44 protein-coding genes (2 of these 44 cut by a window edge) are annotated in these 57671 nt (G+C 66.9%); 24 read left to right on the forward strand and 20 right to left on the reverse strand.

Annotated elements, in window-relative coordinates; genetic code table 11:
* On the forward strand, nucleotides 1-430 hold the 3' portion of the coding sequence (locus tag GFS60_RS03830) for a PaaI family thioesterase (protein WP_159919045.1). 134 nt of this gene lie to the left of the window's left edge; 430 of the gene's 564 nt are visible here — the last part of the coding sequence; its start codon lies beyond the left edge, outside the window; its stop codon occupies nucleotides 428-430.
* Between the two features lie 60 nt (nucleotides 431-490).
* Here the strand turns inward: GFS60_RS03830 and radA are convergent, their stop codons facing one another.
* The gene (gene radA / locus GFS60_RS03835; protein ID WP_159919046.1) at nucleotides 491-1876 is read right to left on the reverse strand and encodes a DNA repair protein RadA; all 1386 of its coding nucleotides are present in this window, start codon (nucleotides 1874-1876) and stop codon (nucleotides 491-493) included.
* 47 nt (nucleotides 1877-1923) lie between these two features.
* Nucleotides 1924-2559 carry a copper chaperone PCu(A)C gene (locus tag GFS60_RS03840; protein WP_159919047.1) on the reverse strand — a complete coding sequence of 212 codons (636 nt, stop codon included), beginning with the start codon at nucleotides 2557-2559 and terminating at the stop codon, nucleotides 1924-1926.
* Between the two features lie 263 nt (nucleotides 2560-2822).
* Between GFS60_RS03840 and carD the strand changes: the two genes are divergently transcribed.
* The 5 genes from carD to rlmB are packed head-to-tail and all read left to right on the forward strand — an operon-like array spanning nucleotide 2823 to nucleotide 6862.
* Complete coding sequence (carD, locus tag GFS60_RS03845) at nucleotides 2823-3311, forward strand: RNA polymerase-binding transcription factor CarD (RefSeq protein ID WP_109326516.1); 489 nt, start codon at nucleotides 2823-2825, stop codon at nucleotides 3309-3311.
* Nucleotides 3312-3328: 17 nt separating this feature from the next.
* A complete protein-coding gene (gene ispD / locus GFS60_RS03850; RefSeq protein WP_159919048.1) occupies nucleotides 3329-4009 on the forward strand; it encodes a 2-C-methyl-D-erythritol 4-phosphate cytidylyltransferase in 681 nt (226 codons plus the stop codon).
* Complete coding sequence (ispF, locus tag GFS60_RS03855; protein WP_159919049.1) at nucleotides 4009-4485, forward strand: 2-C-methyl-D-erythritol 2,4-cyclodiphosphate synthase; 477 nt, start codon at nucleotides 4009-4011, stop codon at nucleotides 4483-4485. Before ispD ends, ispF begins: the two co-directional genes overlap by 1 nt.
* A gap of 11 nt (nucleotides 4486-4496) precedes the next feature.
* The gene (gene cysS, locus GFS60_RS03860) at nucleotides 4497-5891 is read left to right on the forward strand and encodes a cysteine--tRNA ligase (protein ID WP_109326519.1); all 1395 of its coding nucleotides are present in this window, start codon (nucleotides 4497-4499) and stop codon (nucleotides 5889-5891) included.
* A 2-nt stretch (nucleotides 5892-5893) separates the two neighbouring features.
* Entirely contained in the window at nucleotides 5894-6862 is a 969-nt protein-coding gene (rlmB, locus tag GFS60_RS03865; RefSeq protein ID WP_109326520.1) for a 23S rRNA (guanosine(2251)-2'-O)-methyltransferase RlmB, read from the forward strand.
* A gap of 64 nt (nucleotides 6863-6926) precedes the next feature.
* On the opposite strand, the gene GFS60_RS03870 is transcribed toward rlmB, so the two are convergent.
* Genes GFS60_RS03870 through GFS60_RS03880 form a run of 3 tightly spaced genes read right to left on the reverse strand, consistent with a single transcriptional unit; the run spans nucleotide 6927 to nucleotide 9241 of the window.
* The gene (locus tag GFS60_RS03870; protein WP_159919050.1) at nucleotides 6927-7808 is read right to left on the reverse strand and encodes a biotin-dependent carboxyltransferase family protein; all 882 of its coding nucleotides are present in this window, start codon (nucleotides 7806-7808) and stop codon (nucleotides 6927-6929) included.
* Nucleotides 7809-7862: 54 nt separating this feature from the next.
* Nucleotides 7863-8483: a 5-oxoprolinase subunit B family protein gene (locus GFS60_RS03875; protein WP_159919051.1), complete on the reverse strand. Its 621-nt coding sequence runs from the start codon at nucleotides 8481-8483 to the stop codon at nucleotides 7863-7865.
* Nucleotides 8483-9241: a LamB/YcsF family protein gene (locus GFS60_RS03880; RefSeq protein WP_159919052.1), complete on the reverse strand. Its 759-nt coding sequence runs from the start codon at nucleotides 9239-9241 to the stop codon at nucleotides 8483-8485. Before GFS60_RS03880 ends, GFS60_RS03875 begins: the two co-directional genes overlap by 1 nt.
* Before the next feature lie 128 nt (nucleotides 9242-9369).
* On the opposite strand from GFS60_RS03880, the gene GFS60_RS03885 reads away from it, so the two are divergent.
* Genes GFS60_RS03885 through GFS60_RS03900 form a run of 4 tightly spaced genes read left to right on the forward strand, consistent with a single transcriptional unit; the run spans nucleotide 9370 to nucleotide 12269 of the window.
* Nucleotides 9370-10527 carry a hypothetical protein gene (locus tag GFS60_RS03885; protein ID WP_159919053.1) on the forward strand — a complete coding sequence of 386 codons (1158 nt, stop codon included), beginning with the start codon at nucleotides 9370-9372 and terminating at the stop codon, nucleotides 10525-10527.
* The gene (locus GFS60_RS03890) at nucleotides 10524-11282 is read left to right on the forward strand and encodes an ESX secretion-associated protein EspG (protein WP_159919054.1); all 759 of its coding nucleotides are present in this window, start codon (nucleotides 10524-10526) and stop codon (nucleotides 11280-11282) included. Before GFS60_RS03885 ends, GFS60_RS03890 begins: the two co-directional genes overlap by 4 nt.
* 49 nt (nucleotides 11283-11331) lie before the next feature.
* On the forward strand, nucleotides 11332-11745 hold the full coding sequence (locus GFS60_RS03895; RefSeq protein ID WP_159919055.1) for a hypothetical protein: 414 nt from the start codon (nucleotides 11332-11334) through the stop codon (nucleotides 11743-11745).
* Complete coding sequence (locus tag GFS60_RS03900) at nucleotides 11742-12269, forward strand: DUF3558 domain-containing protein (protein WP_236603368.1); 528 nt, start codon at nucleotides 11742-11744, stop codon at nucleotides 12267-12269. The genes GFS60_RS03895 and GFS60_RS03900 overlap by 4 nt, the downstream gene beginning before the upstream one ends.
* Nucleotides 12270-12345: 76 nt before the next feature.
* Here the strand turns inward: GFS60_RS03900 and GFS60_RS03905 are convergent, their stop codons facing one another.
* The 3 genes from GFS60_RS03905 to GFS60_RS03915 are packed head-to-tail and all read right to left on the reverse strand — an operon-like array spanning nucleotide 12346 to nucleotide 15120.
* Nucleotides 12346-13245, reverse strand: coding sequence for a metal ABC transporter permease (locus GFS60_RS03905; protein WP_159919056.1), 900 nt, complete (start codon nucleotides 13243-13245; stop codon nucleotides 12346-12348).
* Nucleotides 13242-14123 (reverse strand): metal ABC transporter ATP-binding protein, encoded by an 882-nt coding sequence (locus GFS60_RS03910; protein WP_159919057.1) that lies wholly within the window; start codon nucleotides 14121-14123, stop codon nucleotides 13242-13244. The genes GFS60_RS03905 and GFS60_RS03910 overlap by 4 nt, the downstream gene beginning before the upstream one ends.
* Nucleotides 14124-14136: 13 nt before the next feature.
* Nucleotides 14137-15120: a metal ABC transporter solute-binding protein, Zn/Mn family gene (locus tag GFS60_RS03915; protein WP_159919058.1), complete on the reverse strand. Its 984-nt coding sequence runs from the start codon at nucleotides 15118-15120 to the stop codon at nucleotides 14137-14139.
* Between the two features lie 137 nt (nucleotides 15121-15257).
* Here GFS60_RS03915 and GFS60_RS03920 point away from each other — a divergent pair, with 137 nt between their 5' ends.
* Complete coding sequence (locus GFS60_RS03920; RefSeq protein ID WP_159919059.1) at nucleotides 15258-16346, forward strand: LacI family DNA-binding transcriptional regulator; 1089 nt, start codon at nucleotides 15258-15260, stop codon at nucleotides 16344-16346.
* A gap of 18 nt (nucleotides 16347-16364) precedes the next feature.
* Here GFS60_RS03920 and otsB read toward each other — a convergent pair whose 3' ends face one another.
* Both otsB and kstR read right to left on the reverse strand, forming a co-directional pair.
* Entirely contained in the window at nucleotides 16365-18905 is a 2541-nt protein-coding gene (gene otsB / locus GFS60_RS03925; protein WP_159919060.1) for a trehalose-phosphatase, read from the reverse strand.
* A 68-nt stretch (nucleotides 18906-18973) separates the two neighbouring features.
* Nucleotides 18974-19612: a cholesterol catabolism transcriptional regulator KstR gene (kstR, locus tag GFS60_RS03930; protein WP_109326538.1), complete on the reverse strand. Its 639-nt coding sequence runs from the start codon at nucleotides 19610-19612 to the stop codon at nucleotides 18974-18976.
* Between the two features lie 93 nt (nucleotides 19613-19705).
* Between kstR and GFS60_RS03935 the strand changes: the two genes are divergently transcribed.
* From GFS60_RS03935 to GFS60_RS03960, 6 genes are all read left to right on the forward strand, one after another.
* Nucleotides 19706-21868, forward strand: coding sequence for an acyl-CoA dehydrogenase (locus GFS60_RS03935; protein ID WP_159919061.1), 2163 nt, complete (start codon nucleotides 19706-19708; stop codon nucleotides 21866-21868).
* An 82-nt stretch (nucleotides 21869-21950) separates the two neighbouring features.
* Complete coding sequence (locus GFS60_RS03940; protein WP_159919062.1) at nucleotides 21951-22991, forward strand: acyl-CoA dehydrogenase family protein; 1041 nt, start codon at nucleotides 21951-21953, stop codon at nucleotides 22989-22991.
* A complete protein-coding gene (locus tag GFS60_RS03945; RefSeq protein ID WP_159919063.1) occupies nucleotides 22976-24127 on the forward strand; it encodes an acyl-CoA dehydrogenase family protein in 1152 nt (383 codons plus the stop codon). The genes GFS60_RS03940 and GFS60_RS03945 overlap by 16 nt, the downstream gene beginning before the upstream one ends.
* Nucleotides 24128-24141: 14 nt before the next feature.
* Nucleotides 24142-25149, forward strand: coding sequence for a bifunctional MaoC family dehydratase N-terminal/OB-fold nucleic acid binding domain-containing protein (locus GFS60_RS03950; RefSeq protein ID WP_159919064.1), 1008 nt, complete (start codon nucleotides 24142-24144; stop codon nucleotides 25147-25149).
* On the forward strand, nucleotides 25149-25571 hold the full coding sequence (locus tag GFS60_RS03955; RefSeq protein ID WP_159919065.1) for a MaoC family dehydratase: 423 nt from the start codon (nucleotides 25149-25151) through the stop codon (nucleotides 25569-25571). The genes GFS60_RS03950 and GFS60_RS03955 overlap by 1 nt, the downstream gene beginning before the upstream one ends.
* Nucleotides 25568-26737, forward strand: a complete 1170-nt coding sequence (locus GFS60_RS03960; RefSeq protein ID WP_159919066.1) for a lipid-transfer protein — start codon at nucleotides 25568-25570, stop codon at nucleotides 26735-26737. Before GFS60_RS03955 ends, GFS60_RS03960 begins: the two co-directional genes overlap by 4 nt.
* Here the strand turns inward: GFS60_RS03960 and GFS60_RS03965 are convergent.
* Nucleotides 26688-27818 carry a flavin-containing monooxygenase gene (locus GFS60_RS03965; protein ID WP_159919067.1) on the reverse strand — a complete coding sequence of 377 codons (1131 nt, stop codon included), beginning with the start codon at nucleotides 27816-27818 and terminating at the stop codon, nucleotides 26688-26690. The two genes, GFS60_RS03960 and GFS60_RS03965, sit on opposite strands and share 50 nt — an antisense overlap.
* Nucleotides 27819-27930: 112 nt before the next feature.
* A complete protein-coding gene (locus GFS60_RS03970; RefSeq protein WP_159919068.1) occupies nucleotides 27931-29577 on the reverse strand; it encodes a helix-turn-helix transcriptional regulator in 1647 nt (548 codons plus the stop codon).
* Nucleotides 29578-29791: 214 nt separating this feature from the next.
* Between GFS60_RS03970 and GFS60_RS03975 the strand changes: the two genes are divergently transcribed.
* Entirely contained in the window at nucleotides 29792-30748 is a 957-nt protein-coding gene (locus GFS60_RS03975) for an ATP-binding cassette domain-containing protein (RefSeq protein WP_159919069.1), read from the forward strand.
* Nucleotides 30745-31566, forward strand: coding sequence for an ABC transporter permease (locus tag GFS60_RS03980; protein ID WP_374436226.1), 822 nt, complete (start codon nucleotides 30745-30747; stop codon nucleotides 31564-31566). Before GFS60_RS03975 ends, GFS60_RS03980 begins: the two co-directional genes overlap by 4 nt.
* 24 nt (nucleotides 31567-31590) lie before the next feature.
* On the opposite strand, the gene GFS60_RS03985 is transcribed toward GFS60_RS03980, so the two are convergent.
* A complete protein-coding gene (locus GFS60_RS03985) occupies nucleotides 31591-32163 on the reverse strand; it encodes a nucleotidyltransferase family protein (protein WP_159919070.1) in 573 nt (190 codons plus the stop codon).
* A 218-nt stretch (nucleotides 32164-32381) separates the two neighbouring features.
* On the opposite strand from GFS60_RS03985, the gene GFS60_RS03990 reads away from it, so the two are divergent.
* From GFS60_RS03990 to GFS60_RS04000, 3 genes are all read left to right on the forward strand, one after another.
* Complete coding sequence (locus GFS60_RS03990) at nucleotides 32382-33323, forward strand: alpha/beta fold hydrolase (RefSeq protein WP_159919071.1); 942 nt, start codon at nucleotides 32382-32384, stop codon at nucleotides 33321-33323.
* A 94-nt stretch (nucleotides 33324-33417) separates the two neighbouring features.
* Nucleotides 33418-33891, forward strand: a complete 474-nt coding sequence (locus GFS60_RS03995) for an RrF2 family transcriptional regulator (protein WP_159919072.1) — start codon at nucleotides 33418-33420, stop codon at nucleotides 33889-33891.
* Between the two features lies 1 nt (nucleotide 33892).
* On the forward strand, nucleotides 33893-35116 hold the full coding sequence (locus GFS60_RS04000) for a globin domain-containing protein (RefSeq protein ID WP_159919073.1): 1224 nt from the start codon (nucleotides 33893-33895) through the stop codon (nucleotides 35114-35116).
* A 213-nt stretch (nucleotides 35117-35329) separates the two neighbouring features.
* Here the strand turns inward: GFS60_RS04000 and GFS60_RS04005 are convergent, their stop codons facing one another.
* On the reverse strand, nucleotides 35330-36247 hold the full coding sequence (locus GFS60_RS04005) for a LysR family transcriptional regulator (RefSeq protein WP_159919074.1): 918 nt from the start codon (nucleotides 36245-36247) through the stop codon (nucleotides 35330-35332).
* Between the two features lie 152 nt (nucleotides 36248-36399).
* Here GFS60_RS04005 and GFS60_RS04010 point away from each other — a divergent pair, with 152 nt between their 5' ends.
* A complete protein-coding gene (locus GFS60_RS04010) occupies nucleotides 36400-37698 on the forward strand; it encodes an NAD(P)/FAD-dependent oxidoreductase (RefSeq protein WP_159919075.1) in 1299 nt (432 codons plus the stop codon).
* A 3-nt stretch (nucleotides 37699-37701) separates the two neighbouring features.
* Here the strand turns inward: GFS60_RS04010 and GFS60_RS04015 are convergent, their stop codons facing one another.
* The 6 genes from GFS60_RS04015 to uraD all read right to left on the reverse strand — a co-directional run bounded on the left by GFS60_RS04015 (nucleotide 37702) and on the right by uraD (nucleotide 44614).
* Entirely contained in the window at nucleotides 37702-39108 is a 1407-nt protein-coding gene (locus tag GFS60_RS04015) for a guanine deaminase (protein ID WP_109326607.1), read from the reverse strand.
* A 121-nt stretch (nucleotides 39109-39229) separates the two neighbouring features.
* Nucleotides 39230-41965, reverse strand: a complete 2736-nt coding sequence (locus tag GFS60_RS04020) for a molybdopterin-dependent oxidoreductase (RefSeq protein WP_159919076.1) — start codon at nucleotides 41963-41965, stop codon at nucleotides 39230-39232.
* Nucleotides 41962-42771: an FAD binding domain-containing protein gene (locus tag GFS60_RS04025; protein ID WP_159919077.1), complete on the reverse strand. Its 810-nt coding sequence runs from the start codon at nucleotides 42769-42771 to the stop codon at nucleotides 41962-41964. The genes GFS60_RS04020 and GFS60_RS04025 overlap by 4 nt, the downstream gene beginning before the upstream one ends.
* Before the next feature lie 69 nt (nucleotides 42772-42840).
* Nucleotides 42841-43770: a factor-independent urate hydroxylase gene (pucL, locus tag GFS60_RS04030; RefSeq protein ID WP_201453499.1), complete on the reverse strand. Its 930-nt coding sequence runs from the start codon at nucleotides 43768-43770 to the stop codon at nucleotides 42841-42843.
* Between the two features lie 2 nt (nucleotides 43771-43772).
* Nucleotides 43773-44102: a hydroxyisourate hydrolase gene (gene uraH / locus GFS60_RS04035; protein ID WP_159919078.1), complete on the reverse strand. Its 330-nt coding sequence runs from the start codon at nucleotides 44100-44102 to the stop codon at nucleotides 43773-43775.
* A complete protein-coding gene (gene uraD / locus GFS60_RS04040; RefSeq protein ID WP_159919079.1) occupies nucleotides 44102-44614 on the reverse strand; it encodes a 2-oxo-4-hydroxy-4-carboxy-5-ureidoimidazoline decarboxylase in 513 nt (170 codons plus the stop codon). The genes uraH and uraD overlap by 1 nt, the downstream gene beginning before the upstream one ends.
* Nucleotides 44615-44839: 225 nt before the next feature.
* On the opposite strand from uraD, the gene GFS60_RS04045 reads away from it, so the two are divergent.
* A protein-coding gene (locus tag GFS60_RS04045; RefSeq protein ID WP_159919080.1) for a non-ribosomal peptide synthetase crosses the window boundary here: on the forward strand, nucleotides 44840-57671 show its 5' portion. It continues 5108 nt past the right edge of the window; the window shows 12832 of its 17940 coding nt (coding positions 1-12832); the start codon lies at nucleotides 44840-44842; its stop codon lies off the right edge, out of view.

The raw sequence follows: 57671 nt of genomic DNA on the forward strand, positions 1-57671 counted from the left end.
GTCCATGAGCTTCACCGCCGGGGAGAACCTCGACGTGTGGGGACGTCTCGAGGTGGCCCCTCGCTATCAGGGCGGTCCGGGAGTGATCCACGGCGGCATCCTGTCGACAGCGTTCGACGAGGCACTGGGCATGGCGTGTCGGGCGACCGTGGACGGTCCGGTGGTGACCGGTCATCTGGAGATCGACTTCGCGCGGCCCATTCCGCTGGGCTCGGTGCTCGAATTTCACGCGCGCATCGACGGAACGATCCGCCGCAAGGTCTACGCCAGTGCGGAGGCGCGCATCGTCGAGGGGCCGAACACCGACCCCGACGTGGTTGTGGCCACCTCGCGGGGGTTGTTCCTCACCGTCACGGCCGAACACTTCGAGAAGACCAAGACCTTCGTGGACGGGGTTCCGGACATGCCGTTCGGCACGTCGTCGATCTAGTTGTCTAGATGCGCGGTCAAGCGACGGCTTGCTCATGTGCGCGGTCAAGCTACGGCTTGCTCATATGCGCAGGGAAGCGATGGCCGCTCCGAGATTCCCGACCTCGGTGACCTTCATTCCGGGAGGGGCAGCACCGGAGTCGAGCGGAACGAGGGCCCGGTTGAATCCGAGTCGGGCCGCTTCGGCGAGCCGGCGCCCGACACCGGGAACCCGCCGGACCTCACCTGCCAGCCCGACTTCGCCGAGGATCACCAGCCCGTCGGGAACGGGCTTGTCCTTGACCGCGGAGGCGACGGCGAGTGCCAGCGCCAGGTCTGCAGACGGTTCGGTCATCCGCATGCCGCCGACCGTAGCCGCGTAGACGTCGTTCTTGGCGATCGGTACTCCGCACCGGCGGTCCAGCACGGCCAGCACCATGGCCACACGTGCGCTGTCGAGCCCGCTCACCGCGCGCCGGGGTGCGGGCATGGATGTTGCGGCCACGAGCGCCTGGACTTCGCCGAGCAGAGGCCGTTTGCCGTCCATCATGACCGTGACGGCGGTTCCGGGCACAGCTTCGGCGCGGTGGTGCAGAAACAGTCCCGACGGGTCGCTGATGCCGGCGATGCCGTCTTCTCGGAGTTCGAAGCACCCCACCTCGTCGGCGGCACCGAAGCGGTTCTTGACCCCGCGCACCATGCGGAGTGTGGAGTGCTTGTCTCCCTCGAAGTGCAGGACCACGTCCACGAGGTGTTCGAGCGACCGCGGACCCGCGACGGCGCCGTCCTTCGTGACGTGGCCGATCAGCAGGACCGGGACACCGCTGGCTTTCGCGAGCGAGGTGAGCGCACTGGTGACGGCCTTGACCTGGGTGACGCCGCCGACGACACCGTCGACGTCGGCGGCGAGCATGGTCTGCACGCTGTCGACGATCAGCAGGGTGGGACGTACCTGTTCGACGTGACCGAGGATGGTCGCGAGGTCGGATTCGGCGGCGAGATAGACCCGCTCGTGCACCGCGCCCGTCCGGTCGGCGCGTAGCCGTACCTGACCGGCGGACTCTTCACCCGTGACGTAGAGCGATCGGTCGTCCGGGCCCCGCCGCGCCCACTGGTGCACGACCTCGAGAAGAAGCGTGGACTTGCCGACGCCCGGTTCGCCCGCGAGGAGAACGACCGACCCGGGGACCACACCACCGCCGAGGACGCGGTCGAGTTCACCGATGCCGGTGGGTTTGGCCTGAGTGGATGTGCTGTCGATCTTCGTGATGGGGGTCGCCGGCGTGGACGGGAGAACGGCCCCCGCCCCGGCCTTCGCGAGCGATGCGCCTGGACGACTCGCCACCGGCGCGAGGATCGGAGCCTCGTCCATCGATCCCCAGCTGCCGCACTCGGGACAGCGGCCGACCCATTTGGGCACGGTGCACTGACACGACGAACACCGGAAACTGGACTTGAGTTTGGCCACCGACGCAGCCTAGAGAGCCGGTCCGACAGACCGGCCCCGGGCGGCTGTCAGTGCCCGCCGCCGCCTTCGGCCTGCGTGCCCGCGGACTTGTCGGACACGTGACGCTCGGTTTCGTGACCGGCGTCGACGGGAACGGACACCGTGACCTCACCGGCCTTCTCGAACGTGAAGGTGACGGGGAAGGTGAGGCCGGGGCGCACACCCTCCTTCAGATCGTCCAGCGTGACCAGGACGACATCGCTCGGAACCTCGGCAGCCTGGTCACGTTCTTGCTCGGCTTGACCACCCTCCACGGCGTCCTGCGCGACGTCTCCGGCCACGAGCGCCGTCTGCGGGGGAATCTCCTGGCCGCCGGCAGCATCACGAATGGTGACGGTCTTGGCGACGTCGGTGCTGATCTTGGTCAGCTTGTCGGCGGCATCTTCGTTGTTGTTGATCGCGGTGAACGCGAGGACCGCTTTTCCGCCGGCCTCGATGCTGTACTCGTCCGAGTTGGGGTACACGACGTGCACGTTGCGCAGAGCGATCGATCCGAGGTCGGCGCCGTTGCCGTTGACCGCGGCGACCTGATTCGAGGTCTGGGTGATCTGTCCCGCACCGCAAGCGGACAGCGTGAGGGCCGCGCCGGCAGCGAGAGCAACGGCGGTCGCGACTCGGCGAGTCGGCTTGTCGAGAGCAGTCACGGGTTGTCCTCCAGTGTCAGGTTCGCACTCCAACTAGGCAGAGTAGTAGTTCCCTCGTACGGCCCGGTCGCTGGGTACTCACAACGGTTGTCTGCGTGCACTTTCGGCCTCGAAGAACTGCCAGTTCGGAGCCCGTGAGATGCACGTATCGCAGGCGCTGTCAACCCCTACGATCAGGCCTCGGTGCCCCTGACCTGCACCGTTGATGCGACCTGGAACCGGTCACGTGTTAAACTCGAAAGATCGAAAGGGGCACGGGACAGATGATTTTTAAGGTCGGAGACACCGTCGTATACCCCCATCACGGTGCGGCGCTGATCGAAGCTATCGAAATCCGCACCATCAAGGGTGAGCAGAAGGAATATCTCGTTCTCAAGGTTGCTCAGGGCGATCTCACTGTACGGGTTCCCGCAGACAACGCAGAGTATGTAGGCGTACGTGACGTAGTCGGTCAGGAAGGTCTCGACAAGGTCTTCCAGGTCTTGCGGGCACCGCACACCGAAGAACCCACCAACTGGTCTCGCCGCTACAAGGCGAATCTCGAAAAGCTCGCGTCGGGTGACGTGAACAAGGTCGCCGAGGTCGTTCGTGACCTGTGGCGTCGCGAGCAGGACCGCGGCCTGTCCGCGGGGGAGAAGCGCATGCTCGCGAAGGCCCGGCAGATTCTTGTCGGAGAGCTGGCGTTGGCCGAAGGTACCGACAGCGACAAGGCCGAGACAATCCTCGACGAGGTCCTCGCGGCCGCGTCCTAGACAGCGGCGACGTCGCAGTGACCGAAGACCGAGGTCCTGTAGTCGCGCTGGTTCCCGCCGCTGGTCAAGGAGTGCGTCTGGGTGAGATGACGCCCAAGGCATTCGTTGATCTCGGTGGGAAGACCATGCTTGTACGCGCGGTCGACGGGCTCCTCCAGTCGGGGGCTGTCGACCGCGTCGTCGTGATCGTGCCGGAAGAGCTCGTCGATTCCACGCGCGGCACTCTGCCTGATGGAGTCGTCGTCGTGCCCGGTGGCAGCGAACGGACAGATTCGGTGCGCGCGGGCCTCGCTGTCGCGGACGACGCAGAATACGTGCTGGTCCACGATGCTGCGCGTGCGCTCACGCCCCCATCGCTCATTGCCCGGGTCGTTGCGGAACTGCGCTGCGGGCGCAGCGCCGTCATCCCCGTCCTCCCGGTGACGGACACGATCAAGACCGTCGACGTTCTCGGGGCGGTGACCGGAACACCCGAACGGTCCGAACTGCGGGCGGTCCAGACGCCACAGGGCTTCGTCGCACCACTGCTCCGGCGTGCCTACGCCGCCGCGGATGGCACCGCGACCGACGATGCCGGCCTGGTGGAGCGCCTGGGTGAGCAGGTTCGCAGCATCGTCGGAGAACCCACCGCATTCAAAATCACCACACCGCTGGATCTCGTGCTGGCCCGCGCGCTGGTGGAAGAGGGAGCGAACTAGTGCGCGTCGGCATCGGTACGGACGTCCATCCGATCGAGCAGGGACGGCCGTGCTGGATGGCAGGTCTTCTGTTCGAGGGCGAGGACGGGTGTGCCGGTCACTCGGACGGCGATGTCGCGGTCCACGCTCTGTGTGACGCATTGCTGTCGGCCGCGGGGCTCGGGGACCTGGGTTCGGTTTTCGGCACGGGCAGGCCGGAATGGTCGGGAGTGAGCGGTGCCGCAATGCTCGCCGAGGTGCGACGACTCCTCGGCGAGGAAGAATTCGGTGTCGCCAATGCCGCCGTCCAGGTGATCGGGAATCGGCCGAAGATCGGCCCGCGCAGAGACGAAGCGCAAAAGGTGTTGAGTGACATTCTGGGCGCACCGGTTTCGGTGTCCGCGACCACCACGGACGGTCTCGGACTCACTGGGCGGGGCGAGGGGATCGCCGCGGTGGCCACCGCGTTGGTCATCCCTACTCAAAGCGCCAGGTAAGATCGCTGGTCGTGACCCTGCGCCTATTCGACACCGAGACGCGGGCCATGCGTGACTTCGTTCCGCTGGCCCCTGGACACGCATCGGTGTATCTGTGTGGAGCCACGGTGCAGGGCGACCCCCATATCGGGCACGTGCGCAGTGGCGTCGCCTTCGACGTACTGCGACGCTGGTTACTCGCCCACGACTTCGACGTGGCGTTCGTGCGCAACGTCACCGATATCGACGACAAGATCCTGAACAAGGCCGCCGAAGCCGGGCGCCCCTGGTGGGAATGGGCCGCCACATTCGAGCGATCCTTCACCTGGGCGTATCAGCAGCTCGGAGTCCTTCCGCCGTCGATCGAGCCACGGGCTACCGGGCACGTCACCCAAATGGTCGAGATGATGCAGCGACTGATCGACAACGGTCACGCGTACGCCTCGGGAGGTGACGTCTACTTCGACGTGCGCAGCTACGCGAGCTACGGCAGCCTGTCGGGGCACAAGCTCGACGACGTGCATCAAGGCGAGAGTGCCGGCGAGTGCAAGCGGGATCCCCGTGACTTCACGCTGTGGAAAGCGGCCAAGCCCGGAGAGCCGTCGTGGCCGACGCCGTGGGGTCGTGGCCGCCCGGGATGGCACCTCGAGTGCTCGGCAATGGCCGAGTTCTACCTCGGTGCCGAGTTCGATATTCACTGCGGCGGACTCGACCTCGTCTTCCCGCACCACGAGAACGAGATCGCACAGGCCAAGTGCGCCGGCGACGGTTTCGCGCAGTACTGGTTGCACAACGGCTGGGTCACCATGGGTGGCGAGAAGATGTCGAAGTCGCTCGGCAACGTGCTCTCCGTGCCGAACGTGCTGAACAAGGTTCGGCCGCAGGAACTTCGGTACTACCTCGGCAGCGCCCACTACCGGTCGATGCTCGAGTACTCCGACACCGCTCTCGACGAGGGGGCCGCGGCGTTCCGCCGGGTCGAATCATTCGTGAACCGGACTTGTGAGCGTGCCGGTGAGGTTCCCGTCGGTCGTTGGACGGAGGCGTTCGGTCGCGCTCTCGATGACGATCTCGCCGTCCCGGCCGCGCTCGCCGACGTACACGGCCGTGTGCGTGAGGGCAACATCGCTCTCGAAGGGGGAGACCTCGAGGGTGCCCGCGAGATCGCGTCGCAGGTGCGGGCCATGATGGGAATTCTCGGTGTGGACCCCCTCGATCCGCACTGGACTCAGGACACCGCGGATGCGTCCGCGGCAACCGACGCCCTGGACGTACTGGTCCGGGCCGAACTCGAGCGCAGGCAGAGTGCCCGGGCCGAGAAGAACTGGGCTGTGGCCGACGAGGTGCGTGACCGCCTCATCCGGGCGGGCATCGAGGTCACCGATACCCCCAACGGGCCCGAGTGGTCTCTCAAGGCAGGACAGTAGTAATGGCTGGAAATTCGAGCAGGCGCGGAGCCGTCCGCAAGTCGGGTACGAAGAAGGGGCAGGTCGCCGGTTCCGGTGGCCAGCGTCGCAGGGGACTCGAGGGACGGGGCGCCACTCCGCCCGCCGAGGCCCGCACCAAACATCCCGCGGCCAAGCGGGCAGCCAGGGCCAGTCGTGAGGCCGAAAAGCAGCCGGGTCGCGGCAGGCAGACCGCAGGGCGCAAGGTCCTCGACGGACCCGAAACCGTGCTGGGCCGCAATCCGGTCGTCGAGTGCCTGCGCGCCGGTGTCCCGGCGACCGCACTGTATGTCGCGGTCGGCACCGAGAGCGACGACCGCCTCAAGGAATCGGTGCAGCGGGCGGCCGACGCCGGCATTTCCATCCTCGAAGTTCCGCGAACCGATCTCGACCGGCTCAGCGCCAACGGCCTGCACCAGGGAATCGCGCTGCAGGTGCCGCCGTACCGTTACGCGCACCCCGACGATCTCCTCGCGGAGGCCCGTAAGCATCAAGAGGCGCCGTTGCTCGTGGCCCTCGACAACATCACCGATCCGCGCAACCTCGGTGCCGTCGTTCGATCGGTGGCTGCGTTCGGCGGACACGGTGTGGTCATCCCGGAGCGCCGTAGCGCAGCGGTGACCGCGGTGGCCTGGCGGACGAGTGCGGGAGCGGCGGCCCGGCTGCCGATCGCCCGCGCCACCAATCTGACTCGTACGCTGAAGGATTGGGCATCCAAGGGTGTTCAGGTCGTCGGTCTCGACGCGGGCGGTGACACCACTCTCGACGACTTCGACGGCAGCGGTCCCGTCGTGGTCGTGGTCGGCTCGGAGGGCAAGGGCCTGTCGCGTCTGGTTCGGGAGAACTGCGACGCCATCCTGAGCATTCCCATGGCCGGGCCCGTCGAGTCGCTCAACGCCTCCGTCGCCGCAGGCGTCGTACTCGCCGACATCGCGCGTCGCCGCCGGAGCTAGCCGGATCGCGATCACCGAAGTGTCGTGGGCTCCGGCCGCCGTATCTTTGTGACACTCGTGGGGGTCATCGCGGGATCGTCGGCGCGACCATCCGGTGGAAGCGCATTCGGTGGCCGGGGCGCAATTGTGCGGCCATCGGCAGGTCGTCCTCGACGACGACCGCGATCACCGGATACCCACCCGTGACGGGATGATCGGCGAGGAACAGGATCGGCCGGCCGTCGGGAGGCACCTGCAAGGCTCCCGCCACCATCGCTTCACTGGGCAGTTCACGGGTAATCGCTCGATGCAGAGGTCCCGGCCCGGAGAGACGTGCGCCCACGCGGTTGGTGTCGGAGCTCACCGTCCAGGTTTCCCGCAGGAGCGCGTCGACCGATGCCTTGGTGAACCAGTCGTCGCGGGGTCCCAGTCGAACCCGCATCATCAACGGATTCTCGGGAGCTGCGGGCGGGGGCGCGAATTCGTCGGCAGGCCAGTCGGTGCAATCCGCTCCGACGAGGATTCGATCACCCTCGGCCACCGGGTCCGGGCCGAGATCCGACAGCGTGTCTCTCGAGCGGCTGCCCATCACCGGCGGAACATCGACACCCCCGCGCACCGCGAGGTAGCTACGTAAACCTTCCGACGCATACGCCACCTCGAGCAGATCACCGGACTCGAGGTGCAGCATCGTGTAGTCGGGCTGCGGTCGCGAGTTGACGGTGACGGGCGCCCGCGCACCGGTGACCGCAACCGACACGGTGCCCGCGACGCGCACGGCGAGGCCGCCCAGTGTAATTTCCAGAGTGGCGGCCCCGGACCTGTTGCCTACGAGCCGGTTTGCGCAGTCGTGGGCGACGCGGTCGGCAGCGCCGGACTCACCGACTCCCACCGAGGCGTATCCGGGCCTGCCCCGATCCTGCACGGTGGTGAAGGGTCCGGTGCGCACAACCTCGAGCCAAGCCATGGGCCGATTGTCTCGCACCACCACCCCCCGTGAGTACTTATTAACAAGGGGTGGTTAAGAAGTACTCACGGGCGCGAAGCGCACAACGACGCCGGGAGTCAGGAGCGCTGGAGGAGTTCGCTGAACATCCCAGATGCGTTCGTCCGTGCTGCCGATGAGCTGCCACCCGCCGGGTGAGCTGCGCGGATAGATTCCCGTGAACTCGCCGGCGAGGCCGACAGCACCGGCCGGAACGGATGTTCGCGGCGTGGATCGCCGCGGAACGTGTAATTCCGGCGCACCTCCGGTGAGGTAGCCGAATCCCGGCGCGAAGCCCGAGAAGGCCACCGTCCAGGGTGTGCCGGTGTGCGCCTCGATCACCCCGTCGACCCCGAGGCCGGTCAGCTCGGCCACTTCCTCGAGGTCGGGCCCGTCGTAGCGGACGCTGATCTGTAGGTGCTCCGACGTGTCCTCGGGTGCGCCCGTTCGCGGTTCGGTGGTTCGCAACCATCGGACGACGCGGTCGCGGCTGGTTGCGGCACGATCGAATCTGACGAGGATGGTGCGGGCGGCCGGAACGATCTCGCCGACCCCCGGCGGCCTGGCCTCGTCGAGGGCACGGAAATGGGCGAGGACGGTGTCGAGGTCTTCGAACTCGGCGAGGACCGCAGCATCTCCGACGTCGAGTACCCGCATCAGACGAACGGTTCCACTGTGATGCCCTCGGCATCGAGCAACTGCCGGATGGACGCGGCCATCTCCACGGCCGCGGGGGTGTCGCCGTGAACGCAGACGGATTCGGGTGCGATCGCCAGCAGGGTGCCGTCGACGGCTTCGAGTGTGGAGTCGAGCGCCAACCGGCGTACCCGCTCGGCAACGACCGCCGGATCGTGAAGCACGGACCCAGCTGTCGTGCGCGGTACCAGCGTGCCCTCGGGTGTGTAGGCACGGTCGGCGAAGGCCTCGGCGACGGTCCGCAGGCCAGCGGCCTCCGCTTCCTCCAGGAACACCGAACCGGGCAGGCCGAGGACCGGGAGAGTGTCGTCGTAGGCACGGATTGCGGCGACCACCGCGCGCGCCTGCTCACGATGATGGACGATCGCGTTGTACAGCGCGCCGTGCGGTTTCACATACGCCACCGCAGAGCCGCACACCTGCGCGAGCCCGTCGAGGGCGCCGATCTGATAGACGACGTCGGCGGTGAGGTCGCGTGGTGTGACGTCGATGAATCTTCGTCCGAAGCCGGCGAGATCGCGGTAACCGACCTGCGCGCCGATACGCACGGTCAGGTCGGCCGCCGATCTGCACGTGGACAGCAGCGTCGTGGGGTCACCGGCATGGAAACCGCACGCCACGTTTGCACTGGTCACGAGTTTCAGCATCGCGAGGTCGTCGCCGAGAGTCCACGCCCCGAAACTCTCGCCGAGATCACTGTTCAGATCGATGGCCGGCACATATTCGATACTAGGGTTCTCGCCCCCGTCTTGTAGATTCTCTGGCAGGGGCGGGTGGAACCGATGTGGGTCCTGCTGCGTCGAAACAAATAAGTGTGTTCGGCAGTGCGTTGATCGGGAGGGGACTCGTGGCTGATCCGGAGTACATCAAAGACCCGGAAAATTTTCACTCCGACGGATGGGACCACGCACGCATCGCGAATGCCGTCGCCGGCATGGACGGAAATCAGATCAGTGCCGTCGCCCGAGCATGGACCGAATTGGGTTCGGCAGCAGGCGAAACCATCATCGCCTTCAGTGACGCCGTCAAGAAACAGATCCGCGAGAGTTGGCAGGGCGCCGCGGCCTCTGCGGCGTACGCCGAAACGGAGCGTTACGCCGGCTCCGCACCTGAGGCGCGCGACCAACTACACGGTGTTGCAAGCGCGCTGACTCCGCTCATCGACACCGTCACGGCTCTTCGAGGCAGAGTGCCTCGAACGGTGGGCACCGGGCTCTGGGACAAGCTGACACCCTGGGATACCGATACGGAAGACGAGGTCTACCGCCGCGAAGGCGAAGCGCGGGACGCGATGGCCACCGTCTACAACCCGGGCCTCGCCACCTCGGACGGCTCCGTTCCCGAGTTCACAAAACCGGGAAGCAGGGTCGACGTCCCCTCGGGTCCGTCCGGTCCCCGTGTCGACCACGGAAGCAGTGCCCCGAATTCGAGCGATCGGATTGGTGGACCGAGCGCAGTGCAGCCGCTTCCCGGCGAAGCTCCCGCGGGCGAATCCACCGCTGCGGACAGCGCGCCCAACGCAGATGGCACTGAGCAGAATGCGGCAACCGCGCCGACAGCGGCCACAGCACCGGCCACGACGGCCCCGGCCTCCGCGACGGGTGATCAGGCGCAGAGCCGGACGGGTATGCCGCACGGTGTCGATTCGTCCTCGGGCGGTGGCTCGCGAGCAGGTGGTGTGGGCGGCGGTGGCGCGGGTGGCGCTCTCGGGGTCGGGTCCGGCGGACTGGGCGGCAGTAGCGCGGTCGGTGGACGATCGGGTTCGGTCGCGGGGACGGGTGGAAAACCAGGTGTCGCTGGGGTCGCCGGTGGCGGGCGCGCCGGTTCCGGTGTGCGTGGAACCGGGCCGATGGGCGCCGGAATGATGGGCGGGGGAGCCGGAGGAGCCAGGGGCACCGGCGAGGACAAGGAGCACAAGACCCCCGACTATCTGATCACACTCGACAACGGCAACGAGTTGATCGGCAAGCTGCCCCTCGTGTCACCGCCGGTGATCGGTGCATGAGCATGCGCAATTGGCAGCTGCGACCGGAGCTTTTCAACGCACTGTGGTCCGGTACCGGGCAGGACCGCATGCCCTACCCGTTTCGGATCGTCAGCCCACATGCCGGGCTCAATGCATATGTCGCAGAGCAGAACCGGATACGAGAAACGTTCGGGGGAGCAGAGCACGACGATGTGCGGGCGGCGTTGGAGATGCTTGCCGAACCCGACGTGTATGTCGAAATCTCCGGTTCCACCGCCGACGAGGCGCCGATCCGAATCATCGGCGCGCAGCACCGACAATGGTCGGTGATCGCGACACAACTCCCCGGCCGGGCACCGCAGGTCGGTGGCGACGTGGTGATCGGGACCGGCGCGGCGGGGCAACTGGGCGCCCAGCTGATCGGCCTTATCCCACCGAACGCCGCCGGCCGCCGCCGATTCCAGCGGCGCGACGACGACGGCACCCACTTCTCACAAGGAATCTTGCAGGAGGTCAATCGGGTCGCCCCCGCCCGACTCGAAACCGCCGTTCAGAAGGGATACGCGGGCCGCGGCAAGATCCGAGTCTTCCGCGGTCCCCGCTACGGCGCCGGCAGGGACATCGGAGCTCTGCACTGGATCGACATCGCGGGCGACGGACGCTATGCCATCGGCCCACACGATCCCGGCGCAGCCAACCCGGCAGGACCTCGTGAACTCGTATCGAGGCTCGACACCCTGATCCGAGTCGGTACCACCCAGCGAGCAGGCTCGACGACCGCCCGCGGTTGGTAGATTTGCCACGACGTGCAGGGTGGGGACGACAACCAAGGGGGACACGAACATGGCTGGTCCGGACGCACCGGAAGCCGGATGGAAGGCTTTCACCGAGAACGTGGTCGGAAGCGGCAGGCTCGAACTCGACCCCGCCGGCATCGAGCAGTGCATCAAGCTGTGTCAGGAGCATGCGGAGCTGATGGCGGACCTAGCCGACAGTGCTCGGCAGAAACTGCGCGCGACGAATCTCGGAATCGGTGAACTAGACATCGACTCCGCTAAAGAACTCGTGCGGAAGTTCGACGAGAAGGCCGTCGGCGGCGATGACATCGAGTTCGCCAACACAGCAGTAGGGCTGTTCGGAGCACATCAGGCCTACGCGAAGGACATGAAATCGATGTTCGAGGCAGTCCTTGCACGCTACAACGAGCAAGACTCGGCTATCGCAGCCAATCTTGGTTCGGCCGGAGCTCGCCTGTGAAGGTGCGCTCGGGTGCCATCGTGATGGTGCTCGGCGTGGTGACGGCCGGTGGGCTGGTCGGTTGTGCGGAACCCGCAGATGGTGGGACTGCGACACCGGTCGTCCATGAGATTTCATACCACCCGTGTAACGACCTCTCACAAGAATCGATCAGCGCGGCCGGGATCGATGTACGCGCAGGTTCTCGGCTATCAGATGAGGTCGCGAATCGTTCCTGCTCATTCCGCTCGCGCGACCCGGACTTCGGCGTCGTCATCTCCTCCATCGCCGAGACTTTCAGCAGTGTCGAGTCGAGTGACCGCTTCACCGTCCTGAGTGAGACGACGATTGGCGGTCGCCCCGCGCTGGTGGCGGATTTCCGTGGTGGGAGTGCGTGCACGGTGTCGGTGGCGATCGAGCCGGGGATTCTCGAGTTCATGATCGGGTACAGCGAGTTGGAGGAGTTCACGACGGTCGACGCTGCGTGTGATCAGGCGACGAAGGTGGCGATGACGCTGGCGCCGTATTTCCCCGACCACCTGTAGGCCGCAGCCTGTACTGAGGCGCCACTCGTCGACCTGTGAGGGCCGATTCGGCCGTCGAGGCGCGGGGAGTGGCGGCTCAGTGCGTGTGCGCGGCGACGCGTCCCGCGGCGACGCGTCCCGCGTTCTTCCGACGCCTGGAGCCGCCGAGGCGGCAGATCAGGTAAATCACGAAGGAGATCGTCGTCACGAAACTCGAGACGGGGACTCCGGGGGCCAGGGACAGCAGGATGCCGCCCACTGCCGCGAGTTCCGCGAAGGCGATCGACAGAATGGTCGCTTTCACCGGGCTCGCCGTGACGAAGGCTGCAGCCGCCGCGGGCGTGATGAGCAGAGCCATCACGAGCAGCGCCCCGACGATCTGCACTCCGAGGGCCGCGGTGATGCCGACGAGCACTGCGAACACGATCGACAGTGCACGCACCGGCACCCCGCGCGCCTCGGCGACGTCGGGGTCGGTGCTGGCGAACAGTAGAGGCCGGTAGATGAGGGCGAGAACCCCGATCACCACGACAGCGCAGAGCAGCAGCAGCGCAAGCCCACTGTTTCCGGGCGCCACGATCTGACCGATCAGCAAAGAGAAGCTCGTGCCGGTACGGCCTTCGTACGACCAGATGAACAGCACGGACAGTCCCAGACCGAAGGCCATGATCACGCCGATCACCGAGTCGCGGTCGCGTGCCTTCGCTCCGAGTAAGCCGAACAAGATTGCAGCCACCACGGAACCGACGATGGCTCCTGCACCCACACTGATACCGACGAGCAGTGCGGCCGACGCACCGGTCAGCGACAGCTCGCTGGTCCCGTGAACCGCGAACGACATCTGCCTGCTCACGATCAGCGGCCCGATGACGCCTGCCAGCAAACCGAGGATGGCACCGGCGATCAATGCCTGCTGGACGAAGTCGTACTGCAAGAGGTCGATGGTGGCGGAGACATCGAACAGGTGCGACATCGCATCGGTGAACTTGTTGCTCATGCGTGTTCCTCGCACGTGTGGTGGACACCTTCGCCGGGGCGAAGTCCGCCGGCGCTGCCGAGTGCGTCGATGGCGTCGCCGGTGCCGATCACGATGAGACGTCCCCGCACGTGCAGGACCTCGACTTCGGTGCGATACAGCTCGGACAGCACCTCGGAGGTCATCACCTCGCCGGGTGTGCCGATACGGAATTGGCCGTCGACGAGGTACAGCACCCGGTCGACCAGCGGCAGAATGGGATTGATCTCGTGGGTGACGAACAACACCGCGGTGTCGTGCATGCGCCGGCGCCGATCGATGAGGCTCGACACGAGACTCTGATTGGCCAGGTCCAAGCTGAGGAGAGGTTCGTCGCACAGCAGTATCTGCGGATCTCCGACGAGTGCCTGAGCGATCCGTAACCGCTGCTGCTCGCCGCCGGACAGCGAACCGACGGGTGCGTCGGCGTAACTTTCTGCACCGACCTCGGCGATCGCTGCATCCACGATCGCCCGGCGATGTCCCCGGCGCAGCAGCCCGGTTCCCCACCGGTGGCCGTCGACACCGAGACCGACGAGGTCACGTCCCCGGAGGGGAAGCCCGTCGTCGAGCGACTTCTGCTGCGGGATGTACCCGACGTTCGAATTTCCGGCTCGGGCCGGTGATCCTGCGATTCTCGCGGTCCCGGAATCGAGGCCCAGCTGCCCGAGCAACACCTTGAGCAGTGACGTCTTGCCGGAGCCATTGGGTCCGAGAACGGCGACGAACTCGCCGGGCTCGACGGTGAGATCGAGATGCTGCCACAAAGTGCGTTCGCCGAAAGACAGTCGCGCCCCCGTCAGTTCGACTGCGGGGATGCGACTGCTGTGTTCGGTGTTCGTCGAAGAGAGTTCCGTCACAAGCCGATCAGTTCTATTGCAGCGCCTTGGCGAGGGCCTGGGCGGTGTTGGTCTGCCACTGAATGTAGTCCAACCCCTCGGGCAGGGTTTCGGTTACCTCGACGACGGGGACTCCTGCGGCCTCCGCGGTGGCCCGCACGTCCTCGGTGACCTTGTCCTGCGTCTGGGTGTTGTAGACGACGGCCTTCACCTGCTTGTCGGTGATCAACTGGCGCGTGGCTGCGATTGCGGCGGGCGCGGGATCGTTGCCGTTCTCGATGGCACTGGTGAAGTCGGCGGGGGTGACGTCGTTCAGTTCCGCCGACTCGACGAGGTAATGCGCGATGGGCTCGGTCTGGGCGATCGGCGCGTCCTTGTGCGCGGCCGCGATGCCGTCGGTGACGGCTGTGATCTCCGCGAGCCGGCCGTGGAAGGTTTCGGCGTTGGCGGTGTAGACGTCGGCGTTGTCGGGGTCGAGTTGGCCGAGCTTCTCCGCGATGGCATGTGCGGTCGCGTCGACGGTCGCGACGTCGTACCAGACGTGCTCGTTCACCTCGCCGTGTTCGTGCACGTCACCTTCGTGGCCGGCCTCTTCGCCTTCGTGCCCGGCCTCTTCACCCTCGTGCGCGGTCTCGCCTGCGTGTGCACCGGCTCCGAAGAGTTCGAATGCGTTGACCGAGAGCTGGTCGCCGTTGCCGGTGTTGATGATGTCATCGACGAAGTGGTCGTATCCGCCGCCGTTGTAGACGATGAGGGACGCGTCGGTGAGCTTGGCGGCGTCGGTGGGGCTCGCCTCGAAAGAGTGCGGATCCGAGGACGGCTCGGTGATGATCGAGCTCACCTCGACCTTGTCGCCGGCAACCGCCTGCGCGACGCTGCCCCACACGTTCGTCGACGCGACGACCGTCAAGGCGCCGTCGCTCGACGTGTCGGAGCTGCACGCAGTGAGGGTGAGGGCAGCGGCGAAGGACAGCCCGACGGCGGCCGTTGCGACACGAAAGCCTGAGGAAGCGCGCACAGAAAACTCCTGACAGAAGACGAGCTAAATGCTATTGGAAACCGTTACCGTTGCACTTTAGCGGATACGTCGCTGGTAGTGCACTTTCGGCCGAGCCCCGCCGAACCGTCGAACACTTCGGGTACTAACGTCCCCCTATGCCCAGGTCTCGACAGCCGCGCCGCCAAGCCACGCTGGCGTCGCTCGCGGCCGAGCTCAATATCTCCCGCACGACAGTGTCCAACGCCTACAACAGGCCCGACCAACTTTCCGCGGAACTCCGCGACCGGGTACTGCAAGCCGCGAAACGCCGTGGCTATCCCGGGCCGGATCCGGTGGCTCGTTCGTTGCGCACACGTAAGGCGGGTGCTGTGGGGCTCCTGCTGACCGAGGCGCTCAGCTATTCCTTCCGTGACCCGGCGGCGATGAGCTTCCTGTCCGGCCTCGCGGAGTCGTGTGAGTCGGCGGGACAGGGCCTGCTTCTGATCCCGGCCGGGCCGGGGCGTGACGACGCCGACGCCGCGGCCGTCGTGCAGCAGGCCGGTGTGGACGGGTTCGTCGTCTACTCGGTGGCGGACGACGATCCGTACCTCGCAGCGGTGTGCGAGAGGCACCTTCCCGTCGTCATCTGCGATCAGCCCCGGGAGATTCCTGGAGCATCACTCGTGGGAATCGACGATCGGGCCGCGATGCGGGCGCTCACCGACTACCTCATCGGGCTCGGGCACTGCGACTTCGGGGTGCTCAGCATGCGATTGGGCCGCGACCGCTCAGATGGAATTGCCGACGCCGAACGGTTGCACTCGCCGAATTTCCATGTGCAACGCGAGCGCATCGGTGGAGTTCGCGACGCGATGTCCGATGCCGGCCTGAACCCCGAGACACTCACCGTGGTCGAGCGTTTCGAGCACACCGGACGATCCGGTCACTCGGCAGCCGCCCAAGCGCTCGGCGCGAATCCGAACATCACCGCCCTCGTCTGCACCACCGACGTGCTCGCGCTCGGCGCCGTGGACTGGGCGCGCTGGCAGGGAATCGACGTTCCCGGCCAACTGTCGATCACCGGATTCGACGGCGTCGACGAAGCGCTCCGCGAGGGAATCACCACCGTGCGGCAGCCTCAGGAGGACAAGGGCCGGCGTGCCGGCGCCCTGCTGATGTCTCCGTCGCACTCCGGCGTCGCAACGGTCGAAATGCTCGACACCGAGCTGTCACGCGGATCCACCGCCGGCCCCGCACCTCGCTGAGGCGGCCCTACGGCCCGCTCACGCCAACAGCTGTGCGCAGCGGAGCAGGCCGAGGTGGCTGTATGCCTGCGGGTGATTGCCGAGCGAGCGCTCCGCGACGGGGTCGTACTCCTCGCTGAGAAGCCCGGTCGGTCCCGCCACGTCGACGAGCTGCGCGAACAAGGCCTCCGCCTGTGATCGCTGACCGATCAGCAGGTAGGCCTCCACCAGCCACGCCGCGCAGAGGTGGAATCCGCCCTCGGTGCCCGGCAAGCCGTCGTCGTGGTGGTACCGGTACACCGTCGAACCGCTGCGCAGTTCCGCTTCGGTGGCCGTGACGGTGGCGGCGAACCGCTCGTCGTGCGGGTCGATCAGCCCGGACAGCCCGATGTGCAGTGTGGCGGCATCGAGGTCGGTGCCGTCGTAGGCGGCGGTGTACGAGCGGACCTCGTCCTTCCACCCCTTCTCGCGCACCTCGTCCGCGATCTTGTCCCGCAACGGCGTCCACCCCGGTTCGATGGGGCGGCCGAAGTGCTTCGCCAGCGCCACCGCCCGGTCGACGGTCACCCAGCCCATCACCTTCGAGTACACGTGATGGCGCGGGTTGTCGCGGATCTCCCAGATTCCGTGGTCCGGTTCGAACCATCGGCGCTCGACGGCCGCGACCATCGCGCACACCAGTTCCCAGTCGCGATCGTTCAACGCCACTGCGACGCCCTGCTTCTCGCGGGCACGCGACAGATCGGCGATCAATTCGACGATGGGACCGAACACGTCGAGCTGGACCTGCTGATTGGCGGCGTTGCCGATGCGCACCGGACGCGACCCGGCATACCCGGGCAGTGAGTCGATCACGGCCTCGGGAGGAAGTCCGGTGCCGTGGAGGGTGTAGAGCGGATGCAGACGCTCGGGGCCGGGAATGGTCTCCAGCACGTCGTGCACCCAGTCCAGGAAACCCTCGGCTTCGCTCAGCGAGCCGAGGCTGACCAGTGCGGACGCGGTGAGCGCGGCGTCGCGGAGCCAGCAGTAGCGGTAGTCCCAGTTGCGGACGCCGCCGATTTCCTCCGGCAACGAGGTGGTGGCCGCGGCCATGATGGATCCCGAATCGACGTGGACGAGACCGCGCAGGGTCAGCGCCGAGCGCTTCATCAGATCGGGCTTCAGTGTGGGCAGGGTCAGCCCCTTCGCCCAATCCGACCAGTACGCTTCCGACGCGGCGCGGCGTTCTTCTTCCGGTGTCTGCGACGGGCCGATGTCCTCGGTGCCACACCGCAGTTCCAGAACGACGTCACCTTCGGACGGGTCGACGACGGCGTGGGCTGTCTGCTGATTCCCGTCGGAGGTCACGTTCCAGCGCACGCCCGGCGAGCGCAGGACGATCGGCTCGTTGGTGCCGTGCACACGCAATCCTTCGGCGACCGCCTCGAGGATCACCTGACCCTGGCCGAACTCGGGCCGCGGTGCGAATGTGACGACCGCGGCGGCCTGCCCGCTGATCACCCGGGTCAGATCGGTGCGACCGGGACACACGTCGTGCGGCAGGTAGTCGGTGACCGAGAGGCTGGCCCACCGTGTCTGCACGGTCATGGTGCTGTCGACGTAGCGCTGGCTCAGCGGCAGGGCGCTGCGGTGCGGGCCGACACTGAAGTGGCCGGCTTCCGGTCCGCCGAGCAAATGCGCGAAGACGGAGGCGGAGTCGGGTTCGGGGTGGCACAGCCAGGTGAGGGTCGCATCCGGGGTGACGAGGGCGACGGTCCGGGGGCTGGCGAGCATGGTGAGCCGCTCGATCGGTGGGGCATGCGCGCCCGACAGCCAGGTGCGACGCTCCTCGAGCAGGAACGCGAGGGCGGTCGCGACCTCTTCGGTGGTGTCTACCCGGAACTCGGCGAGGCTGTCGCCCGACCCGACCTTGACGCCGACGTCCGGGCCCTGCAGTCGCGAGAACGCTTTCTCGTCGGTGACGTCGTCGCCCACGAAGACGGCGGCGGTGGCACCTTCCTGATGGCGGATCAGGTCGAGGGCGTGACCCTTGTCGGTGGCGACCACGGCCAGTTCGATCACCGACTTGCCCTCGGTCACCTGCACGCCCACGCGCTGCGCGGCGTCGGCGCGGACGGCGGCCAGTGCCTTCTCGCCGTGCTCGGGGTCGGCATTACGGACGTGCAGTGCCACGCTGGCGGGCTTGGTCTCCACCCCGGTGCCGGGATGCAGTTGGGAGATCTGTCGCAGATCCTCGGTGATCTCGGCGAGCAGTTGGCGCGCGTCGGCGTCGATGGCGTGGATGAATCCGATATCGAATTCCGATCCATGACTGCCGACGAGCTGAACCTCGGCGGGCAGGCGGGACAGCGCCGCGAGATCCTTCAGCGCCCGACCCGAGATGACGGCCGCCGTCGTTCCTGCCAGGCCCGCGAGGCCGCGGAGGGCTCGCACCGATTCGGCGTGCGGAAATGCTCTTTCGGGGTCGGACACGATGGGGGCCATCGTGCCGTCGTAGTCGGAGGCCACGAGGAGACGAGGCGTCCTCGCGACCCGGGAGAGGGCACGACGGAGTTCGATGGGCAGATCTTGAGCGCTCACGCGTTCAAATCTAGGTGATGCAGCGGCGGAGAGCGCATTGTCGCTTCCGGATGTGCGCGGTTCGTCCCTTATTCGGGTCTGCGGCTTCCGTCACCGAGGAGCAGTTCGACGGTGAGTTCCAGCCGATTCGCCACATCTGTGGCGGAGGAACGGCGTGTGAGCCAGGCCACCAGATTCGACAACCAGACGTCGGAGATGACGCGAGCGACGGCCAGCTGGTCCTCGGTGGGCTCGGTGTCGGTCATGGCCCGCGCGAACAACCGGTCCATGAGCTTGCCCACCTGATCGACCTCGGCGGCGGCGGAGGCGTCGGCGAACATGAACGCCCGTGTCATCGCCTCGGTCAGCAGCGGGTCCCGCTGCATGGCGCGGGTGATCTGGCTGAGGATGAGCTGCATGCGCTCGAGTGGATTGCTGCCCGGCGGATTCTTGCCCCGCGAATCGATGCGCTCGAACTCGCGCGCCAGTGCCGAGACCAGCAGGTGCACCTTGGACGGGAAGTAGCGGTACAGGGTCCCGACCGCAACGTCCGCACGTTCCGCGACCGCGCGCATCTGCACGGCTTCGTATCCGCCTTTGGAGGCCAGGGCCAGGGTGGCGTCGAGGATCCGCTTGCGCCGTTCCTTCTGCGCGTTGGAACTGAGGTCGTCCTCGCCCAGCGTCGCCGCAGCGACTGTCGTGGGACGGGATCGAGAGCTGGTCGTCATACCTGTTTTCCTTCGCGCCTTGACTCATGGCCAGGTGACATATTAGAACACGTTCTAGACGAATGTGTCATTCAGGAGAGGCGGAAACCCGTTGTGACTATCGCCACCACCGAGGAACAGAGGGCTGCAGCGGGTTCGATCCAGGCGTGGGCGCGGTCCACGGACCCGCTCGTCACAGTACGCCAGGGACCAGCGGATTCGTGGCGCACGTCCTGGTCGTCCTTCGCGTCGCTCGGGATCTTCTCCGTTGCCGTACCCGAGGCGGTCGGTGGTTCGGGCGCGGAGATCGTCGACCTCGCCGCGATGATCGAGCAGGCTGCAACTGAACTCGTCCCGGGTCCTGTTCTGCCCACCGCGCTGGCGGCTCTGGTCGTCGGGCGCGGTTCCGGCGCGGCCGCGAAGACCTGGTCCGAAAATCTCGCCGACGGGAAGATTCCGTGCGCGGTCGCTCTCGGCAGTCCGCCGGTGAACGCCACCCTCGCCGACGACGGGGGGCTGGTGATCACCGGAGACGCCGGTTTCGCGATCGGTGCCGACTCGGGAATGTCGGTGTTGCTGGCGGCCGACGCCGGCGACGGCGTCGTGTGGTGCCTGGTCGACGGCGAGTCCGTCGGACTCGAGGTGGCTCCCGCCGACACGATCGACAAGAGCCGGCCGCTCGCCCGCATCCGGTGCACAGGCGTTGCCGTCGCACCGGACCGCGTGATCACCGGGCTGCGGGAGGGGTTGGTCCGGGATCTCGCGGCCACACTGGCTGCGGCGGAGGCATCGGGGGTCGCGCGCTGGTGCCTGCGCACCGCGGTGGACTACGCCAAGATTCGCGAGCAGTTCGGTAAGCCCATCGGCTCGTTCCAGGCGATCAAGCATCTGTGCGCCGAGATGCTGTGCCGCGTCGAAGCGTCGAGTGCCGCGGCCTGGGACGCCGCGGTGGCGGCCGAAGGCGCGTGGGACGCAGACGGCGGTGAACTGCCCATCGCCGCTTCCGTCGCTGCGGCGGTCACACTCGACGCCGCGGTGGAGACCGCCAAGGACTGCATCCAGGTGCTCGGCGGGATCGGCTTCACCTGGGAACACGACGCCCACTTCTATCTGCGCCGGGCGACGTCGCTGCGGCAGTTGCTCGGTGGGTCGACGAGGTGGCGCGCGAGGGTAGCCGAACTCACCCGCGGCGGCGCCCGCAGGCACCTGTCCCTCGATCTCTCGGAACTCGCCGACGAGCGGGCCCGGATCCGGGCCGAGGTGACTGAACTGGTCGCGCTGCCCGACTCCGAGCGTCGCGCCGCACTCGCCGAGTCGGGCTACCTCGCGCCGCACTGGCCCGAACCGTACGGGCGGGGCGCGCGGGCCGCCGAACAGATCCTCATCGAGCAGGAGCTGGCCGCAGTCGGTGTGGCACGGCCGGACCTGGTGATCGGGTGGTGGGCGGTGCCCACCATTCTCGAGCACGGAAGTCCGGAGCAGATCGAGCGATTCGCGATGCCCACTCTGCGCGGCGACATCATCTGGTGCCAGCTGTTCAGTGAGCCGGGGGCCGGTTCCGACCTGGCGGCCCTGCGCACGTCCGCCGTGAGGGTCGACGGCGGATGGACACTGTCGGGTCAGAAGGTGTGGACCTCGCGGGCTCACGAGGCGGACTGGGCGATCTGCCTCGCCCGCACCGACCGGGATGCGCCGAAACACAAGGGCATCACTTACTTTCTCGTCGATATGACAAGCCCGGGAATCACGATTTCACCGCTTCGCGAGATCACCGGCGACGCCCTGTTCAACGAGGTCTCTCTGGAAGACGTGTTCGTGCCCGACGATCTCGTGGTCGGCAATCTCGGTGACGGCTGGAAGCTGGCCCGTACCACCCTGGCCAACGAGCGAGTCGCGATGGGCGGTGGGTCGTCGCTGGGCGCGGCAATGGAAGAGCTGCTGACACTCGCAGGTGAAGGCGATCCGGTGACGGACGATCGGCTCGGCCGATTGATCGCAGGCGCGCTCGTCGGGTCCGTGCTCGAACTGCGCACCACCCTTCGGCAGCTCGACGGCCAGGATCCTGGAGCGGAGTCGAGCGTGCGCAAGCTGGTGGGTGTGCGCCAACGCCAGGAAGTGGCGGAATTCGCGATGGAACTCGGCGGCGTCGACGGCTGGGTGGACGGTCCGCTCTCGCGTGAGTTCCTCAACACACGGTGCTTGTCCATCGCCGGCGGCACGACGCAGATTCTTCTGACCGTCGCGGCGGAACGCATTCTCGGACTGCCCCGATCCTGAGCACCTCCCGCGATGGCCTTTCGCGAGTTCCGCGATGGTGATACAACTAGAACACGTTCTAAATCGAAAGTGGGAATGCCAGGTGGACTTCACCCGAGACGAGACTCAGGAGGCGATCACCCAGGTTGCGAGGGGACTTCTGGACCGCGACCTCGAGGGCGACGCTCTGTGGCGCGCCTTTGCCGAGGCCGACCTGCTCACTCTCGCGCTACCCGAACGTCTCGGTGGGGAGGGCCTCTCGGTCACCGACGTCGGTGCGCTGCTCACCGAGGTCGGGCGCAGGGCGGCGGTCGTCCCCGCCCTCGCGACGCTGGGCTTCGGGGTGTTGCCCCTCGTTGCGCTCGGTGACGACAGGCAACAGGACGAGTTGCTGAGCGGGCTGGCGGACGGACGAACCTTCACCGCGGCGCTCGCCGAGCCCGGGAGGCCGTTCCCGACGCCGCCGTCGGTGACCGCGGTGGCGGAGGGGAACGACTACCTCGTCACCGGACGCGTCGTGGCCGTCCCCTATGCGGACGGTGCCCACCGCATCCTCGTGCCGGCCGACGCCGGCGTCGTGCTGGTGCAGCCGGGGTCGGACGGGGTGTCGCTGACTGCCACACCCTCGTCGTCCGGCAGTCCCGAATTTGCCGTCACCTTCGACGGAGCGCGGGGTGAACTCCTCGCCGGTGGACCGGAAGCGGTCCAGCAGCTCTATCGGATCGCCCTCGCCTCCATCGGTGCCGTGGCCGACGGATTGCTCTCTGGAGCAACACTTCTGGCGGGTGAGCATCTCGCCACCCGGCATCAGTTCGGCAAGCCGCTGGCGACGTTCCAGGCGGTCGCCCAGCAGATCGCCGACGTCTATGTCACCTCCCGCACCTTGCACGTATCCGCACTGTCGGCATCGTGGCGGGTGTCGCAGGGGCTCGACGCTCAGGACGACCTGGATGTGATGGCGTACTGGATCGCCGCGGAGGTTCCCGCAGCCATGCAGGTGCTGCACCACCTCCACGGCGGAATCGGCGTCGACGTCACCTATCCGCTGCACCGCTACTACTCGACTGCCAAAGACCTGGCGCGCCTCGTCGGCGGCGCCTCGTACCGACTCGACCTCGTGGGGGCCCGGTGTTCATCGATCTGACCGACGAGCAGCGAGAGTTGCAAGCGGAACTACGACGTTACTTCTCGGGCCTCGTCACGCCTGCCGAGGCCGAGATCATGCGCACCGAACGGCACGGCCCCACCTACCGTGAGGTGATCCGGCGGATGGGCAAGGACGGCTGGCTCGGCGTGGGCTGGCCGGTGGAATTCGGCGGCCGGGGATTCGGCGAGATCGAACAGCAGATTTTCGTGAACGAGGCGACGCGCGCGGACATTCCACTTCCGGCGGTCACCTTGCAAACGGTGGGCCCGACCCTCCAGAAGTACGGAACGGACGAGCAGAAACGCAAGTTCCTCCCGGCAATCCTCGCGGGCGAAGTGCATTTCGCGATCGGCTATACCGAACCCGAGGCCGGCACCGACCTCGCGGCCCTGCGGACCACGGCCCTCCGGATGGGCGACGAATACATCGTGAACGGCCAAAAGATTTTCACCACGGGCGGCCACGACGCCGACTACCTGTGGCTCGCCGTCCGGACGGGTTCCGCGGATTCGCGTCACCGTGGGATCTCGATCCTGATCGTGGACACGAAGGATCCGGGCTACAGCTGGACACCGATCATCACCTGCGACGGGGCTCATCACGTCAACGCCACCTACTACTCCGATGTTCGAGTACCGGTGAATATGCTTGTGGGTGAGGAGAATCAGGGGTGGCGACTGATCACGACCCAGCTCAACCACGAGCGGGTCATGCTGGGGCCGGCGGGACGCGTGGGCGGACTCTACGACCGCATTCGCGACTGGGTGGTAACCCACGGTCTGCTCGCCGAGCCCGACGTGCGGCGCGCGCTCGGAGAGATCCACGCGACGTATCGGCTGAACGAACTGCTCAACTGGCAGGTCGCCTCGAGTGACGCGGAGGCCATCGACATTGCCGATGCATCGGCAACGAAAGTGTTTGCCACCGAGCGGATCCAGCGCATCGGAAGGCTCGTGGAGGAGATCATCGGACGCTACGGCGACCCATCCGACCCGGATACCGCCGACCTGATGACGTGGCTCGACATGCAAACGAAGCGAAACCTGGTCATCACTTTCGGTGGGGGAGTCAACGAGGTGATGCGCGAACTGATCGCGACGGCAGGCCTGAAGCTTCCCCGAGTACCGCGATAGGAGCGCCGCGCATCATGAGTGCCGAACAGATCCTCGCTGCAGCAGAGAAGGTCCGATCCGCCGGCCCCAGCGCACCGCGGCCAGGACGGGACCCGATCAACCTCCCGATGATTCGCAACTGGGTAGAGGCGATCGGCGACCGGAACCCCATCTACGTCGACGAGGACGCCGCGCGGGCAGCAGGCCACGACGGTATCGTCGCCCCACCGGCGATGGCGCAGGTATGGACCATGCAGGGGCTGCACGCCGAACGCCAAGCCGACGACCCACTGGGCCGCATGACGACCATCCTCGACGAGGCCGGGTACACGTCCGTCGTCGCCACCAACTGCGATCAGACCTACCACCGCTACCTGCGGCTCGGCGAGAGGGTCACCATCTCCACGACGCTCGAAGACGTCGTGGGACCGAGGAAGACCGGCCTCGGCGACGGGTGGTTCTTCACCACCCGCAGCCGGTGGACGGTCGCGAACGACGAGGGCGCCGACGAGGTCGTGGCCGAGATGTTGTTCCGCATCCTGAAGTTCGCCCCGAAACCCGCTGAACCGGTGGCACCTTCGGCGAACGGTCAGGGCGCGTCCTTCGACGATCTGGACCCATCGAAGATGATGCGGCCGAGTGCATCTCAGGATACCCAGTTCTTCTGGGACGGTGTCGCCGCGCACGAATTGCGTATCCAGAAGCGGGCGGACGGTTCCCTGCAGCATCCGCCGGTACCGGCGCTGTGGAAGGACAAGGCGGAGTCGACGGACTACCTCGTGGCCTCCGGCCGCGGCACCGTGTTCAGTTTCGTCGTTCATCACGCGCCGAAGGTGCCGGGGCGCTCACTGCCTTTCGTGGTGGCCCTCGTCGAACTCGAGGAGGGTGTCCGCATGCTCGGTGAACTGCGCGGCGTAGAGCCGTCCGCGGTGGGCGTGGGAATGCCCGTGGAGGCGATCTACCTCGACTTTCCCGGCGACGACGACACCGGCGGGGCGCCATGGACCCTGTACGCGTGGCAGCCCGCGACGAAGGAGCACTGATGACCTCTACTCTCGACGTCACGGTCGGCACCACACTGCCGGAGCTCGTGATTGCGGGTGATCCCACGTTCGTGGTGTCGTCCGCGCTGGCCACCCGCGATTTTCAGGACGTCCACCACGACCGCGATCTGGCGCAGAAGCGAGGGTCGAAGGACATCTTCGTGAACATCCTCACCGACACCGGTCTGGTGCAGCGGTTCGTGACCGACTGGGCAGGTCCGACCGCCGTCATCAAGTCGATCGCGCTCCGGCTCGGAGTTCCGTGGTACGCCTACGACATCTTGACGCTCAGCGGAACGGTGGCCGCGATCGACGACGGTGTCGTCAGCCTCGACGTGGTCGGCAGGAACTCGCTCGGTAACCACATCACGTCGCAGGTGACGCTCGTGCTGAACGGAACCACGAACGGAGCCGGGGCATGAAGGGATTGTCGGGGAAGGCTGTCATCGCCGGCATCGGCGCCACCGATTTCTCGAAGGATTCCGGGCGCAGCGAATTGCGTTTGGCGGCCGAGGCCGTGCTCGCGGCACTGGACGACGCCGGCCTGGCGCCGGCCGACGTCGACGGGCTCACCTCGTTCACCATGGACACCAATACCGAGGCGGCCGTGGCCCGTTCGGTCGGAATCCCGGACCTGAAATTCTTCAGCCGCATCCACTACGGTGGCGGAGCGGCGTGTGCGACGGTGCAGCAGGCTGCGATGGCCGTGGCCACCGGCGTCGCGGACGTGGTAGTGGCGTACCGGGCATTCAACGAGCGTTCCGGAATGCGGTTCGGCCAGGTGAATTCGGGTCTGGTGCAGCAGGTGAATTCCTCGGGGACCGACAACGCGTTCTCGTACCCGCACGGCCTGTCCACTCCGGCCGCATTCGTCGCGATGGTGGCCCAGCGCTACATGCACGAGTACGGCGCGACGAGTGCCGACTTCGGCCGGATCGCCGTTACCGACCGGAAGCACGCGGCCAACAACCCGCAGGCCTTCTTTTACGGCAAACCGATCACCCTCGAGGATCACCAGAACTCCCGGTTCATCGCCGAACCCCTACACCTCCTCGACTGCTGTCAGGAGTCCGACGGCGGCATCGCGATTGTCGTCACCTCGCCCGAGCGGGCCAGGAATCTGAGGCAGAAACCCGCTGTGATCGCGGCAGCAGCGCAGGGGAGCGGCAGCGACCAGTACATCATGACGAGCTATTACCGCCCCGAACTCGCGGGATTGCCGGAAATGGCACTGGTGGGCAGGCAGCTGTGGGAACAGGCCGGGCTCGGGCCGCAGGACATCGATATGGCGGTGCTCTACGACCACTTCACTCCGTACGTATTGATGCAGCTCGAGGAACTCGGGTTCTGCGGTCGCGGCGAGGCCAAGGACTTCATCGCCGACGGTGCCATCGACATCGGCGGCCGGTTACCCCTCAACACTCACGGCGGTCAGCTCGGCGAGGCCTACATCCACGGGATGAACGGCATCGCCGAGGGCGTCCGGCAGATCCGCGGCACGTCGGTGAACCAGGTGAAGGACGTGCAGCACGTGCTCGTCACCGCAGGGACGGGTGTCCCGACATCAGGTCTGGTGCTGACGGCCTGATTACCGGCCTGTTGCTCCGCCGCGCAATGTGTTTCGCGACGTACTCGGCGTCTCTGCCGACACCGCCGGTGAGCATCGAGGCGAACGCCCGGAGGAACGGGAGACCCACGAAGTACAGTCCGGGATGGTCCGGCGAGACACCGCGGGATTGCTCGGGCCATCCGTCGGCGCCGGTCACCGGGATCCGGATCCACGAGGTGTCCTTGGTGAAACCCGTGCACCAGACAATGTTTCGGACGTCCAGCTCGGTTCCGTCGTCGAGGACGGGCCTGCCGTCGCGCACGCCCGTGACTTTCGCGGGGAAGTGTTCCACCCCGGCATCGGCGAGGTCGGCTCGCTTGACCCGTAGGAGTGGGCCGCCCCCGGACCGGACGTGCGGGCGCATCTTCCGTCCCATCGGAGTGCGTTCCGTGAGAATGTGATTGGCCATGAACCACATGATCGGGATCGCGATGAGCGCGGCGCGTCCCTCGATGTCGAACGGCAGCTCGCCGCGGACAGGGCCGCAGATCGTGGTCCGATGTGCAGGAGAAACCTCCAACGCGATGTCCGCGCCGGAGTGGCTGCACCCGACCACCAGCACGGGGCCGTCCTGCAACTGGGCGGGGTTGCGGTAGTCGCTGGAGTGCAGTTGCCTGATCCGGGGGTCGAGTTGCTCGGCGAGATCCGGGATCACAGGTGTCTGCCAGGTTCCGGACGCGACCACGACATTGGTCGCCTCGAAAGTCCGGGCCCCGGCTGTGACGATGTACCCGTCGCCGCCCGGCGAAAGTCCGTCCACCGTGACACCGGTGCGAACGGGGAGGGAAAATCTGTCTGCATACGCCTCGAAGTAGTCGGCCACCTCGTCTTTGCCGGGCCATGTCCACGAACGTGCGGGAATGCCCCAACCAGGCAAGCCGTCGTATTTGGCTGGGCTGTAGAGACGGAGCGAGTCGAACCGCTCCCGCCACACGTCACCCACCCGGTCGTGGGCGTCGAGAATGACGAACCGCTGCTTGCGCCTGGCGAGGTGGTATCCGGTCGCGAGACCGGCCTGCCCGGCGCCGATCACGATCGTGTCGAACTGTTCTGTAGTCATGGTCATTGCCTCTTCGTCGAGGGTGGAAATCGTCAGCTACGACGCTATGACCGCACCCGGCCGAGGGGCTTCGGGAGAATGATGCAGAATTCTCCACCCGGCATGGGTAGTTCTATGCAGACGGCTCCACGAGACGATGCTCGTAGGCATATGCGGTCGCAGCGGAGCGGGAGGAGATTCCCAGTTTGAGGAAGATGTTGCTCACATGCCGGGCCACCGTCTTCTCGCTGAGGAACAGGTCCTCGGCGACGGCGCGATTCGTCTTCCCCGCGGCCACGAGGCGGAGCACATTCAGCTCACGGGGAGTCAGGGGCGAAGCTGAGGATTCGATTCCGACTTCCGTCCGTACCCGTTCCAGATCGGGAGCAGCCGCCAGGTCGCGGTAGATCGCGGCGGCGAGATCGAACTCCATCCGCGCGGTGTCCACGTCGCCGAGCTCGCGGCACGCCCGCCCGATCAGCTCCCGAACGCGTGCCGCCTCGTACGGCGCCCCGATCAGGTTCCACCGTTCCCACGCCTCGCGGAGGACGGCCACTGCGTTCTGCGCCCGGGATTCCGCGAGCAGAACCGACCCCGACGCCTGCGCCGCCACGGCGTGGAGGTAGGGGATGTCGAGGCGTGCGGCGAGGGTTTCGAGCGCTGCTGCGGCGGCGCGGGCCGATGCGACGTCGTGCGCGGCGAGCATGATGTCGACGCATGCCGGGAGGAGTCGTGCCTGCTCGAGTGGGTCGAGTGTCTCGTCCACCTCACGCCGAATGCAGGCCACCGCGCTGCCGACCCGGCCCTGCATCATTCGCAGCAGGGCAAGCCCGGGCCGCGGCGGCCTACCCCATTTGTTCGCTTCCGTGTACAGCTTTTCGGCCTGCGCGAACTCACCGCGTAGTCGATGGAGCTCAGCCATCAGATAGCTGGCGGACCCCACCGCGGCGTGCACCGTCGGCTGGGTGAGTCTTCGGTGTGCACGCCGGGCCGCCTCCATGGACTCCGCCCACGCGCCCTGCAGCTGCAGGATCTCGGCACGGTGGACGAGGCATTGGCCGCGGTAGGGCACCAGGTCCGGCTGCGCCGAACACCACCGGGTCAGTGCGGCAGTCCATTCCTGCGAGCGGCGCAGGTCGAAAATGCGCTGGCACTGCTCGATCACAGCGCAATACACGATTCCGGTGACGATGGGAGACACCTCCTCGGACGTCACCCGGATCATGGCTTCGTCGAAGGCCGCAACGCCGTCGAGGTGGCGCCCCAGCACGATCAGCGCATGGCCCGTCCCGAGCGCGCCCAGCGAGATGAGGTCGGGATCGGCGAACCGTTCACCGATGACTGCTGCGGTGGAGAACACCTCCCGCGCTGCGGCGCCGTCTCCCTCGGCCAGGCGCTGGAGTCCCAGGGGGACCAGGAGGTAGCCGCGTTCGGGGCAGTCGACTCCCGTGGTGTCCAGTAGCTTCCGAGCCCTGCCCAACCAGCCGCCACCGCGAACCTGCTCACCCCTGAGGGACAGGGCGAGTCCCAGCCAGAATGCGCAGCGCGCCGCACTCACGGGATCGCTGCTGTGTCCCCATTGGTTCACGGCCCGCGTCCAGAACTCGGTAGCGGCGTCGTCCTCACCGATCAGATAGGCGGCGACCGCGAGTCGCTCGAGATCCGTACCCTCGAGCGGTTCCTGCCGATCGGCGTTCGACAGTTGGGTGTATGCGACGCTCCAGTCTCGCCGGGTGTAGGCCTCGCGGCCGGCCCGGAGCGCCGACGTGTCGTCGGACATCACCTTCTCCTGCCGGTTTCGCAGTGTCGTGGAGGCGCTCGCATCCAGATTACCGCCGCGCTCGCTGCCCTCGCGTGGTCGCTGTGGAGTCGTCGCATCGCGCCTGAAGACGGGTTCCCGGTCCGCAGACCAGGAGGCGGGGGCCTATATTCCCTGCACCGGGTCGGCGCCTCGAGTCACACTGGGTTCACACGCCGAGGAACGGGGAGTTCTGATGGTCGATGCGATCGCAGCCGAGGGGCTGGTGAAACGGTACGGAAAGGTCACCGCGCTCGGCGGTGTAGATCTCGCGGTCCGCGCGGGCAGCGTCATGGCCCTGCTGGGGCCGAACGGTGCAGGCAAGACCACCGCGGTACGCGTCTTCACCACCCTCCTCGTCCCGGACGAAGGATGGGCCCGCGTGGCGGGTCTCGACGTCATCCACGACGCCCGGGTTCTTCGGTCGCGGATCGGTGCGTCCGGCCAGTACGCCGCGGTCGACGAATACCTCACCGGTTTCGAGAACCTCGAGATGGTCGGCAGGCTCTACCACCTCGGTGCCAAGCGAAGCAAAGCCCGGGCCCGTGAGTTGCTCGAACAGTTCGATCTGGTGGAAGCCGGGGACCGGCCCGTGAAGGGGTACTCCGGCGGCATGAGACGCCGCCTCGACCTGGCAGGCGCCCTGGTGGCAGAGCCGGAGGTCCTTTTCCTCGACGAACCCACCACCGGACTGGACCCCCGGGCCCGACTCGGATTGTGGGACGTCATCGACGGCCTCGTGGCCAAGGGCACCACCCTGCTGCTCACCACCCAGTACATGGAGGAGGCGGAGCGGCTCGCCGACCAGATCGCCGTCATCGACCGCGGCAGCGTGATCGCGCGGGGAACCGCCGACGAGCTGAAGGATCGCGTCGGTGGTGAGCGCATCGAACTGACCGTCCGGGAAGGTGCCGATCTCGAGGTGGTGCGAAACGAACTCACACCGCTGGCCGCGGGAGCGATCACCATCGAAGACAACGTCCGCCGGGTCACCGTCCCGGTGTCCGGGGGTTCGGACGCACTGGTCGAGGCCCTGGGGCGGCTGTCCGATCGTGGGGTGAAGGTATTCGACGTCGGACTGCGCCGGCCCACGCTCGACGACGTCTTCCTCACCCTCACTGGGCACGAGGCCGAGGAGGAGCAAGTCTCATGACCGCACCACCAACCACCGCCCCGATGCACACCGCACTCGCCGACGGTCTCACCATCGCCAAGCGCAACATGATCAAGATCAAACGCGTGCCCGACCTCATCGTCTTCACCACGCTGTCGCCGATCATGTTCGTGCTGCTGTTCGCATACGTATTCGGAAGTGCCATCGAAGTTCCGGGGATGTCGTATCGCGAGTTCCTGATCGCCGGAATCTTCACCCAGACGGTCATCTTCGGGGCGACGTGGACCGGACTCGGCATGGTCGAGGATGTGCAGAAAGGGATCATCGACCGGTTTCGATCGCTCCCGATGGCGCCGTCAGCGGTTCTCCTGGGACGGACGTCCACCGACGTGCTCATCAACATCGTCAGTCTCGTGGTGATGTCGCTGACGGGTCTCGTCATCGGGTGGCGTATCCACTCGAGTGTGGGCGAGGCCGTACTGGGCTACCTGCTTCTGCTGCTGTTCGCCTATGCGCTGTCGTGGGTGATGGCGGTGGTGGGGCTGTGGATCCGCACGCCCGAAGTGTTCAACAATGCCAGCTTCATCGTCATCTTCCCGTTGTCCTTCGTCGCGAACACGTTCGTCGAAACCACCAACCTGCCGGGACCGCTCAAAGTGATCGCGGAGTGGAACCCGGTGTCCGCACTCACCCAGGCCGTGCGCGAATTGTTCGGAAACACGAACCCCGCCATGGCAGTTCCCGACGCCTGGCCATTGCAGAATCCCGTGATCGCGTCGCTGGCATGGACGGCGGTACTGCTCGTCATCTTCGTTCCGTTCGCGATCCGGCGTTACAAGAAGGCAGTCAGCCGCTGACTGTCGCCGGCTGCCGCTGCATGACTAGTCGCGGGAATCGACGTCCCGGCCGGTTCCGAGGTCGGAACAGTCGACCATCTCGACTCCGTGAGCGGCGAGGTACTGCCTCGCGCCGGTGTCGCCTGTGAGGCTGTGGAGTAGAGCTTTCCAGTGGTCGCGGCCGATGAGGACGGGATGTCCGGGTGCGTCGGTGTAACGGGCTTGCCGCAGGGCCGCTCGTGCGCTGCCGGGCGGAACGGAGGCGATGCGGCGTACAGCGTCGGCGTCCAGGTCGGGCAGATCGACGAGGGTGATGACGACGGCGTCGACGTTGTCGAACGTCTCCGCAACCTCCAAACCTCGTCGCAGCGACGCCGACATGCCCTGTTGCCAGTCTTTCGCCACACCCACGACCACCGATACGCCATCGGGTAGCAGACTCTCGGCCTCGTCGGCGCGGGCGCCGAGGACTACGACGACGGGACAGCATCCGGCCTCCGCGAGGATGCACGCGCCACGCCCCAGCCAGGGTTCTCCGTCGACGCCGACGACGAGCGCCTTGGGCATACCCATCCGCGAGCCGCCCCCCGCGGCGAGCAGCACGCCCCCGATCGTCACGGCTGGACGACCGCGGCCCGATCGGCCGTCGACACCGCGATCGGCTCGCTGTCGGCGTCCTCGGAACTGGCAGCTAAGTACGGCACGCGTTCACGCTACTTCTCCATCGGAGAGTTTGCTCCGCGGCCTGGGGGAACAGCGGTCGTAGACTGACCGACACCGGCCTCCGGACAGCGAGAGGCGCGACGCCGAGACGACGCATCGAAGGGGATGGACGCATGCTTGATCCGAAACGAGGTGGCTCGCCGGCCGGTCAGACGTTCGCGCGGTCGTGGGGTGGCTCGGGCAGTGTCATCGACATCGACGGACCCGTCCACTGGGTCGAGTACGGCGATCCGCAAGCAGGGTCGCTGCCGGTGGTGATGGTGCACGGCCTCGGTGGGTCGCATCTCAACTGGGTCCGGGTGGCCCCGGCGTTGGCGGAACGGACGCGGGTTCTGACGGTGGATCTCCCCGGTTTCGGACTCAGCCCGGCGGGGAAGCGTCAGACGGGGATCCCCGCCAACGTCGCGGTACTTCACCGCTTCCTCACCGAGGTGGTGGGTGGGCCGGTGATCCTGATGGGCAATTCCATGGGCGGCATGATCTCGATGTTCGAGGCGTCCGCCCACCCCGACACTGTTGCTGCACTCGTGCTCGTCGACCCGGCGCTTCCTGCTGCGCAACGAATGCCACATCCGCGGATCGCTGCGCAGTTCGCGATGTACATGACGCCCTTCGTCGGGGAGCGTTACCTCCAGTATTCGAGCCGGCGGATGACCGACCGTCAGCTGGTCGAGCGGGTCATCGACCTGTGCTTCGCCGATCCCGCACGGGCCTCCGAGGACGTCCTCGAGGCAGCGACGGAGCTGGCGAAGTACCGGCGCGAGCAGCCCTCGCAAGATGCCGCGTTCCTGCAGGCGAGCCGGTCACTGATGCGGGTGATGGCGCGTCCGCAGCGTTACCTGCAGGCCATGCGCGCCCTCGAACAACCGGTTCTCCTGCTCCACGGTGACCGCGACCGCCTGGTTCCGGTCGCCGCGGCGCGCAAGGTCGCTGCGGACAACCCGCGGTGGGACACCGTCGTACTGCCCGGCGTCGGGCACACCCCACAACTCGAGATGCCGGACGCGGTACTCGACCACGTGCTGACCTGGATCGACCGGCACGGGCTCGTCTAGCGTCTTCGCTCCCGTCCGGGTGTCGCCGGCGGCCGGCAGGTAACCTCACTCACATAACTCGCATACGAAATGCGAATTAATGTACTTTCAGATCATGCAGCTCACCCGGTTCACCGACCTCGGCTTGCGGGTCGTCATGCGCCTGGCCGTCGCGGCAGAGGGGGACCGTCCGGGGAGCCGTCAGGTCGCCGAGGAATTGGCGGTGTCCTACACGCACGCGACAAAAGTGATCACCCGGCTCGCTGAACTCGGCATCGTCGACGCGCGCCGCGGCCGCGGGGGCGGCCTCGCCATTACCGAACTCGGCCGCACCGCCTCGGTCGGGTGGCTCGCCCGCCGCCTCGAGGGAGACGGGGAGGTGGTCGAATGCGACGGCGCCCAGCCGTGTCCGCTGCGGTCGGGTTGCCGGCTGCGGTCGGCGCTGCGCCGTGCGCAGGAAGCGTTTTTCGCGTCGCTCGACACTGTCACCATCGACGACCTCACCCAATCACCGACCCGCGCCGTCCTGCTCGGACTGCCCCGGCCGGCCGACACAGATTTCCAGTTCTCTTCCGCGATCGGAGAATGACATGCTCTCGCCCACTTCTACGGAAATCATCCGCGCCACGCTGCCCGTGGTCGGTGCCGCCATCGGCGACATCACTAGCCTGTTCTACCGCAAGATGTTTGCTGCCCACCCCGACCTCGAACGCGACTTGTTCAACCGGGGCAACCAGAAGCAGGGTGGTCAGCAGAAAGCGTTGGCGGGGGCAATCGCCGCGTTCGCGGCTCTGCAACTGGAACCCGATCGGGCTCGCGTCGATTTGATCCTCTCGCGGATCGCGAACAAGCATGCCTCGCTGGGTATCGAGCCCGCCCAGTACGCGATCGTGTACACCCATCTGTTCGACGCCATCGTCGAGGTGCTCGGTGACGCCGTCACTCCGGAGGTGGCCGCCGCCTGGGACGAGGTGTACTGGACGATGGCCGAGACTCTGATCGCGATGGAAGCCGGTCTCTACCGCGCAGCGGGGGTCGCGCCCGGTGACGTCTGGCGGCAGGTGCGTGTCCGTGAGCGCCGCCACGAGTCCGCCGACACCGTCTCCTTCGTGCTCACCTCGGTGGACGGTGCTCCCCTGCCCGCCTTCGCCCCGGGGCAGTATCTCTCGGTGGGGGTTCATCTTTCCGACGGTGCCCGGCAGATCCGCCAGTACAGCCTCTCGTCCGCTCCGTCGCAGAAGGACTGGCGGATCACCGTCAAGCGGGTGGACGGGCAGATGCTGTCGGACGGATCGCACTCGCCTGCGGGCGAAGTGTCGAACTTCCTGTACCACAATGTTTTCGAGAATGACCTGCTGGACGTGACCACCCCGTTCGGTGACCTGGTTCTGCAGGACGACGACGCGCCGCTGCTGCTGATTTCGGCCGGCATCGGGTGCACGCCGATGATGGGAATGCTCAGCCACCTCGCCGACACCGAGGACACCCGCCCGATCTCGGTGCTGCACGCCGACCGATCGCCCAGTAACCACGCCCACCGGGCGGAGTTGGCCGAACTCGTCGAGCGGCTGCCGTTCGCGGTCATGCACCGCTGGTACGAGGACCTCGGCGCGCGTCGCCCCGAGGTGGACCTGCGGAAGGGGCGAGCCGACCTCGGGGAGATCACCATCGCCCCCGGCACCCGGGCCTATCTCTGTGGGCCGCTGCCCTTCATGCTGGGCATGCGCGAGGCCTTGCTCGAGAAAGATGTTGCGGCCGAGAACATTCACTACGAGGTTTTCGGCCCGGACAGCTGGGCGGCCGCCCCGGCATGAACTGCGCCTCACCCGCACACCTCGGTACACGAGCAGGGTGCGAGTGGGACTGGGTATCGGTCGGCTCGTCTTCCGCGCCCTCAATTCCATCGAAATGCTCTGGGCGGCAACGCTGGTTGCCTCGATCGTCGTCGGCGCCCCACCCGCCCATGTTCGACCTGATCACCGGAATATTCCTCCTCGGCCAGTAGGTCGCGCGCCGCCCCTGCCGGCCTAACTGTCGGTTGGGGATTCGGCGTCGGCAGCTCCCCGTGATCCTGCGATCGACTGCGCGAGCGCACGAAACAAGTGAGTGAGTTCGGGGCGGGTTGCCGTTCCGCTGCGGACTACCCCGCACACCGGGATGCGCAGAAGGTCGTGCGACTCGCGCATGAAACTGAGCCCGCGCCGGGGAGTCGCGTCGGCGGTGTCGGCGTACAACACGGTCCACGACAGGGGAGTGGTGAGGACGTCGAGGGTCGCCGTGTGGTCGCTGGGAATGGAGGGCCCGAGCTTTACGCGTTGCCCGACCTGCCGGAATGCATCCTCGACCACGGTGTGGATCAGCACCTGACTACTGCGCGGCGGCAGCAGTAGCGGATAGGGCGCCAGTTCGCTGAGGTCGACGGTCGAAAACTTGGACAGCGGATGTTGAGCCGAGGTGACGATCACCAAATCCTCGAGGCCGAATTCGATTGTTTCGAGTCCTGGTCTGTCGACGCCGCCGCGGATCAGGGCCAGGTCTGCATCACCGGACGCCACCGCGGTCATGCGGTCGGTGAAATCCTTGATGACGAATTCGATGTCGAGCTGTGGGAACTCCTCGCGCACAAGCGATATCGCCTCCAGGCTTTGGGTGGCGAAGCTCATGCTGGCGCTGATTCGCAGCCGATTGCGGGGGTCGAGTCCCACCGAGAGTGCGCGCGCCTCGAGGCTCATCATTTCTGCCGCGATAGGCATGAGGCGTTCGCCGGCCGCGGTCAGGCGCGTCGCACGGGTGGACCGTTCGAGTAGGGCCGTGCCGAGTTCGTGCTCGAGCTTGGCTATCTGGTGGCTGATCGCCGACTGCGAGATGAAGCATCGCTCCGCCGCACGGGAAAAACTGCCTTCTTCACCGACCGCGAGGAAGTAGCGCAACTGCCGGAACTCCATGACCCCAGGCTACAGCGCCGATGAGCATTTATGAGCAATCGAGATAACACAATTTCGATTTCCCCAGGTTATTGGCAATCAGGCTCATCGGATCCATAAGGTGGGCTCATACGCAACGCTAAGCACAGGAACGCTGGCAGAGGAGGTTTTCGGTGGATCGCACACAGGTCGTCATCGTGGGATCGGGTTTCGGCGCCCTCGCGGCGGCGAAGAAGCTCGGCAAGGCAGGCACGCCGTTCGTGCTGATTTCCGAGACCACCGAGCACCTCTTCCAGCCACTGCTCTACCAGGTGGCCACGGGTGTGCTCTCGCCCGGCGAGATCGCGCCTTCCATCCGCGCCATCCTCGCCAAGTATCCCAGTGGTGACGTCCGGCTCGGCCGCGTCGTCGACGTCGACCCGGACAAGCGCGAGGTGGTCTACGAGGCAGGCGGGATCCGCCACACCCTCGGCTACGACACTCTGATCGCCGCGACGGGTGCTCGTCAGGCGTACTTCGGCCGCGACGAGTTCGCCGAGGTCACGTACGCCCTCAAGACGGTCGCCGACGCCGACCGGTTGCGCCGCCAGATCGTCCGCTGCTTCGAAGAGGCGCACACCACGTCGGACCCGGAACGTCGCCGGGATCTGCTCCACTTCATCGTGATCGGCGCGGGGCCCACCGGGGTCGAACTGGCAGGTCAGATCAAGGAACTGGCGGGACGCTACTTCGAGAAGTCGCTGCGGGACGTCACCGCCGAGGACGTCACCGTGACCCTCGTCGAGGGTGCGGGGGAGACGCTGCCCGTGTTCGGCGGCAAGCTCAGCAAGTACACGCAGGACTCCCTCGAGCGTGCAGGGGTCGAGGTGGTCCTCGGCACCATGGTGACCGATATCGACGAGCACGGTGCCACCTTGTCGTCGCCCGGTAACGGGTTCGAGAAGCGACTGACGGCGGAGACGATCATCTGGTCGGCAGGCATTCAGGCCAACGACTTCGCGGCGGTGCTCGCGGAACGGACCGGGTGTGAGACCGGCCGCGGCGGTCGACTGCTGGTCGACGAGGACCTCACCGTGGGCCGCTACGACGACATCTATGCCATCGGTGACATGGCTTCGCTGAACAACCTCCCGGCTCAGTCGCCGTTCGCGATGCAGGGTGGCCGTCACGTCGCGGCGATCATCAACGGAAAGCGGCCGGCCGGAACACCCTTCACCTATCGGGACAAGGGCAGCATGGCGATCATCAACCGGTTCCGTGCGATCACCCGCGTCGGCAAGATCGAGTTGACCGGTGTACTCGCCTGGTTCCTGTGGCTTGCCGTCCACCTCGTCTACCTGGTCGGATTCCGGAACCGCTACGTGGCAGTGATGTCGTGGTGTGGATCGTTCCTCGGTCATCGGCGCCCGCACTTCCACTACGCGCAGGAGATCGAACCTGCCGACTCGAACGAGCTGGACCGGGCGGCCTAGAACTCAGGACGCCCCGGCCCGCCGGCCCGCGACATAGACCTCGGCGATGGAAGTATCGCGTATCCCCATCAAGAGCGCGAACAGGGTCTGATCGCGGGCCAGGTCGGGGTCGGCGGCGCGGATGCCGTGGCGCAGTAGTCCGTCGAGCGCCGGGGTGCCGGACGGATCGACGACGACGAAGTCGGCTTCCTTACCGACGTCGAAGTTGCCGAATCGGTTCTCCATGTCCAAGGCTCTGGCACCGCCGAGGGTACCGATGAACAGCATTTCGGCCGGATGCATCGATACTCCGTCGTCCCCGGGTTCGTTGATGTGCACTTTGAACGCATCGCCGAGCACCCGCGGGATCAACCATTCGTCGCCGCCGCCGAAATCTGTGCCCGCGGAAATGTTGACACCCGAGGCGACCGTCCGCTTCCACGGCATCGTTCCGGATCCCAGGAACAGCTGCGAGACCGGACAGTGCGAAACGGACGTACCGGTCTCGGCCATCCGTTCGAGCTCGACGTCCTGGCAGTGCACGCAGTGCGCGAGGATGGTGCGTCGGCCCAGCAGGCTCTTCCCTCCCACCTGGGAGCCGGGCAGGAACTTCCCGTCGTAGGTGTCCAGGTACGAATTCACCTGGTACACCTCTTTGGTCGAGTCCACCTCTCCGGTTCCCGGGCGATTGTTCTCGTTGAGATGCGAGTGCACATACACCCCGCGGTCCCGTACCTCGTCGTACAGTTCCCCGAGGTTTTTCAGGGTCTCGGTCGTCACCGACAACGAGAACCGCGGGACGATAGCCACGTGCAACAGTGCGGTGGCGACATCACCGGTGTCCGCGCCGTGCCACTTGTCGATCTCTTCGCGGGTCAGCCGGATGGCGTCTTCTTCGGATGTCATCAGTGGCTGGGCGGTGCCGACACCGACAGTCTGAATGCCGCGGCCGCTGACGATACGTAGACCGGCCTTCTTCGTCTCGGTGAACAGGGCGTCCTGTGCATGCGGAAACGCCGACCCGAATACCATCGCGGCCGTAGTGCCCGCCGAGATGCGACGGTGGGTGAACTCGACGGCGGCTTGCTGCGCGAACTCCGGATCGGCGAACTTCGTTTCCGACGGGAACATGCAAAGGGTCAGCCATTCCAGCAGTTGTCCGCCGCCGTAGGAGTCGCCGGCGTAGGTCTGCGGGAAATGGATATGGGTGTCGACGAACCCTGGCAACAAGAACCCGGGCCGGTGGTCGTGCACGGTGCCGGACTCATATTCCGACGGAATCTCGGTTCGGTCGCCGCAGAACGCGATTCGCCCGGAATCGTCCAGGACAAGCGCGCCGTCGGGAATCGATACGAGAGCGGCCGCGGCTTCGGTCACTGTCGGTGCGCCGGCGATGTGGAAGATGTGCCCGAGGTGGATGTGCGTTGCCATGTGATGAACTCCCGTCCAGTAGCGGCCAGTACTCACAATGCCACCGATCCGACCCATATCGTGGCGAAACAGACCGAGCACCCGACCGTACGAACAGGTGCAAGTGCACAACCGGGACGGGCTACGGGGCCTCGAGGTGACCGACACGGGCCGTGGTCATCTCTCGCCACACCCGTGCCGGAGTCATCGGCAACCGTCGCAGGCGAACGCCGGTGGCGTCGGCAATGGCGTTGGCCAAGGCCGGGGCCACCGGGTTGTACGGCGACTCGCTCATGGATTTGGCGCCCAGTGGACCTAATTGGTCGTAGGTGTCCGCGAAATACACCTCGGTCTCAGGGATATCGGCCAGTTGAGGGATGTGATAGTTCCTCAGCTGAGGTCCCAGGACTGTTCCGGCGCCGTCGAGACGGATCTCTTCATACAGCGCACTGCCGATCGCCTGAGCTACGCCTCCCTCGACCTGCCCACGGCACTGCTGCGGATTGAGGACGGTCCCCGCGTCGGCGGATTGAACCGACTGCAGAATTCGTACCTCACCGGTGACCGTGTCGACGGCGACCCGGAATGCATGCACGTTGAAGACCACTGAGCGGGGAGTGCCGTCGTGCCGACCCTCGGCTCGAAGAACGCCCTCGGCTGCGAGCTTGTCCCATTCGATCACCTGGGTGCCGATCCGGACGCCCTCCGGTGTCAGCGAGCATTCCGCGTCCTCGGCGACACCGGCGATGCGGCACGCGGTTCTGGACAGAAGTGCGCGCAGACTGTTGCATGCCTGATCGACTGCCTTCCCGGCAACCACACTTCCGGCCGACCCGAACGCTCCCGTGTCGTGCCCAGTGAGGTCGGTGTCGGACTGGCGGACGATGATTCGATCGACGGTGGTACCGAGCGCGGTCGCCGCGAGCTGCGCGTGCACGGTCGTGGTTCCGTTGCCGAATTCGGCGGTCCCTACCCGCACTTCGTAACGGCCGCCCGCGACGAGAGTGCAGGACGCCTCGGCGAAGTGCCCACGCGGCGGAATGGTTGCGATCATGGACGCCGCCATGCCCTCCCCGACTTTCCACCGCGGGCCATCCGGCGCGGCAACTCCATTGCCCCGGCGCAGGGCTGCCTCGGCGAGGTCGAGGCATTGGTCGAGCCCGTAGCTCCCGTAGGTGAGGTCGTCGTGCGCCACCTCGGCTTCGACGAAGTCGTCCCCCGGAACGATCACGTTACGGCGGCGGAAATCGAAGGGGTCGATGCCCAGCTTTCGGGCAAGCTCGTCCAACGCCGACTCGATACCGAAAATGACCTGTCCGAGCCCGTATCCGCGGAAGGCGCCCGACGGCAGGTTGTTGGTGTACACGGCGCGGGCATCGACCCGCTTGTTGGGAGAGCGGTACAGCGCGACCGACTCTCCGCAGCTGTGGAACATCACCCCCGCGGAATGATTCCCGTAGGCTCCGGCGTCCGACAGCACGTCCACGGCGAGCGCGGTCAGCCTTCCGTCTCCATCGGCCCCGGCCCGCACTGCGACCCGCATGGGATGGCGGCACGGCGCGGTGGTGAACTGGTCCGAGCGGGTGAACTCGTACTGCACGGGCTTACCGGTGCGCGAAACCGCAAGCGCGACGAGGTCCTCGACGAGCATTTCTTGTTTGGCGCCGAATCCACCACCGATTCGGGCGGTGAACACCCGGACCTCGGAACGGTCCAGCGCGAAGAGTCGTGCCAGTTCGTCGCGTACGAGGAAGGGAACCTGAGTGCTGCTCCGGAGGGTCAGTCGCCCCTCGTCGTCGAGCCAGCCGATCGCGGAATGCGTCTCCAGATGGACGTGTTGCACGCGCTGCGTCTGCCACGTCCCCTCGACCACCGCGCCCGACGCCCGGGCCGCCTCGAGTCCCGATTCGATGTCGCCGACCTCACCGTGTAACTCTGCCACCAGGTTCCGGGTGGGATCCGCGATGCGCGACTCGGCGCCCTTGTCGGAATGGAGCAGGGGCGCACCTGCCCGGTGTGCCAGGTCCGGGTCGAATACAGGCTCCAGAATGTCGTAGTCGACGTCGATCAATTCCGCTGCGCGGCGGGCAATGTCGACCGAGTCGGCGACCACCGCCGCGACACGCTGTCCGACGAACCGCAGCACGGTGTCGAAGATGTAGGTGTCGTCCGGGTCGTCGGTGCGGAGTTCGTGGCGTGCGGTGGAGAAGGCGATGTCCGGGCTGTCTCGGTGGGTGAGTACCGCGTGGACGCCGGGCACTCCCTCCGCTGCGGTGGTGTCGATGCGGGTGATCCGCGCATGGGCGTGCGGGCTGCCGAGGACATGGACGTGGAGCAATCCCTGGACCCTGACATCGAGGGTGTACGGTTCGGCCCCGCACACCACCCGGGTGGCGGCGGGGGCAGGAATCGAACGACCGGAGGAGTGACCGCTCGAGTCGTCCTCGGTGGTGCAGATTCCGCCGACTGCATCCCGGATCGCGCGGTAACCCGTGCAGCGGCACAAGTTTCCCTTCAGGGCGCGGGGAAGGTCGGCCCGTTGATCGGCGGTGAGCGCAGAAGCAGTAACTACCATTCCTGGAGTGCAGAATCCGCACTGGAAGCCGGCCGCAGCGACGAACTGCTCCTGGACGGGATGTAGTCGTTCGGGGCTCCCCAGCCCCGCGGCCGTCGTCACCTCGAGGCCCTCGGCACGGTGCGCCGGAATGACGCACGAATGCACGGGGTGGCCGTCGAGCAACACCGTGCAGGCGCCGCAATCACCGGCGTCGCACCCCTTCTTGACCGCGAAAACGTCGTGGTCCCGCAACAGCGTGCGCAGGCACTGACCGGGCCGCGGGTCGGCGTTCACCGGCTGCCCGTCGACGGTGAACTTCATGCCAGTTCCTCCCTGATCTCCTCCGCGAGGACGGCCGTGACATGGCGCCGCCAGTCGACGACACCGTGTGCGTCCGTGAAGTACGCCTCGAGTGGAATATGTTCCGCCAGTGCAGTGTCGAGTGCGTGAGGGTCGGGAACGTCGGGGAAGCGCAGTACGAAGGGGCGCAGGGTCGACGCGGTGACGGCGAGCGTGAATCCGTCCGGTCCGAGTCGTGCCGCCAGGAGTGCGCCGGACCGGCCGAGCGGCGAATAGGCGATCTTGCGGAGCGTCGTGCGGCTCCGGAGTGCCGATCCCGGGAAATGAATGCTGCGGATCAGTTCACCCGGATCCAGCAGGGTGCACCCAGCGCCGGTAACGAACTCGAGCACCGGGATTCGCCGTTCGCGCCCGTCGGGCGCCCAGAGCAGCACCTCGGCGTCGAGTGCGCAGCATGCGGTGATCATGGCGCCTGCCGGCAGCGCGAGCGCGAGGTTTCCCCCGACGGTGGCGGTGTGCCAGATCTTCCACGACGCGACGAGCGCTTCGGCGCACGGGCGGAACAGGCTTGTTCCGATCCATTGATCGGGATATGTGGTGTGGCAGAGTGTTTCGATGGTGCACGTGGCGGCCACCTCGAGCTCGTCGGGGCGCACCGTGACTGCCTGCCAGCCCAGGGTGGTGAGATCTACCAGGTGGGTGAGACCCGGTTGCGGTTCCGAGTACAACCAGGTTCCGCCGGCCAGGTACGCCGATCCCGGTTCCGGCACGGGAAGTTCCGCGCGCGTGCGCGGTGTGGCGATGTCGGTGACGAACGAGAGGTCCACGGTGTCACCCTCCCACGCTCGACCACCGTGCGCCCGTCGACGAGCAGTTCCTCGGGCGGCCGCTCGGCGTCAACTCAGCCAACCTGCGTAGGCAGACCACGCCGGCCCGGGGTCCGGAGCGTCGGAACGCTGAACCGTCGCCTGGATCAGCCCGTAGGGGCGGTCGGCGGCGTGGAACACCTCGTTGTCGTTCTCCACACCGAAGCGCCCGAGGTCGTGCGCGAAGTGATGCTTGTTGGGCGCAGACAGACGCACCTCCGCGAGCAAAGGACAGCGCTCGAGGACTGCCTTGCCGATTTCGTAGAGTGTCTGCTGCAGGGCCAACGAATGCACTGTCGCGAACGTGGACACGATCTGTTCCTTGATATCGGTGTACACGCTGTTCCAGTCGACCTCGGTGGTGACGAACCGCCATTGCACGACGAGTGACGTGGCCATCACCCGGTCGTGGGTCTCTTCGAGAACGGTGTACTCGTCCTTCAGGAACCCGAAGAACTCGCTGCCCGTGGATTTCAGAATCACCAGATCTTTCAGGCCCCCGACCACCCATGTTCCGTCGGCGTCGACCGTGATGGCCGCGGTACGTACCTCCTCGCCCTTCCGCACCCAGGTGTGATCGTGCTCGGCACCCTCGACCACGGCCCGCGCCCACGAGTACTCCTCGATCTCGATGCGCGCGCCCTCGACAGGTTGGACGTCGTTCACGAAATGCCGCGCCAACGCCAGTCCGTATTCCTCGATGGAATCGAGTCCCTTCTCCTTCGCGTAGGAGAAGGCGGTCTGCTTCTGACTATCCGTGGGCAGCACGGTGCTCTGATCGCCCTCGAGGTGCGCGGCGGAGAAGTCACCTCGAAGACAGGTGGAGACGCTCACGTCCCGGATCTCGTGCCGAGGGGTGTCGCGGTAGATCCGGACGATCCGGTTCTCAGCCTTCCCATACTGGTTCTTACCCAGGACGATCTTGCCCCCGAGGTGGGGGCCGTTGTTCGGATTACTCACGTTCAGCTCCCGCGATAGGTGGAATAGCCATAGGGGGACAACAACAACGGAACGTGGTAGCCGCGCTGGGGATATCTCAACTCGAAGGTGACGGTCACCACCGGGTAGAAGGTGTCCTGGCCGCGCCGACCGAAATAATCACCGGTGTCGAACACGAGGCAATACGTCTCCGCGATCAGGCCCTCGGGTGCAATTTCGGGGATGCGGCCGTCGACGCCGGTCATCGCGGAGGCGATCGGTTCACCCTCGAGGGATTCGAGCCGCACGTGCAGTCCGGCTGCCGGCTCACCGGTCGTTGCGTCCAGCACGTGCGTGCTGAGGATTCTGGTCATCAACGTCCTCCTTCGGTGGAGTGGTTCAGCAACCGTACGAGACGCAACCGGTTGATCGCGGCGAGTTCCGCCCGTAGAACCCTGCGCTCGGTGCTGCTGTCGTTGTCGAGGCGTCGGTGCAGCACGTCGAGCAGTTCCTGCGCAGAACGTCCGGACGCGCACACGAGGTAGACGTGCCCGAACTTTTTCTCGTACTCCTCGTTTCCCGCGCGAAGTTTCGCCCGCAACTCGCGGTCGGCGGAAGCGACTGCGGACTGCTCACGCGCCGACGACGCGTTGTCGGGGCGGTCGCCGATGCGCGGATGCCCGGCCAAGGCCTCGTCGATCTCGGCTTCGGTGAGTTCGGCGAGAACCTCGTCGGCGCGGGTATAGAGCTCTTCGGTCGTGCGGAACGGCCGCGCGGCGGCCACCCGGCGAGCCCACACCGTCGACGAACAACACTCGGTCAGCAAGGCGACGGCCTGCTCGTCGCTCCACTCGTTCACGGTGCTCAGGCCGGGCGGTTCGGTCATCGGTGCTCCTCCCGTGCGCCTTTCTGGTACCTCTGGCTACCACAAAGGCGCACGGGTGGCGCGTCGACTTACCGATCCAGTTACACCCGAGCGATTTGACGACCTTATGTAGGTTATGCAACCCTACGTAAGTTGTCCCACGGGGTGTAACCACCGCAGGGCACACGTAGTCGGTCACCGGAGCAAGAGTCGTCTCGCCGCTCCTAGTAGATAAGAGAACGATTCGTGGAACCGGCAGAGTTCGCGGCTGGTACGTCCGCCCGCGTTGACACCAGTGTCAACGAGAACGATTCGCACTTTTTCGCCCTCACCGCCGCTCAGCGCGGTATCTGGTATGCCCAGCACCTCATGGGCGAAGTGCCGATCACGATTGCGCAGTACATCGACGTCGAGGGCGCTCTGGATGTCGATGCTTTTCGACGTGCAGGTCAGGTCGCTGCCCGCGAGATCGGTAGCGGGATGCTCCGGATCGTCGAGATCGACGGCGAACCGCTCCAGACTGTCGACCTCACTCTCGACGACGGGGTGGGACACCACGATTTCCGGGCGGAGCCGGACCCCCACGCTGCCGCAGTCGAGTGGATGCGCGCCGACTACACCGCACCGCTGGATCTGCTCTCGGACCGGCTGATCCGGGCGGCCACCCTGCAGATCGGTGATCACCACCATCTCTGGTACTGCCGCATCCACCACATCGCGCTCGACGGCTACGGCGCCATGAAGTTCATGAGCCGCGCCGCCGAGTTGTACACGGCCGAGATCCGGGGTGTGGAGCCGACGCCGTCGGTGGCGGGTGACCTCCGAGAGGTTTCGGCCGCCGAGGACGCATACATCGGTTCTTCCCGGTACCTCACCGACCGCGACTACTGGGCGACCCGATCCCGGAACCTCCCCGTCCCGGTCAGCCTTGCGGGCCGCACTGCCCCGGCGCAGGCTCGGTCCCGCTGGCACGGCGGGCAGGTGCCCACCGACGTCGCCCGGTCGGTGGACGGGGCGACCTCGCGTCTCAACTCCGCCTTCGCGGCTGTCGCCGTGGCCGCGACCGCAGCTTTCGTCGCCCGGATGACAGGTTCGGACGACATCGTTCTCAGTCTGCCCGTGTCGGCCCGCACCAACGCCGTGCTGCGTCGATCGGGCGGCATGGTGTCCAATGTGGTGCCGCTGCGGGTGTCGATCACCCCGGACACGACGGTCGCCGCGCTGGTCTCCGCCGTCCAGCTCGAACTCACCGGTGCGTTGCGCCACCAGCGCTACCGCAGCGAGGACATCCGCCGCGACGCCGGCGCCGCCCAGGATCAGCGGGGCTTCTTCGGTCCCGCGATCAACATCATGAACTTCCATTCCGAAATCACCCTCGCCGAGCTCACCGGTCGGTTCCACGTCCTGTCGACCGGACCGGTCGAGGACCTCTCCGTCAACCTGTACCCGAGCGTGGCGGGAAGTTCGTCGCGCATCGATTTCGAGGCGAACCCCGCCCTGTACGGGGCCGAGGAACTCGCCGGACACCACGCGCGGTTCCTCGACCTGCTGGCCCGGTTCGCCGACGCGGACCCGGACACCCCGGTTGCACACCTGGACGTGCTGACGGCGGACGAGCACGCACAACTCGTGCCTGCCGCCGGCCCGGCGGCACCCGACCCGTTGCTGCTGGTCGATCTGTTCGAAGCCGGGGTCCGGGCGAACCCCGACGGCACGGCACTGATTCTCGATGGAGCAACGACCGGCTACCGCGAACTCGACGAGCGCAGCACCGCGCTCGCACGACTGCTGCTGACCCGCGGAGTGGGCCCCGGTGACTTCGTGGCGGTGTCGTTCACCCGGTCCGTCGACTCCGTCGTGGCGGTGTGGGCCGTGGCGAAGTCGGGGGCGGCGTTCGTCCCCGTCGACCCGGCCTACCCGGCCGAGCGCATCGCCCACATGTTGTCCGATTCGGGCGTGAGTCTCGGTTTGACGGCCACCGCGCACCGCGACCTGCTCGAGGGAACCGGCGTCGAATGGCTCGCCCTCGACGACCCCGCGCTCACGTCTGCGTGCGCGAAGCTGTCGGTCGCACCGGTGACGGACGCCGATCGCCCGGTACCACTGACACCTCACCACCCGGCGTACATGATCTACACCTCGGGTTCCACGGGCACGCCGAAAGGTGTGGTGGTCACGCACACCGGCCTGGCCGCGTTCGCCGCGTGGGCCCTGCCCGAGCTCGGCGTGACGCGCGACTCGCGGGTACTGCGCTTCTCCTCGTCGAGCTTCGACGCGTCCGTGTTCGAGATGGTGCAGGCGTTCAGTGCGGGCGCGACGATGGTGATTGCGCCACCGGGCGTGTATGGCGGCGACGAACTCACGGCTCTCCTCCGTTCGCAGCGGGTCACCCACATCATCAGTGCACCCGCGGTATTGGGAACCGTGGACGCCGCCGACCTCGACTCGCTCGAGGCTGTGGTCGTCGGTGGCGATGTGTGCCCGCCGGATCTCGTGGAGCGGTTCGGCAGCCGCTGCCGTCTCTACAACAGCTACGGCCCCACCGAGTCGACGATCGTGATCACCATGACGGGTCCGCAGACCGACCCCGCCGCGATCACGATCGGCGGCCCGATGCAGGGCGCACGAGCAGTCGTCCTGGACCGCTGGCTGCGGCCGGTGCCGCGCGGGGTGACAGGGGAGCTGTATCTCGGGGGCCCCGGGCTCGCCGAGGGCTATCACGGCCGTTCGGGTCTGACGGCGTCGCGATTCGTCGCCGATCCGTTCCCCGGGGGCGGTGGTAACCGCCTGTACCGCACCGGCGACCTCGTGCGGTGGAGCCGCGGCGAGCAACCCGTCCTCGAGTATCTGGGCCGCAGCGACTTCCAGGTACAGCTGCACGGACTGCGCATCGAACTCGGTGAAATCGATGCGGTGCTGTCGGGGCACGAGTCGGTGGACTTCGCGGTGTCCGCCGTGCGGGAACGTGAGGGCGGCACCTCGGTGCTGGTGTCGTACGTGCGAATGCGGCCGAATTCGCGTTTCGATCAGGCCGCGCTCGCCGCGCACGCTGCCCGCCTCCTGCCCAGCTACATGGTGCCGTCCACCGTGATGGAGCTCGACCGGGTTCCGCTCACCCCGGCGGGCAAGGTTGACCGTGAAGCCCTACCCGAACCGGTCTTCGCGGTCCGCGAGTACGTGGCCCCGCGCACCGACACCGAACGGCTGGTCGCGGCCGCCTACGCCGGTGTGCTCGGTGCCGGCGTGGTCGGAGCCGAGGACGATTTCTTCGATCTGGGCGGCGATTCGCTGAGTGCCACCCGGGTGATCGGCCGGGTCAACGAGTCGGCAGGCACGTCGTTGGCCGTGCGGGTGATCTTCGAGTCGCCGGGAGTCTCGGCTCTCGCCGCGGTGGTCGACGCCGCCGAGCGCGGGGACCGCCCGGCGCTGGTGGGCATCGAACGACCGGATCGCATTCCCCTGTCCGCGGCGCAGTCCCGGATGTGGATCCTCAACCGCTACGACCCCGAGTCGGTGGCCTACAACATTCCGCTCGTACTGCGGCTGTCCGGCGACCTCGACACCGTTGCCCTCGGGGCGGCGCTGCGGGACGTCCTGGAGCGCCACGAGGCGCTGCGGACCGTGTATCCCGACTCTGCCGACGGCCCGTATCAGCTGATCGTCCCCCTCGACGACCTCGCGCTGGACGTCGAACCGCGCCGCGTCGACGACGAAGAACAGCTGTTCGCAGTGCTGACCGCCGAGCTGTCCACCGGCTTCGACGTGACGGCATCGGTCCCGTTGCGCAGCAGCGTATTCGAGCTGTCACCGGACGAACACGTTCTCGTCGTGGTGGTGCATCACATCAGTGCGGACGGCGCGTCGATGGGGCCGCTCGCCCGCGACCTGATGCTGGCGTACACCGCCCGCGTCGGCCACCAGACCCCGGACTGGACACCGCTCGCCGTCCAGTACGCCGACTACAGTGTCTGGCAGCGGCAGCTCCTCGGCTCCGAGTCCGAAGAGGGAAGTGTTGCCGCACGCCAGGCTGCGTACTGGCGTCAGCAACTGCGCGGCGCCGCGGAGCTGCTCGAGCTGCCCACCGACCGGCGTCGGCCGGCCGTGGCGTCACTGCGCGGGGAGATCTCGACGTTCCGTCTCGACAGCGCACTCGTCGAGCAAGCCACGGCGTTCGGACGCAGCCACGGCGCCACCCTCTTCATGGTGGTGCACGCGGCCCTGGCCACACTGCTCGCGCGCCTCGCCGCGACCACAGACGTGGTGGTGGGCACTCCGGTCGCGGGACGCGGCGAGCAGGCCCTCGACGACCTGGTGGGCATGTTCGTCGGCACGCTCGCATTGCGGACCCACATCGATCCGGCGTCCTCGTTCGCGGAGGTGCTCGGGCACGTCCGGGAGACCGATCTTGCGGCGTACGGCAACGCGGACCTGCCGTTCGAGCGGTTGATCGACCTACTGCAACCGGCACGCTCCCAGGCGTATTCGCCGATCTTCCAGGTTGCGCTGTCGCTCGAGGATCAGAGCGTCAACCAGCTCACGCTTCCCGGTCTGTCGGTGTCGGCACTGGATCTCGGTGTGGTGCCGGCGAAGTTCGATCTGCAGTTGACCCTCCGCCCCGACGGTGCCGCAATGGCGGCGTCCTGGATTTTCGCCACCGATCTGTTCGACCGCGACACGATCGACTCGTTCTCCGTCCGCTTCGAGAATTTTCTGCGGCAGGGGATCACCGATCCGAGATGCGCGGTCGGCGATCTGGACCTGCTGACCGCAGACGAACACGCCGCACTGACCGCGCCACCCGAACCGCCTGCCGTGGTCGCACGCACGTTGCCGGACATCTTCACGAGCGGTGCCGGGCGCGGCGAGATCGCACTCGTGTCGGAGGAGGGGGAACTCTCCTACGCGGACCTCGACGCGCAATCGAACCAGTTGGCGCGCGTACTCATCACACACGGCGTGGGTCCGGAAATGGTTGTAGCGCTGGCACTTCCGCGAACCGCCCAGGCCGCCCTCGCCGTGTGGGCCGTGACCAAAACGGGCGCTGCGTTCGTGCCCGTCGATCCGAGCTACCCTCGCGAACGCATGGAGCACATGCTCTCCGACTCGGGTGCGGCGCTCGGGTTGACCGACACCGCCACCGCGGCGGGGCTGCCCGGCGGTACCGAGTGGCTGCTGCTGGACGACGTCGCACACGTCACGTCGGCCGCACCGGTCACCGATCGCGACCGCACTATGCCGCTGCGCCTGCAGCATCCGGCGTATCTCATCTATACGTCCGGCTCCACCGGAACCCCCAAGGGCGTCACGGTCACTCATACGGGATTGAGCGCATTCACGGCGGAGGCACGCCCGGAACTGGGCACTACGTCGCAGTCCCGCGTGCTCCGGTTGTCGTCCGCAAGCTTCGACGCCTCCGTCTTCGAAATGATTCAAGCGTTCAGCGCCGGGGCCACCCTGGTGATCGCGCCGCCGTCGGTGGTCGGCGGCGAAGACCTCACCGCCCTGCTCCGCGACCAGCGCGTCACCCACGTGCTCACTGCCCCAGCCGCATTGAGCACCATCGATGCGAGCGCACTCGGTGAACTGCGCACCGTCGTCGTCGGGGGGGAGGTGTGCCCACCGCAGCTGGTCGAACAGTTCTCCCCGGGGCGCCGTTTCTTCAACAGTTACGGCCCCACCGAAACCACCATCGTCGTCACCCTCGGTGAACCGCTCACCCCGGGCGCCGACATCACCATCGGCAGCCCACTCGACGGCACGCAGGCACTGGTCGTCGACTCCCGGCTGCGGCCCGTGCCGCGCGGTGTCACGGGTGAGTTGTACCTGTCCGGTCCCGGCCTCGCCCGCGGATATCACGCCCGGCACGGACTGACGTCGGAACGGTTCGTCGCCAACCCCTCTGGACCCCAGGGTAGCCGGATGTACCGGACCGGTGACCTGGTGCGGCTGCGATTCGACGGGCAGCTCACCTATGTGGGCCGCGCCGACTCGCAGGTGAAACTGCGGGGTCTGCGCCTCGAACTCGGTGAGGTCGAGGCCGCGCTGTCCCGGCACGGCGACGTGGTGGCCGCGGCAGCGTCCGTCCATCACCACCCCCGGCTCGGCGATCAACTCGTTGGTTACGTCGTGCCAGCGCCGGGAACCAGCCCCGACGTCTCCGACATCCTGGCGGCCGCGGCAGAACTGCTGCCCCGCGCGCTCGTGCCGGCAACCGTCACAGTCCTCGACGCCCTTCCGCTCACCCCGGCCGGGAAGATCGACCGCCCGGCGCTACCCGCCCCGACATTTGCGGCGCGGACGGTGTTCCGGGCGCCCTCGACCGCCACCGAACTGCTTGTCGCGCGGGTGTTCACGGAGATCCTCGACGTCGACAGGGTAGGAGCCGACGACAGCTTCTTCGAGATCGGCGGCAACTCCCTGTCCGCCACCCAGGTGATCGCCCGCCTGCGCGCGGCCACGGGCACGTCCCTGTCCGTGCGGTCGCTGTTCGACGCACCCACCGTCGCGGCGCTGGCCGCCGCCGTGGACACCGCCGGACGGTCCGACCGCCCGGTCCTGGAGGCACGTCCGAGACCGGATCGGATTCCGCTGTCTCCGGCGCAGGCGCGGGTGTGGTTCCTCAACCGTTTCGACCCGGGTTCCACCGTCGACAACCTGCCGCTCGCCCTCCGCCTGACCGGGACGCTCGACGTCTCCGCTCTGCAGGCAGCGCTCAGCGACGTCCTCGAACGGCACGAGGCACTGCGCACGATCTATCCCGACTCACCCACCGGCCCACACCAGGTCCTGGTCTCCATCGAGTCGGCGCTCCCGGACCTCACCGTGCTCGAGGTGACCGAGAGCGAGGCGCTGCAGCGGGCAGTGGAGTTCGCGACTACGGGATTCGACCTCACCGTGGAACCACCCCTGCGCGCAGGCCTGTTCGCGGTCTCCGAGAACGAGCACCTTCTCGTCGTCGTGGTCCATCACATCGCCGCCGACGGTTTCTCGCTCGCGCCGCTGGCCCGCGACGTGATGCTCGCGTACACCGCACGTGCGCAACAGGACGAGCCTGCGTGGTCGCCACTCCCGGTCCAGTACGCCGACTACAGCCTCTGGCACCGCGAACTGCTCGGCAACGAGGACGACCCCGCCTCGCTGGTGTCCCGCCAAACCGAGTACTGGGTGCGCAGTCTCGCCGAGCTGCCGGACGAGCTCACCCTGCCCACCGATCGGCCGCGTCCACGCCGACAGTCACACCGCGGCAGCGAGCTGACGTTCGATGTCGACGCCCACACCCACGAATTGCTGCGTGAACTCGCGGCTACTCGCGACGCCAGCCTGTTCATGACCGTGCACGCCGCCTACGCGGTGTTCCTGAGCCGGCTCTCGAACTCCGCCGACATCGTGGTCGGAACTCCCGTTGCCGGCCGGGGCGAGCAGGCCCTCGACGACCTCGTGGGCATGTTCGTCAACACCCTCGTCCTGCGGACCCACGTCGCGCCGGAGGCCACGTTCGACGAGTTGGTGGAGCGCACCCGCGAAACCGATTTGGGTGCGTTCTCGCATGCCGACGTGCCGTTCGAGCGGTTGGTAGAAGTTCTCGATCCGGTTCGCTCACAGGGTCGGCACCCTCTGTTCCAGGTCGCCCTGTCCTTCCAGAACCTGGCCCCCACCACGTTCGACCTGCCGGGACTCGCAGTCTCGACCGTCCCGGCGGAGCTGCAGACGGCCGAGTTCGATCTGCATCTGACCCTCACCGAACAGGCTGACGGCGGAATCCACGCGTCCTTCACCTACGCCACCGACCTGTTCGACGCGTCGACCATCGCAACGTTCGCCGAACAATTCACCCGCATCCTGCGGGCCGTGGCCGCGGACCCATCGACACCGGTCGGTGACGCGGCCCTGCTCGACGCGCCGGAATACACAGAGCTGGTCGACATTCGCAACCGGACGGACCATGCGCTGCCCGAGGCCCTGCTACTTGACGCCTTCGCGGACCAGGTACGCCTGACCCCGGATGCGCCGGCACTCGTCTTCGAGGGTGAATCGCTGACCTACCGGGAGTTCGCGGGTCGGGTGAACCGGTTGGCGCGGGTTCTGATCTCCGAGGGCGTGGGTCCGGAATCGTTGGTGGCGTTGGCCATGCGCCGTTCCGTGGACCTGGTCGTCGGTATGTATGCGGTTCTGACCGCGGGCGGCGGTTATGTTCCCGTGGACCCGGACCATCCGGCCGATCGCATCCAGTACATCCTCGATGCGGCCGATCCGATCTGTGTCCTGTCGACGTCGCGGGACGCTTTTGCGAGTGAGCGGTCCGTCATCCTTGTCGACTCTCTCGATGTCGACGGCGTTTCGTCGGCACCGCTGACGAATTCGACGGTGCACCCGGATGGGGTCGCCTATGTGATCTTCACGTCGGGCTCGACCGGCAAGCCCAAGGGCGTCGCGGTGACGCACCGGGCGATCGTGAACCAGATCGCCTGGATGCGTTCCGAGTACGTACTCGACGCGTCGGACGTGTACTTGCAGAAGACCGCAACGACATTCGATGTGTCCCTGTGGGGTTACTTCCTTCCGCTGGCTGCCGGCGCGACGCTGGTGGTCGCGGCACCGGACGGGCACCGCGACCCGCAGTACCTCGCCGACACCATTCGAGAGCACCGGGTGACGGTCACCGACTTCGTGCCGTCCATGTTGTCCGTCTTCGCCGACGGCGTCGGACGTGAGGCGCTGACCACCCTGCGGCACGTATTCGTGATCGGTGAGGCCTTGCCCGCGGCGACTGTTCGGGACTTCACCGAGATTTCGGCGGCGCGGGTCCACAATCTTTATGGGCCGACCGAGGCCGCGGTGTCGATCACCTACGCGGATGTCACCGACACGCCTGAGGGTGGTGCGGTGTCGATCGGTACACCGGAGTGGAACAGCCGCGTCTATGTCCTTGATTCGAGGTTGCACCCCGTCCCCGCCGGAGTCCCCGGCGAGCTCTACCTCGCCGGCATCCAACTAGCCCGCGGCTACCACGGCCGTGTCGACCTCACCGCCGACCGCTTCGTCGCCGACCCCTTCACCAGCGCGGGGGAGCGGATGTACCGCACCGGTGACCTCGTCCGTTGGAACACGACCGGTGAACTCGTATACATCGGGCGCACCGATTTTCAGGTCAAGTTCCGTGGCCAGCGCATCGAGCTCGGTGAGATCGAGACCGCTCTGCTCGCCCATGCTCAGGTGTCGCAGGTGGCGGTGCTCGTCGTCCCGACCGGCAGCGGTGATCATCTCGTGGGTTATGTCGTCCCGACCGCGGGTTCGGACGTCGACGTCGATGAATTGCGCACCGCGATCGCACACACGCTGCCCAGCTACATGCTGCCCGAAACTATCCTGGTCCTCGACAGTTTCCCCCTCGGCACCTCCGGCAAACTCGACCGGAAAGCCCTGCCCGCACCCACGTTCGAGGCCCGCGTTTTCCGGGCGCCAACCACCGCTACCGAAAGCGTCGTCGCCCAGGTCTTCGCCGACGTCCTGGGTGTCGAGCGGGTCGGCCTCGACGACGACTTCTTCGCCCTCGGCGGTAACTCTCTGATCGCTACCCAGGTCGCCGCCCGACTCGGCCGTGCACTCGACAGCAGAGTTCCCGTGCGGGAGCTGTTCGACGCCCCCACCGTCGAGGCACTCGCAGCGCGCGTTGCCCTCCTCGCTGGAACGGGCGGCGGAACGGCACTCGTGGCCGCTCCGCGTCCCGAGCGAATCCCGTTGTCGTCGGCGCAGAACCGGATGTGGTTCCTCAATCGCTTCGATCCGGAGTCGGCGGCGTACAACCTTCCGCTCGCGATCCGGCTGACGGGGACGCTGAACGTCGCGGCCCTCCACACCGCGGTCCACGACGTGCTGGAACGGCACGAGTCGCTGCGCACGGTCTTTCCCGACAACGGTGACGGCCCCGTGCAGGTGATTCTGCCTGCCGACCGGGTCGACCTCGATCTCACCCCGGTCGACGTGACCACCGACGAACTTGTGGGTGAGGTGACCCGCGTCCTGCACGGCGGCTTCGACGTGACCGCGGGAATTCCCCTTCGCGGGAGACTTCTGCGCACCGCCGTCGACGAGCATGTCCTTGTCATCGTCGTTCACCACATCAGCGGCGACGCCGTGTCCATGGGTCCGCTCGCTCGCGATGTCATGGTCGCCTATACCGCCCGAAGTGCGGGACACGCTCCGAACTGGTCACCGCTTCCGATGCAGTACGCCGATTTCGCGATCTGGCAGCACGCGGCACTGGGTTCCGAGTCCGATCCCGAATCACTGGCCGCACAGCAGATCCGGTACTGGACCGAGACGCTGTCCGGGCTGCCGGACGTGCTGGAGCTGCCCACCGATCGGCCCCGCCCGGCCGTGCCGTCGCAGCGCGGCGACACCGTGCGCTTCGACGTTCCGGCGGACACCGCGTTGGCGCTCGAGCAGACGGCCCGCGATCACGGCGCCTCCGTGTTCATGGTGCTGCACGCGGCGCTGGCGGTCGTGCTGTCGCGGTTGTCGTCGACGTCCGACATCGCCGTCGGCACCCCGGTCAGCGGTCGCGGCGAGCAGCACCTCGACGACCTGGTCGGAATGTTCGTCAACACCCTGGTCCTGCGTACGCACGTCGCTGCGCACGAAAGCTTCACTGAACTCCTGACACGGGTGCGCGACACCGACCTCGGCGCGTACGGGCACGCGGACATTCCGTTCGAGCGGCTCGTCGACGTCCTCACTCCCGTCCGCACTCAGGCCCACACACCCCTGTTCCAGGTGGCGCTGTCGTTCGAGCACCGCGGTGTCACCCGCTTCGAATTGCCGGGCGTGACCGTGGAACCCGTTCCGTTCGAGGCGGACACCGCGCAGTTCGACCTGGCGTTGGTCCTGACCGAAGGCGATTCGGCGAGTGCATTGTCGGGCGCGTTGCGATTCGCCACCGACCTCTTCGACCGGGCGACCGCCGAGGACATCGCCCGGCGATTCGTCCGTGTCCTCGACGCAGTGGTGGCCGATTCGGGCGCGATCGTCGGCGACATCGACCTCCTCGATCCGAGCGAGTGGGCGGCGGTGTGTGTACGGGGTGCGCCGTCGGCGACTCCGACGACACTCGCCGGCCTGATCGACGTCGCTGTCCGGACCGACCCGAACGCGCCTGCGCTGAGCTGGAACGGTCGCGAGTACACGTATCGTGAGGCGGACGAGTGGTCCACGCGCCTGGCCCATCTACTGCTCGAGCACGGGGTGGGACCGGAATCCTTCGTGGCCCTCGCTCTCCCGCGGTCGCTCGAATCGGTGCTGGCCGTGTGGGCGGTGGCCAAGACCGGTGCGGCGTACGTGCCCGTGGACCCGACATACCCGGCGGATCGCATCGCGCACATTCTCACCGATTCCGGCGCCGCCCTCGGTGTCACGCTGTCTGGTGAACGGGCCGCGCTGCCGGACACCGTCGTCTGGCTGACCCTCGACACCGAGGATGTCACCGCCCGGCACCAGTCGGCGAGCGCCGAGCCGATCACCGACGCAGACCGGATCCGCCCGGTCCGCGTCGAGAATCCGGCATACATGATCTACACGTCGGGCTCGACGGGTCTGCCCAAGGGTGTCGTGGTCACGCACGGCGGCCTTGCGAACCTTGCCGCCGAACGTCGCGAGCATTACCGAATCGAGCAGTCGTCACGCTTCCTGCACAAGGCGTCGCCCAGTTTCGACATGGCCGTCGGCGAGATGGTGTCGGCGCTGAGCGCCGCCGCTACCTTGGTGATCACGCCGACCGAGATCGTGGGCGGCGACGAACTGTCCGAGCTTCTGGACCGTCAGAAGGTCACCCATGCGTTGATCACCCCGGCGGTGCTCGCCACGATGGACCCGGCCGGACACCCGCAGTCGCGGGTCCTCGGTGTCGGTGGTGAGGCGTGCACTCCCGAACTGGTCGCCCGCTGGCAGCCGGGACGCATCATGCTCAACGGTTACGGACCGACCGAGGCGACCGATATCTCGACCGTCGGCGACCTCGTGGCCGGTGCGCCGGTCACGATCGGGCATCCGGTGCGTGGATTCGAGGTCATGGTTCTCGACACCCGCTTGCGGCCTGTTCCTGCCGGTGTTTCGGGTGAGCTGTATGTCGCGGGACCGGCCTTGGCGCGCGGCTACCATGCTCGGCACGGCCTGACCGCCGAACGGTTCGTCGCCAACCCCTACGGCGCACCCGGCGAGCGCATGTACCGCACCGGCGACATCGTCCGCTGGACCGGAACGCACGGACTCGAGTACTTCGGCCGCGGCGACAGTCAGGTGAAGATTCGGGGCAACCGGATCGAGCTGGGGGAGATCGAGTCCGCGGCGACCCGCCACGACACGGTGGGCCAGGCCGCCGTCGTCGTCCACGACACCCCGTCGGGGCAGCGTCTCGCGGCCTACCTCGTGCGTGCTCCCGGTCACGCACTCGACACGGACGCCATCCGGCGCCACCTCGAGGACGCCCTGCCTGCGCCCATGATCCCGGACGCCTACATGGTGATCGAGGCGCTGCCCGTGACGGTGAACGGGAAGCTCGACCGAGAAGCGCTGCCCGAACCGGTCTTCGTCACCGCGACCGCGCGTTTCCGGGCGCCGGTCACCGACAACGAGAAGATCCTGGCGGGCGTGTTCGCCGAGCTACTCGGCGTCCCGACGGTCGGTGTGGACGATTCGTTCTTCGGTCTGGGTGGCGACAGCATCGCGTCGATCCAGCTCGCGTCGAGGGCGAAGGCGCACGGGTTGATCATCTCGCCCCGGGACGTGTTCGAGCACAAGACCGTTGCGTCCCTCGCGCAGGTGGCGGCCCACGCCACCGACACCGAACCCGTCGTGCTGGAGGAACTTCCGGGCGGCGGTGTCGGCCGGATGCCGCTCACTCCGGTGATGCATCTGGTCACCGAACGCGGTGGCACTCTCGACCGCTACTCGCAGTCGGTCGCACTGGAGTTGCCGGTGGGCATCGACCGGGCAGGTCTGATCGCGACCCTGTCGGCCGTGATCGAGCACCACGACATCCTGCGTGCCCGCCTCGTCGGCGAAAACACGCTCGAGGTGGCACCGG

This window comes from Rhodococcus sp. WAY2, assembly GCF_009859915.1.
GTDB lineage: Bacteria > Actinomycetota > Actinomycetes > Mycobacteriales > Mycobacteriaceae > Rhodococcus_F > Rhodococcus_F oxybenzonivorans.

Coding starts and splice junctions, on each gene's coding strand:
- carD (WP_109326516.1), top strand. CDS start 2,823: ATGATTTTTAAGGTCGGAGACACCGTCGTATACCCCCATCACGGTGCG.
- rlmB (WP_109326520.1), top strand. CDS start 5,894: ATGGCTGGAAATTCGAGCAGGCGCGGAGCCGTCCGCAAGTCGGGTACG.
- GFS60_RS03870 (WP_159919050.1), bottom strand. CDS start 7,808: ATGGCTTGGCTCGAGGTTGTGCGCACCGGACCCTTCACCACCGTGCAG.
- GFS60_RS03875 (WP_159919051.1), bottom strand. CDS start 8,483: ATGCGGGTACTCGACGTCGGAGATGCTGCGGTCCTCGCCGAGTTCGAA.
- GFS60_RS03890 (WP_159919054.1), top strand. CDS start 10,524: ATGAGCATGCGCAATTGGCAGCTGCGACCGGAGCTTTTCAACGCACTG.
- GFS60_RS03895 (WP_159919055.1), top strand. CDS start 11,332: ATGGCTGGTCCGGACGCACCGGAAGCCGGATGGAAGGCTTTCACCGAG.
- GFS60_RS03905 (WP_159919056.1), bottom strand. CDS start 13,245: ATGAGCAACAAGTTCACCGATGCGATGTCGCACCTGTTCGATGTCTCC.
- GFS60_RS03920 (WP_159919059.1), top strand. CDS start 15,258: ATGCCCAGGTCTCGACAGCCGCGCCGCCAAGCCACGCTGGCGTCGCTC.
- kstR (WP_109326538.1), bottom strand. CDS start 19,612: ATGACGACCAGCTCTCGATCCCGTCCCACGACAGTCGCTGCGGCGACG.
- GFS60_RS03950 (WP_159919064.1), top strand. CDS start 24,142: ATGAGTGCCGAACAGATCCTCGCTGCAGCAGAGAAGGTCCGATCCGCC.
- GFS60_RS03955 (WP_159919065.1), top strand. CDS start 25,149: ATGACCTCTACTCTCGACGTCACGGTCGGCACCACACTGCCGGAGCTC.
- GFS60_RS03960 (WP_159919066.1), top strand. CDS start 25,568: ATGAAGGGATTGTCGGGGAAGGCTGTCATCGCCGGCATCGGCGCCACC.
- GFS60_RS03965 (WP_159919067.1), bottom strand. CDS start 27,818: ATGACTACAGAACAGTTCGACACGATCGTGATCGGCGCCGGGCAGGCC.
- GFS60_RS03970 (WP_159919068.1), bottom strand. CDS start 29,577: ATGTCCGACGACACGTCGGCGCTCCGGGCCGGCCGCGAGGCCTACACC.
- GFS60_RS03975 (WP_159919069.1), top strand. CDS start 29,792: ATGGTCGATGCGATCGCAGCCGAGGGGCTGGTGAAACGGTACGGAAAG.
- GFS60_RS03980 (WP_374436226.1), top strand. CDS start 30,745: ATGACCGCACCACCAACCACCGCCCCGATGCACACCGCACTCGCCGAC.
- GFS60_RS03990 (WP_159919071.1), top strand. CDS start 32,382: ATGCTTGATCCGAAACGAGGTGGCTCGCCGGCCGGTCAGACGTTCGCG.
- GFS60_RS03995 (WP_159919072.1), top strand. CDS start 33,418: ATGCAGCTCACCCGGTTCACCGACCTCGGCTTGCGGGTCGTCATGCGC.
- GFS60_RS04000 (WP_159919073.1), top strand. CDS start 33,893: ATGCTCTCGCCCACTTCTACGGAAATCATCCGCGCCACGCTGCCCGTG.
- GFS60_RS04005 (WP_159919074.1), bottom strand. CDS start 36,247: ATGGAGTTCCGGCAGTTGCGCTACTTCCTCGCGGTCGGTGAAGAAGGC.
- GFS60_RS04015 (WP_109326607.1), bottom strand. CDS start 39,108: ATGGCAACGCACATCCACCTCGGGCACATCTTCCACATCGCCGGCGCA.
- GFS60_RS04020 (WP_159919076.1), bottom strand. CDS start 41,965: ATGAAGTTCACCGTCGACGGGCAGCCGGTGAACGCCGACCCGCGGCCC.
- uraH (WP_159919078.1), bottom strand. CDS start 44,102: ATGACCAGAATCCTCAGCACGCACGTGCTGGACGCAACGACCGGTGAG.
- uraD (WP_159919079.1), bottom strand. CDS start 44,614: ATGACCGAACCGCCCGGCCTGAGCACCGTGAACGAGTGGAGCGACGAG.